The sequence below is a fragment of the Ensifer sp. EB106-03-01-XG145 genome (genome assembly GCF_058792075.1).
This window is the reverse complement of sequence record NZ_JBYTEC010000011.1, coordinates 126,193-183,275: the sequence shown is the minus strand read 5'-3', so window position 1 is coordinate 183,275 and position 57,083 is coordinate 126,193. Positions and strand designations below refer to the sequence as shown.

The window sequence follows — 57,083 nt, the reverse complement described above, 5'->3', positions numbered from 1 at the left end:
ACGTTCCGACCTATACGGAAGGCCGCAAGTTCGTTCACGTCGATATCGAGCCGACCCAGATCGGTCGTGTCTTCGCGCCTGATTTCGGTATCGTCTCGGATGCCGGCGCTGCGCTGAAACTCTTCCTCGACGTCGCGACGGAGTGGAAGACGGCCGGCAAGCTGCGCGATTGGTCCGCCTGGGCGGAAGAGTGCCGCGAGCGCAAGCGCACCATGCTGCGCAAGACGCACTTCGACCAGACGCCGCTCAAGCCCCAGCGCGTTTACGAGGAGATGAACAAGGCCTTCGGCCGTGACACCTGCTACGTCTCCACCATCGGTCTCAGCCAGATCGCCGGTGCGCAGTTCCTGCACGTCTACAAGCCGCGCAACTGGATCAACTGCGGCCAGGCCGGCCCGCTCGGCTGGACTTTGCCAGCGGCTCTCGGCGTTCGCGCCGCTGATCCGGACCGGCCGATCGTTGCGCTTTCCGGCGACTACGACTTCCAGTTCCTGATCGAGGAACTGGCCGTCGGCGCTCAGCACAAGCTGCCCTATCTGCATGTCGTCGTGAACAATTCCTACCTCGGCCTCATCCGCCAGGCGCAGCGCGGCTTCAACATGGACTTCGAGGTCAGCCTTGCCTTCGACAACATCAATGCCTCGGGCGATGCGGAGAAGGGGTACGGCGTCGACCACGTCGCGGTTGCCGAGGGCCTCGGCTGCAAGGCGATCCGGGTGCGCAGCCCGAACGAGTTCCAGGAGGCCTTTGATCGGGCACGGGCGCTGATGGACGAGCACCAGGTTCCTGTTGTCATCGAGTTCATCCTCGAGCGCGTCACCAACATCTCCATGGGCGCGGACATCAACGCCGTCGTCGAGTTCGAGGAACTGGCGATCCGCGGTGAAGACGTACCGACGGCGATCACCGCTCTGCTCGACTGAAGCCCGCCTGACTGAGGTGTGGGCGGTCCGCCGCCCGCATCCCGCTCCAAAGATGAATACAAGGAGGAAGCATCGCATGGCGAAGTTCGCTGCGAACCTGACAATGCTGTTCAACGAGGCGCCGTTCCTCGATCGTTTCGCCCTTGCTGCCAAGGCCGGCTTCGAAGGCGTGGAATATCTGTTTCCCTACGAATTCGAGAAGGTGAGCCTGCGCGCCGAGCTTCAGCGCCACGGCCTGACCCAGGTTCTGCACAACCTGCCGGCTGGCGATTGGGCCCGCGGCGAACGCGGCATCGCCATCCTGCCTGACCGGGTTGACGAATTCCGCAAGGGTGTCGCAAGCGCCATCGACTACGCGACGGCGCTCGACTGCAAGCAGGTCAACTGCCTGGTCGGTATCGCACCGGATGGCGTGTCCGACAGCATCCTGCGCACGACGCTGGTTGCGAACCTGAAGCTCGCCGCGGCTGAACTCGGCAAGCATGGCATTCGCCTGCTGATCGAGCCGATCAACCGCTTCGACATTCCGGGCTTCTACCTGAACACGGTGGGGCAGGCCGCTTCGATCATCGAGGAAGTCGGCAGCGACAATCTCTTCATCCAGTACGATCTTTACCACCAGCAGCGCACAGAGGGTGAACTGGTCGGTACCTACAAGCGCTTTGCCAACCGCATCGCCCACGTTCAGCTTGCCGATAATCCCGGCCGCAACGAGCCGGGCACCGGCGAGATCAACTATCCCTTCGTTTTCGACGCGCTGGAAGAGGCCGGCTATGACGGCTGGATCGGTTGCGAATACAAGCCGCGCACCACCACGGCCGATGGCCTTGACTGGCTCGGCACCGAGCGCCAGCGCACCCAATCCGCAGACATCATCAAGATCAGGAGCTAAGCACCATGGCAACAATCGGTTTCATTGGACTGGGTATCATGGGCACGCCGATGGCGCGCCACCTGCAGGATGCCGGCCACACCATCGTCACCTCGAAGTTCGTCATTCCGCCGCGCCAGGAACTGCTCGACAACGGCCTCAAGTTCGTCGATACGCCGAAGGCGCTCGCCGAGACTGTCGACACGATCATCCTGATGCTGCCGGACACGCCTGAGGTGAAGGACGTCCTCTTCGGCGAAAACGGCGTTGCTTACGGCCTTTCCAAGGGCAAGCTCGTCATCGACATGAGCTCGATCTCGCCGATCGAGACGAAGGAATTCGCCAAGAAGGTTCGCGAAACCGGCGCCGAATATATCGACGCTCCGGTCTCCGGCGGTGAAGTCGGCGCCAAGAACGCCTCGCTCTCGATCATGGCCGGCGGCGCCCAGGAAAGCTTCGACCGCGCCCTGCCGCTCCTGCAGCTGATGGGCAAGAACATCACCCTCGTTGGTGACTGCGGCGATGGCCAGGTCACCAAGGTTGCCAACCAGATCATCGTCGCGCTGACGATCGAAGCGGTTTCGGAAGCGCTCGTCTTCGCGTCCAAGGCTGGTGCCGACCCGGCACGTGTTCGCGAGGCGCTGATGGGCGGCTTTGCTTCCTCGCGCATTCTCGAGGTACACGGCGAGCGCATGATCAAGCGCACCTTCGACCCGGGCTTCCGCATCTCGCTGCACCAGAAGGACCTGAACCTGGCTCTCCAGGGCGCAAAGTCGCTCGGCATCTCGCTGCCAAACACGGCAGCCACGCAGGAGCTCTTCAACAACTGCGCCGCCAACGGCGACAGCGGTCTTGACCACTCCGGTCTCGTGCGCGCGCTGGAGCGCATGGCGAACCACCAGGTCGCCTAGCGCAATTCCCGGAAAAGTGTGAAGCGGCTTTCTGTTCGGAATTGCGCCGCTTCAAAAGCGCAAGGCATGAAATGCACATGATCCGTCCGGCAACCCATTGTGCGGGCCGGTCATGTGTCCGGGCGGCGGTTGGAGGAACCGCCGCCCGAGACATCATCAGGCAATTCCAGGAAAAGTGTGAAGCGGTTTTCCGCCCGGAAATTGCGTAAGTGCTCTAAGGGGAGACAAATGCCAGCCATCACCGACCCACGCCGCTTCCTGGAAACCCTGTTCACCTCGGCCGTTGCCGCGGCTGACCCGGAAAAGGTGATTGCGGCCAATCTGCCGGAGCGGCCGAAGGGGCGCACGGTGGTCGTCGGCGCCGGCAAGGGCGCGGCGCAGATGGCGGCCGCCTTCGAGCGCCATTGGGGTGGCCCGCTTTCTGGCGTGGTCGTCACCCGCTATGGCTACGCTGCCCCTTGCGAGAAGATCGAGGTGCTTGAAGCGTCGCACCCGCTCCCCGATGAGAACGGTTTACTTGCCTCGAAGCGGTTGCTCACGGAAGTCAGCGGGCTGACGGAGGACGACCTCGTCGTGGCGCTCGTCTGCGGCGGTGGCTCGGCGCTTCTGCCTTCGCCTCCGCCCGGCCTGGCGCTGGAAGACGAGATTGCCGTCAACCGGGCACTGCTTGCCTCCGGTGCGCCGATCAGCGCCATGAACGCCGTGCGCAAGCACGTCTCGATGATCAAGGGCGGCAGGCTTGCCGCCGCCGCCTATCCGGCAAAGGTCGTCTCGCTGATCGTCTCCGATATTCCAGGCGACGATCCGGCGCTGGTCGCTTCCGGCCCCACGCTTGCCGATGCGAGCACTCGCGAGGATGCGCTGACGCTCATCGAGCGCTACAGCCTGGATTTGCCGGCCAATGTCATGGCTTGGATAAAAAGCCCGAATAGCGTCGCGCCGTCGCCTGACGATCTGCGCTTTGCCCGAAACGAAGTCCGGCTCATCGCGTCCGCGTCGGTCTCGCTCGAGGCTGCGGCTACCGAGGCGCGTGCCGCGGGCATTGAAGCGATCATTCTTTCCGATGCGATCGAGGGCGAGGCGCGCGATGTTGGCGGCGTGCATGCGGCGATCGCCCGTGAGGTTGCCGGTCGCGGCCGTCCGTTCGCCAAGCCTGTCGTCGTACTCTCGGGTGGAGAGACGACGGTGACGATCCGCGGGAAGGGCAAGGGCGGCCGCAACAGCGAGTTTCTGCTGGCGCTGGCGCTCGGCATCGATGGCGCCAAGGGTGTCTCGGCGCTCGCCGCCGACACCGACGGCATCGACGGGTCGGAGGACAATGCCGGCGCCTTTGCCGATGATACGACCATCGCCCGGCTCGTCGCCCAACGGCTCGATGCGGCAGCGCTGCTGCAGAAGAACGACAGCTGGACGGCGTTTAACGCGCTCGGCGATCTCTTCAAGCCGGGGCCGACCGGCACCAATGTGAATGATTTCCGCGCCATCCTGGTGCAGTGAAACGGGCGTGTGCGTAGCCAGCCACTGTTCGCGTTAGGCGAAGTGGCAGCTCACCGAGCCATACGCGCCGAAATCCGCGACGATCGTGTCGCCGCTCTTGGCCTCGAGCGTGCGGATGAAAGAGCCTGAGAGGACGATCTGACCGGGCTCGATTGCATCGCCGCATTGCGCAAGCCGGTTGGCAAGCCAGGCGATGCCGCGGGCCGGATGGTTGAGGACGCCGGCCGCAAGCCCCGTCTCCTCGATCACCGCATTGCGCGAGACGATAGCGCCCATCCAGCGCATGTCGACCCTATCCGGACGTACGGCGCGACCGCCGAGGATGAGGCCGCCATTGGCGGCATTGTCAGAGATCGCATCGACGAGGGTTCGCGCCTTCTTGCTTTTCGGATCCGTGCGGACGATGCGGCTGTCGAGGATTTCCAGCGCCGGCATCACATAGTCCGTGGCGTTCAGCACCTGGACGATATTGACGCGCGGACCCTTCAGTCCGGCCTTCATCACGAAGGCGATCTCGGCTTCGACCCGTGGTTGAATGAAGCGGTCGGCCGGAATGCTTGCGCCATCATCGAACAGCATGTTGTCGAAGAGTACGCCGGAATCCGGCGTGTCGATGCCGAGTGCCTGCTGCATGGCGTTGGACGTCAGGCCGATTTTCCAGCCGATGATGCGGTGGCCGTCGTCGCGCTTGCGCCTGACCAAGGCCGCCTGGATCGCATAGGCGTCGTCGACAGTCATGTCGGGATGTTTGAGCGACAGAAGCCCGATCTGTTTTCGATCCTGCTCTGCCTGATGCAGGCTTTCGGCAGCCTTGGCGATCTCGGTTGCATTCAGCATGGTCCGGCCCCTCCACTCCAGCGTGTCTCACGATACACCAAGGTAGCCACGCGGGCACCGGTCGTCTTGTGATAGTCAGATCGGCTGGCTCGCCAGCATCAGGCCAAGGCCGATGAGGATCGAGCCGCAAGCGCGGGGCACCAGGTGGCCGGCGCCACCAGCCAGCCGCCCGAGCGTGAAGGAAGCGAGGAACACGGCGGCGACATCGGCCACCGCGGCAGTACTGGCTGCAAATCCCGAGGATGGCGTGCGTGAACGGAGCGCCGCTACTCGATAAAGACGCGCACGCTGGCGGCGCGGCCGACCGCGTCGATGACGGTGAGTGTCGAATAGCCGACGCCATCCGGCTGCCATTGTGTCACGCGGCGCCGGGTCAGCTCAGGGAGAGGCCGGCCATTGGCGAGCCAGCGGAATGGCGCTCGTCCGCCTTGCAGCTTGAGCGTCAGCGGCGAAATTGCCTGATGATCCATCCCAAGTTCGACGCGCGAGCCTTCGGGCGGGAAGACGATCTGCGGCGCCGGTTCGCGCGCTGAAGCGTTGACGAGGCCGCTAGCGGTCAGCGAGAAGCGGCGCTGGCTGATCGGCAGTTCCGCTTGCGAAATGCGGATCGCGCCGGCAGGAGCATCCGGTAGCGGCGTTATGCCGAAGCCTGACTTGGCGAAGCCTTCGAAGAGAATGGGGGCGGCACTGCCATAGCCGGTGAGGCCTGGTACGGCACCGTTGTCGGGACGGCCGACCCAGACACCGAGCACGTGGCGGCCGTCATAGCCGACCGACCAGGCGTCGCGGTAGCCGTAGCTGGTGCCGGTCTTGTAGGCGATGCCGCGCTGGCGGCTGCCCGTCGGCGGCAACACGCCCGAGAGCGCATCGGAAACATTCCAGACGGCGACGGGGGAAAGTAAGGGTTCGGCCTCGATCAGGCCGGCCTTGCCATCGATGCCGTCGCCAAGACGAAGGGGGAAGCCGCGATTGGCAAGTGCGGCATAAAGCTGGACGAGATCGCGCAGCGAAAGACCGACGCCGCCAAGGCCGATCGCAAGTCCGGGCGCTTCGCCTGCCGGCAGCCCCGGTTTCACCTCGGCGCGGCGGAAGCGCATCATCAGCTCAGCCGGGCCGACGGCGTCGAGAAGGCGGATCGCCGGTACGTTCAGCGACAATTGCAGCGCCTCGCGCACGCTGACATCGCCCTGATAGCTCATGTCGAAGTTGCGTGGACGATAGCCGAAGAAATCCGCCGGCCGATCCTCGATGATCGTTTCCTGGCTGACGAGCCCCTCTTCGAAGGCGAGGCCGTAGATGAATGGCTTGAGGGTGGAACCCGGCGAGCGCGTGATACGGGTCATGTCGATCCAACCGGAGCGGCTCGCATCAAAATAGTCGGCAGATCCGACCGAAGCGACGATCTCGCCGGTTTTGGCATCGGCCATCATCATGGCGACCGAAACCTTCGGCCCCAGCTTGGCAGCGCCCTCCTTTGCCACGGCCTCGAGGTTACGCTGGACGGCGAGGCGCAAGGTCGTCTGATGCTGGGCCGCGTGCGCGTCCTTGCGCAACGCGCGCTCGGCGAGATGGGCGGCATAGGACGGCAGCTGTAGGCGGCGCGAGGGGACAGATGTCGCGATTGCGCGCTCGGCTTCGCCGTCCCCGATGACGTCAGCGACGGCGAGACGGGTCAGCACCCGCTCGCGGGCAGCGACTGCCGCGGCATGATTGCGATCCGGCCGGCGCTTTTCCGGCAATTGCGGCAGGGCGACGAGCAGCGCTGCCTCACCGGCGGTCAGCCGCTTCGGCTCCTTGCCGAGCCAGGCGAGGCTTGCCGCGCGCACACCCTCGATGTTTCCGCCATAGGGCGCGTGGGTGAGGTAGAGGTTGAGGATCTGGTCCTTCGACAGGCGCCTTTCGATCTGGATAGCGCGGGCGATCTGTAAGAGCTTGGCGGTGACGGAGCGCTGCGCGCGCGGCTCGATCAGGCGTGCGACTTGCATCGAGAGCGTCGAGGCACCTGAGACGATCCGGCCGTTGCTGACGAATTGCAGAGCAGCGCGGCCGAGCGCGAGGAAATCGACGCCCGAATGCTCCCGGAAGCGCTGGTCCTCATAGGCGATCAGCATCTCAAGAAACTGCGGATCGACATCGTCGACCGTCGTCTTCAACCGCCAGAGACCTTCCGGTGTTGCGAAGGCGCGCAACAATTGACCGCTGGCGTCGTCCACCTCACGTGAGACGACGGCAGCCTCCGCAAGTGGGGGCGGGAAGGCCTCGTCGGCCTTCTCGATCGCAAAGCCCGTCAGCCCCGTCAGCAGCAGGCAGACGGGCAAGGCGATCAGCAGTTTGCGCCCAGTCGACATGGTCGTGCCTATTGTGCCGCCTGAACCTCCATGCGCCCGGTGGCAGTGCGGGCCGAAAGCTGCGGCCGGTACATATCCTCGACGGAGGCAGCCGGATGGTCGTAAACGCCCGGGGTCACGGCACGCACCACATAGGCGAGCGTGACTTCGCGCCCGGCCCCGATGCTGCGGTCCAGCGCCGCAACGAAGCGGTCGTTTCGGAATTCCGTATGCGTCGCAGTGATTTCGCCGAGCCACTCGAAGTTGCTGAGCTGGGCGCTGTCGACGAGGCTCGGATTGTCGATCTGGAAGCCGGCCGGCAACAGGTCGGTGACGAGCACGCGCGACGGCCAGTCGTTGGCCTCCGTCACTTTCAGTACGACGACATAGCGCTGGTTCTGTCGCGCTTCCATGACGTTCGCCTCGGCGCCGTCGAGCGTGTAGTAGGTGCGCTCGATGGTGAAACCGTCGCCGCCGGCCGAAAGCGGTTGGGCGGGTGCGGCAACCGTGGTGACGACGGCCGAGACCGGATCGGCGCCCTGGTTGCGGATCACGATCGGATGGGTCGTAAGCGCGTCGCCGGTCATCTGGGCGGCGTAGCTGCCGGTCTTCGATGCGCCATTGACCTCCAGTGCCATGTCCTCATCGCCGTTCTGGATGGCGCGGGCGGCAAGCAGCATCCAGGCCTGTTCCTGGGTGCTGGTGTAAGTCTTCTGCTCCCATTCGCGCGCGACGATCTTCGACAACTCGGGAACGATCGGCGGAACCGGGCGGCTTTCGGCGGCGAGCGCCAGCACCGCCGCGTTGTCACGCAGCGACGAGCCGTAATCGGAGCGCGACAGGCTGACATTGATGAGGCCGGTCGACATGTTCGCCGCCTTGGCAAAGGTATCCTGCGACCCCTGGGCGTCGCCATAGAGTGCCAGCGCCGCGGCGATATGCGCCTTGGCGAGCGGCGTGGGGAAGTCGTCGATCAGCGTGTTGGCGTAGTAGCGCAGGTCGTTGATCGCCGCCTTGCGATTGCGGGCGAGCACGTAGAGCGCATAGGCGATCTCGTTGCCGCGGTCCTTGGCATTGGTGTCGTAGCTGACGCCGTTCTGCAGGTTTTCAAGCGCCTGGACCATCGCGAGTTCCGGCACGTCGTACTTCTGTTCGCGGGCGCGGGTGAGGAAATCGGTGACATAGGCGTCGAGCCAGAGATCGCCATAACCCGGGCCCCAGAGGCCGAAACTGCCCGACGACGATTGATAGGAAAGTACGCGATAGATCGCCTCCTGCACCCGTTTCGTCACGCCTTCGTCGTCGGTGAGACCGGACTGCTTGGCGAGCTCGCTGAGGTAGAGCAGCGGCAGCGCGCGGCTCGTCGTCTGTTCGGCGCAGCCATAGGGGTAGCGATCGAGCGTCATCAGCAGCGCCGGCATATCGAAGGCGGCCGAACGCGTGACGCTGAGGTTGACCGAGGCGCCCTGCAGAATGCTGTCGGCGAGCAACTGCCCGTCGACCGTCAGGCTGCTTCCGGGCGCGATTGCGACGACCTGCCGCTGGGTCACCGGCAGGGTTGCCGGACGCACAAGCAGATCGAGCGATTGTTCCAGTGAAAGTCCGTTGGCACCGGTCAGCGCCACCGTAACGACGCCGTTGCCGGGGTATTGCCCGACCACCGGCAAGGTGATGGAGGAACGGCCGCCCTGGTCCAGGGTCACCGTGTTGCCGGTGCCCGGTTGTTCGACTGTGGCAGGACCACTGGTCGTGACATGGATCTGGTAGTCGCCGGCCGGTGCATCGGTGTTAGTGATGTCGAGCCTCAGTTCCGACCGGTCTCCCGGCGCCAGGAACCGCGGCAGGCTGGCGGTGACGACGACCGGATCGCGGATCACCACGTCGCGCGTGGCGTGGCCGACGCCGGACTTCGTCCAGGCAACGGCCATCAGCCGCGCCGTTCCGTTGAACTGCGGGATGTCGAAGCTGACGGTCGCCTTGCCGTCGCCGTCGAGTTGCACCGGACCTTCGAAGAAAGCGACCAGCTTTTCCGTGGGCGGGCTGCCCTGCAGCGCCACCTGTCCGCCGTCGCCGCCGGTGCGCAGCCGCCCGGTGGCGCCAAGCGAGCCGTCGATCAGGCGGCCGTAGAGGTCGCGAATTTCGAGTCCGAGCTGCCGCTGGCCGAAGTACCAGGCTTCCGGATCTGGCGCCTCGTAACGCGTGAGATTGAGGATGCCGACGTCGACCGCGGCGATCGTCACATAGGCTTCCTCGTTGGCACCGGCAACCTGAAGGCTGATGTCGAGTGCCTTACGCGGTTCCATTTTTTCCGGTGCATCGAGTGTGACCGCGAGCTTGCGCTCGGCCGGATCGACCGAGAGCCATTTGATGCCGATCGAGCGCATCGGCATGCGGCTTTCCTGGGCATCGCCCGGGCGATAGAGCGTGGCCGTCACATAGGCGCCGGCGCCCCAGGCTTCGGTAACCGGCAGATCGACTTCGCCGCCCTCTGCGGCAATCGATGCGGTCTGGGTGGTGATCAGGTTCTCCGTGCCGACGGTTACCAGCAGTTCACCGGCAAACCGTGGCGAGACCTTGAGCTTGGCCGTGTCGCCGACCGCGTATTTCTCCTTGTCGAGCGCGATCTCCAGACCATCGGGCGTTTCGGTGGAGGTGGCAGCGACATACCAGCCGGCATCGAACTCGACGCTCGAGGTCGGGCCGTCGATCGAGGCTGTCTCGACCTCCAGGCGATAGCGCCCCCAACCAACCGGCACGGCGATTTCGCCGCCGTCTTCCGTCAGGTCGACGCTGCCGTTTGCCACCTGCTTGGTGGTGACGACAGGCTCGTATTTCCAGGCGCTGCCGTCACGGTACCAGTGATAATTGCGCTCGACGCTGATGAGTTTCCACAAGGCCCCGGGCATGGCGATCTTGGCGCCGGCCGGATCGACGGCGATGACGCGGAACTTGCCGACGGAGTTCTCGGCGAGTTCGCCTTCGAATTCCGGCTTGATGCCGAGCATCGGGCCCTCGGCGCGCACCGGCAGTTTCAGCGTGCGCTCGACGGCACGGCCGCCGGCTTCGCGCATGCGCACGGTCACGGTGGCGTCGAGCAACTGCGTGGTCGAGGGCACTTCGTCGAGCAGCACATCGAAGCTGGATTTGCCTTCCTCGTCGAGCGACGACAATTCTTCGAGCGGCAGGCGGGTATCTTCGCTCGCCTCCTCGTCGGCGAGACCGAAGGAATAGCCCTTGAAGGCGGCACTTTCGCGCGTCGGCTTGATCGTCACTTCGCCTTCGAGCTCGAGGCCGGCCGCGGGCGCACCATAGAGATAACGCCCGTCGACGGCGACACTCGCGGCCTCGCCGACAGCGATTTCCTTGGCGTCGCTGGTCAGGTCGAATTCGGTGCGATCGGGCACGAAGTCATCGACCAGGAATTGCTTCTCGCCGATCGCCGGGGATTTCGGATCGGTGAAGATCTGCATCGTCCAGGTGCCGCGCATGGCGTTTGCCTGGGTGTCTAGAGCGAGCGTATGGCCGCCGAGCTTGCCGCCGGGGCTGGTCATGCGGCGATATTCGACGCCATCCGGGCGCAGGAAGACGAAGGTCAGCGGCAGGTTTTCGATCGCCATGCCGTCGACGTCGCGGGCAAGCGCTGCGGCATGCACCGTCTCGCCGGCGCGGTAGATGCCGCGCTCGGTCCAGGCGAGAATGTCGATGGCGCCGGGGGCCGCGCGGCCTGTGACGCCGCGGTCCGAGAGGTCGAAGCCGGCGCGGCTCATGTCGAGGAAGACGTAATCGTCTTCGCCGTTCTTGGCGGTGATGACCGCAGGCGTCAGTCCGGCCGTGCCACGGATCAGGCCGGCCGTGAAAGTAACGCGGCCATCGCCATCGCTGGTCGCCGTGCCCAGAATCTCGTTGTTCTTGGCGACGAGCTGCAGTTCAACGCCTTCGATCGGTTCCGCCGAGGCGAGCGAGCGCACGAAGACGTTCAGTCCGTCGGTGCCGGCATAGGTGGAAACGCCGATATCGGAAACGACGAACCATTGCGTCGCCCGCGCATCCCATTCCTGGCTGACGCCGGTGGTCGGGGCTGCGGTTAGAACGTAGACGCCGGGCTTGCGCTCAGGCAGCGCCTCGTCGACCGGGAAGCTGGTGACAACCTCCTTGTTGACGTCACGCGCGATGTCGATCGTGCCCTGCCATACGAGTTCGCCGCTTTCGTCCTCAATGCGCTGGGCGCTGTAGCCGTCGAGCTGGGTCAGGAACTGCGAGCTCTGCAGCACCTGGGCGATGCTGCGGTCGCCGACGCGGTAGAGCTTGAGTTTGGCGCTGTCGGTATTGACTGATACGAGGGGGATGCCGCGGCGTGCGGTCGAGGGCAGCACGAAGCTGTCGCCGGTGAAGCGCACCATCTGGGCGCGGTCCGCGACATAGATGTCGAGGGTGACAGGCGCTTCGAGCACTTCGTCCACGGTGGAGGGCAGGCCGGTGCGAAGCGTCAGCTTGTAACGCTCGCCATGCGAAAGTCCCTCGACGCAGATCTGGTCGCCCTTGGCTTCAAGCGCTTTTGGCGCCGCACCGTTGACGGTGACGAAGGAGGCATAGTCGGCGCCGCTCTTCAGAAGCTGTTCTGAGAACTGCACGCAGGCGCGGGGCGTTGCTGCGTCCGAGTCGATCGTATGCTCGACCACGCGGAAGCCCTTGCGCTGCTTGAGATCGAGATAGGCCGCCTCGACCGATTTCGCCTTCACCAGCTCCAGGCTCGCCTTGTAGGCGTCCAGTGCGGCGCGGAAGTTTTCAGCGCCTTCGAGCGATTTCGCCATGACGGCGAGCGCATGGGCGCGGCTCTCGGTCGTGCGCGTGAGTTCATAACCGTTGATTGCAGCGATCGCCGCTTGCATCGACACGGCCGAATTGTTGGTGATGCGGTTGGCCGTGCGGGCTGTCTCAAGCCAAAGCTCGGCGTCGTCGGGCGTGATCGCCAGCGCACCCTGGAACGCCTTCAGGCCGTTCTCGATATTGCCCATGCCGGCCTGGCCGCGCGCCATGTCGAGGAGCGTATTGACGCCCATCCCCTGCTGGTCGTCGGCAAGGGCGAGGTTGGCCTTGGTGTTGCGGGCGTCCTGCAGGATCTGGTCCGACAGGAATTTCAGCCGCGGCGGCGCGCCGATATCGGCTTCGGCGGCCTGCGGCTGCACGATCTTGCCGGCGATCGCGCCCGGGAAGGAATTCAGCTGATTGTAATCGGACTTGAGGAAGCACCACTTCACCTTGGGATTGTAGGTGAAGGCGCGGCAGGACTGATCGGCGATACAGGTCTGCTGGCACTCATCGAGCGAGACGTTTTGCTCGGTCCTGAGATCGAAACCGAAATAGTCGCCATCCTGCGTTATCTCGACTTGGCGACCGGTCTCCTGCGCAGCGGCGGGACTTCCGATGGTCAAAAGAGACAAAAGTAGGGTGGAAAGGCCGAATAACGCGCGCACAGACATCAAGTCCTCCCAACGCTGCCGGTCTCGATAGAGGCTTCACTTTTCAGGCTTCCGCGTCGCTTGTCAACCGAGGAGAGATCAAGCTCCAGTGCAATTTCAGCGGGAGTCCAGGTGTGAAGAGTCAAGAATCGATCCGGAATGAAACAAGATAAAACGATATGTAAATCAAACTATTATGACGGGTGGTCAAAGCGGCGGGAAAGTCGCGCCGCTAGCCTCTTTGTTCTCTGAGGAAGATGGTCAACGAGCGACCGGCATCAAGGATATGGTCGCGCGTCAACGCACAAGCCCGCTCGGCATCGCGTGCCATACAGGCATCCAGGATCGCCTTGTGTTCGCGACGCGCCCGGGCAACGCCTGACGTCAGCGTCAACTGTGCCCGAAGGTAGCGATCGATACGGTCGAGCGAGGCGCGGACGATCTGGAGGTAATAGGGCCGCCGCGCCGCCTCGTAGAGACTGTAGTGGAAGTTGCGGTTGATCTCGCCCCAGCGCTCCGCATTCTCTTCGCGCTCGAACTCCTCGCAATGCTGGCGTGCAAGCTCGAGCGTGCGGCGGTCGAGATTGGGCACGGCCAGACGAATGACTTCAGCCTCGATGAGCGCGCGGAATTCGAAAATCTCTTCGATTTCTTCGATCGAAAGCCCGGCGACAACCGCGCCCTTGTAGCGCTCCGTGGTGATCAGGCCATGCTGCTCAAGGCGTGAAAGCGCCTCGCGCACCGGAATGCGGCTGGTGTTGAACATCTGGGCGATGTGGTCCTGGCGCAGGTTCTCGCCCTCGGCGAGGTCACCTTCGATGATCGCCTTGCGCAAGGCTTCATAGACGATATCGGCGGCTGAGGCGGCTTGCCTGACATCGACGGCATCGAGTTTCATCGTGTTCAAACCCTGCTGGCCAAGCCTTCCGGCTCGGCGGATTCGGAAGCGTTTTTGCGTTGTTGGTCAATGGTCATAGGTCCAATTCAGACGCCGGGCAACAGAGCCTTGTGGCCCAAGAGGCGATTTCGAATATTTCAGATTGTATATTGGATCCAATATTTCTATGAGTCTTTTCGTCGGGCTCAGCGCTGTCGCGTATCATCCCGGTAATATGCGGGAGCACGGCCGATGCGCAGGGTATCGGTCGCCCAGGTGGCCCCCGTCCACCGCTTGGAAGGAGAAGAGGCATGCGCAGCAACAAGGTCGTCCACATCGTTTCCTGCCACGCGGAGGGCGAAGTCGGCGACGTCATCGTCGGCGGCGTCGCACCCCCGCCCGGAAATACGCTATGGGAACAGCGCCGCTTCATCGCTGAAGACCAGATACTGCGCAATTTCGTGCTCAACGAGCCACGCGGCGGTGTCTTCCGCCACATCAACCTTCTCGTGCCTCCGAAGGATCCGCGCGCGACGATGGGCTTCATCATCATGGAGCCCGAGGATACGCCGCCGATGTCCGGCTCCAACTCCATCTGCGTTTCCACCGTGCTGCTCGACAGCGGCATCGTGCCGATGCAGGAGCCGGAAACTCGCATGGTGCTGGAGGCGCCGGGCGGACTGGTGAACGTCGTCGCTGAGTGCCGCAACGGCAAGGCCGAGCGCATCACCGTCACCAACGTTCCGTCGTTTGCCGACAAGCTCGACGCCAAGCTCGAGGTCGAGGGCCTGGGTACACTCGCGGTCGACACCGCCTATGGCGGCGACAGCTTCGTCATCACCGACGCCCGCGCGCTTGGCTTTTCCGTGACGCCGGACGAGGCGCGTGAACTCGCCGAAACCGGCATCAAGATCACCCGCGCGGCCAATGAACAGCTCGGTTTCACCCATCCGGAAAATCCGGAATGGGATCACATCTCCTTCTGCCAGCTCACGCTGCCGATCGAGGAAAAGGACGGCGTTCTGCACGGTCGCAACACGGTTGTCATCCAGCCGGCCAAGCTCGACCGTTCGCCGACCGGCACCGGTTGTTCGGCACGCATGGCGGTATTGCATGCCCGCGGCGTGATGAAGGTCGGCCAGCGGTTCAGCGGCCATTCTATCATCGATTCGACGTTCGATTGCCGCATCGTCGGCGAGACGACGGTCGGGGGACGCCCGGCGATCGTGCCGGAAATCTCCGGCCGCGCCTGGATCACCGGCACGCACCAGGTGATGCTCGACCCGGCCGATCCCTGGCCGGCCGGCTATCGGCTTGCCGATACCTGGCCGCGCAAGCAGTAAGCGCGCAGACCGGCGCCCTGCATCTCGCGCAGGCGCTCCAATACGTCGCTCGCGCAAATCGCTGCGCGAGCGACCCGTCAGTCTTCCTTGATGATCCGGGTCGTGCCGACCCAGAGTTCGCGGGCCGGCCCGGCGCCGACATTGCGGGCGCTGTGCGGCAGCGAGGCAGGGAAGTGCAGCGTGTCGCCGGCCTTCAACAGATATTCCTTGCCGTCGATCTCGTAGAGCATCTCGCCCTCGATCAGGTAGAGGAAGTCCTCGCCTTCGTGGCTGGTCAGTTCGGAGGCGTAGCCCTTGGGCATATGGGTGATGCAGCCATTGAGCGCGGCGCCCGGAAAGCCGCGTTCGATCAGCTCGTAGACGCGCTCCTTGGTCTCGACATTGTAGCCGGGGCGTTCGCCGGCATGCGACACCATGGAATGCCCGTGCTGCGGCGGCTGCGACAGGAAGGTGTCGACGCTGGTGCCAAGCGCGTTGGCGACGTTGTAAAGCGAGATTAGCGACGGGGTGGAGATGCCACGCTCGATCTGGCTGATGAAGCCTTCCGTCAGACCGGCCTCGCGTGCCACGTCCTTCATGGTCTTGCCAATTTCCTTGCGGCGCGCCCTGAGCATTTGCCCGAGCGAGGCGGGAGTCGAGGTTTCGGGGAGGGAGGCGCCACTGGCTGCTTCTGGCGCCTCTTCGATCTTCAAGGGCATGATTTTCTTTCCGCTTGACTCACGTCTATCGATGTACTTTAGTCCAGCTAAAGTTGGTTCGGCAAGCGATCAGATCGCATGCTGGCCTTCTTGAAAAGGGGAACTACAAGAACGTCTTCGCGGCAATCCGTCGGCGTCTAAAAACAGTATGAAAAATTGGATCCAATATCCAATTGAACGTGTTGAGCGCGCGATCGATGCTGGCTGCGGTCAAAAGGAGGAGTGAGATGAAACGTATATTGCCAATCATGCTCGGGGCGACGCTTGGGCTGCTTGCAGCCACCTCGGCATTTGCGATCGAGCGCGGCGGCGCGATGACATTTGCGCGCTATGACGACTCGACCGTCATCGATCCGGTTTATGCGGACCGCAATCCTGATCTCTGGATGGTGAACGGCCTTTACGAAACGCTGTTGCGCAATGGCCCTGACGGCTCGATCGTGCCGGGGCTTGCCGAAACCCATGAGGTCTCCGCCGACGGCAAGACCATCACAATGGCGCTCCGAACTGGCCTGAAATTCTCCGACGGCTCTGATCTGACCGGCGCCGACGTCGTCTTTTCGCTCGACCGGGCGCGCAACCCGGAGCTCGGTCCCTGGGCAGGGCTCCTTGGCGCCGTCGACAAGGTGACAGCCGATGGCAACAAGATCACCGTGTCGCTGAAGAACCCCGATCCGACGATCATCTCGATCCTCGCGACCTTCAACACCGGCATCATGCCGAAGGCTGCCTTCGAGAAGGCGGCTGGTGCAACGGACCAGGAAAAGGCACGCGCCTTCTTCGCAGCCGGACCGGTAACCTCTGGTCCTTTCGTCATGAAGAGCCACGTGCAGGGCTCAAGCATGAGCTTCGAGCGCAACCCGAACTACTGGCGCCAGGGTGAAGACGGCAAGCCGTTGCCCTATCTCGACCGGGTGGAATTCCTCGTCATACCCGATGACGCCACCCGCATTCTCAAGCTTCAGGCCGGCGAAGTCGATGCGGCCGAGTTCATTCCCTTCGCCCGCGTCGGCGAACTCGGCGCCGATCCGAACCTGAAGATGGAGCTCTTCCCGTCGACCCGTATCGTCTACGCGCCGATCAACACGCGCGAGGCGAAGAAGGACGGCTCGAAGAACCCGCTTGCCGATATCAAGGTGCGTCAGGCGCTGAACTATGCGACCGACAAGAACGTGCTGATCAAGCTCGTGACTTTCGATACCGGCAAGCCGATGACCTCGCTGATGTCGGCCGCAACCCAGCTGCACTACGGTCCGGAACCGCTCTACCCCTACGACCCGGAAAAAGCCAAGCAGTTGCTTGCCGATGCCGGCCTCAGTGGCGGTTTCGAAGTGAAGCTCACGACGCTTGCCGGCAGCGCCGACGACGCGACGCTGTTTACCGCCCTTCAGCAGATGTGGGCGCCGCTCGGCGTCAACCTCAAGGTGGAGCAGGTCGACAACCCGACACGCGGCGAGAAGAACCGCGCCGGCGACTTCGACATCCACACCTATGGCTGGGCAAACGACGTCAACGACCCGGCGCAGGTGACCGGCTGGCTCGGCTATTACAAGCAGCGCCAGGCCGTTGGCACGGGCTGGAACAACCAGGAATTCAACACGCTGTTTGAAGCCTCCAACGTCGAGACCGATCCGGCCAAGCGCAAGGATGAATACAAGCGCATGCAGGAGATCTACGCGGCAGAAGCGCCGTTGCTTTTCCTGTTCGAAACGCCGTTTGCCGTCGCGGTCTCCAAGTCGATCGAAGGCTACGTGCAGACGCCGCTCGGCGCCAACAACTTCTCCGAAGCCTGGCGCGCCGACTGATTGCGGAATGATCTGCGAAGGCCGGGTGGAAATCCGCCCGGTCTTCCGTTGAAGGTTGGAACCATGCCCTCACTTTCCTATCTCGTGGCGCGGCTGCTGCAAATCATCCCGACGTTCCTGTTGGTGATGATCTTCATCTTCCTGCTCGTGCGCCTCTTGCCGGGCGACCCGGCGATCGCCATGGCCGAAGCCAAGGCGACCGATGCCCAACTTGAGCAGATCCGGCACAATCTCGGTCTCGACCAGCCGCTGCCGGTGCAGTTCCTCGTCTTCGTCAAGAACACGCTGAAGGGCGACCTCGGCCGCTCGATCATGCTGAAGGCGCCGGTGATGGAGATCATTCTTAGTCGCCTGCCGACAACGATCTTCCTGGCGCTCTATTCGGTCGTGCTTGCCATCTTCCTCGCCGGTCCGCTCGCCTTCCTTGCGGCGTCGCGGGTCAACAGTTCCGTCGACGTCGCGATCCGCAGCGTCTTTCAGGTCGGCCTTTCCATGCCCGTCTTCTATATCGGGCTGCTGCTTCTGACGGTGCTGGCCGCGCAGTTGCGCTGGTTCCCGGTCGGCGGTTACGGCAAGACCTTCCTCGCCAATCTCTACCATCTGATCCTGCCGGCGCTGAGCGTCGCGCTCTATACGTCGGCGATCATCCTGCGCAATCTCAGGGCCTCGCTGATCGAGGTGCTCGACGCCGATTACGTCCAGTTCGCCCGCGCCAAAGGCCTTTCGCCGCGCATCATCATGACCCGGCACGTGCTCAGAAACGCGCTCGTCTCCACCGTGACGCTGCTGGGCCTGTCTATCGGCAACCTGATGAGCGGCACGCTGGTGACCGAGACGGTCTTTGCCATTCCGGGCGTCGGCCGGATGATGCTGGAGGCGATCTTTGCCCGCGACTACCCGCTGATCCAGGGGCTGACGCTCACCTTCGCCGTGCTCGTCTCCGTCGTCTTCCTTTTGACCGATGTCGTTCAATCCTGGCTCGATCCGAGGCTTCGCCAATCATGACGGCTCTCACGCAATCTCATTCGCCGACGCGGGGGCGGCTTGCTGCCTTTCTGGCCCGCGCCTTTTCCCGTCCGTCCTTCGTCGTCGGCATCGTCATCCTTGGCCTGTCGCTTTCACTCGCGCTGTTTCCGCAGGTCTTTGCACCCTACGATCCGCTTGCCTTCGATCTCCAGGCGATCCAGCAGGGGCCGAGCCTTGCGCATCCGTTCGGCACCGACAATTTCGGCCGTGACGTGCTCTCGCGGGTCATCTGGGCCTATCGCGTCGATATGCAGATGGCCTTCTTCGCGACGATCTTCGCGCTGTTGATCGGGCTCACCGTCGGTGCCTTCGTCGGCTACTACGGCGGCATTGCCGACGTGATCTTCGGCCGCTGCGTCGATGCCGTCATCACCTTTCCCTTCCTCGTGCTGGTGATCGCGATCGTCGCGGTGCTCGGCCCCGGCCTCGTCAACATGTATGTGGCGATCACCGCGGTGAACTGGGTCTATTACGCCCGGCTGACGCGCGCCGAAATCATGGCACAGAAGGCCAACGACTATGCTGCCGCCGGCCTGGTGCTCGGCTATTCCGACCGGCGCATCATCTTCCGGCATCTGCTGCCGAATGCGATTTCGCCGATCCTCGTCTACTGGATGACCGACATGGCGCTCGCCATCCTGCTTGGCTCGTCGCTTGGCTATCTCGGCCTCGGCGCGCAGCCGCCGGCGGCCGAATGGGGGGTGCTGATCGCCGAGGGCCGTAACTTCCTGATGACGGCCTGGTGGATGAGCCTGATGCCGGGCATCGCCATCGTCTTGACCGGGCTCGGTTTCAGCCTCGTCGGCGACGCGCTCGCCGATCTGCTTCGACCGAAAGGGCGCTGAGATGGGAACGCAAGAAAAACCCGTCGTACTCGACGTCCGGCACCTTCGCACCGAGTTCGGTACGCGAGAGCGGCCGCTGGTCGCTGTCGATGACGTTTCGTTCCAGGTAGGGCAGGGTGAAATCCTCGGCCTCGTCGGCGAATCCGGCTCGGGCAAAAGCATCACGCTCCGCTCGATCCTCGGCATCATCAGACCGCGCGGGCGGGTCGCTGGCGAAATCCTGTGGAACGGTCAGGATCTGGTCGCGCTTGACGAGGCTCGGCTCCGGCGTATCCGCGGCCGCGAGATCGCAATGATCTTTCAGGAGCCGATGTCGTCACTCAACCCGCTGCTGACGGTCGGCCTGCAGATTTCGGAGAACCTCGTCGCCCATACGGACCTCGACGCCAGGCAGAGAAGAGCGCGGGCGATCGAACTCCTCGATCTCGTCGGCATCCCCGCCGCGCGCAATCGTCTCGACGACTTCCCGCACGAGTTCTCCGGTGGCATGCGCCAGCGGGTGATGATCGCCATCGCTCTTGCCTCAAACCCGAAGCTGCTGTTGGCCGACGAGCCGACGACAGCGCTAGATGTCACGATCCAGGACCAGATCCTCAGGCTGATCCAGTCGCTGAGCCGCGACCTCGGCATGGCAGTGATCCTCGTCACCCATGACATGGGCGTCGTTGCCGAAACCTGCGACCGCGTCGCCGTCATGTATGGCGGCAGGCTTTGCGAGATAGGGACGACGACGGACGTGATTGCCGATGCGCGTCATCCCTATTCGCTGGGGCTGTTGCGCTCGATCCCGCGGGATGTGGCGCCGCGATCGCCACTCTATTCCATCCCCGGCGCACCGCCCGCTCTGAACGCGCTGCCGCCAGGCTGCGCCTTCAGCGCCCGCTGTCCGGTCGCCGGTCGCGAATGCCCAGACCTTCGGCCCAAACTCGAAGTGATCGGCGCGTCGCGGCTGGTCGCCTGTCATCACCTTGCAGACGCACAAACGCATTTCGGACCACGGGAGGCGGCGCAATGACGATCATTCCGACTTCGGTAGGCACGACGCCCTTGCTTTCGCTTCGCGCGCTGTCGATCCAGTTCGAGAAGCGACGCTCGCTTTCCGACACGCTTGCCCGACGTCCGCAACAGGTCGTCTCGGCGGTCAATGGCATCGATCTCGACGTGATGCCGGGTGAGACGCTGGGCATCGTCGGGGAATCCGGTTGTGGCAAGTCCACGCTCGCGCGCCTGATCGCCGGACTGCACCGCCCAACCGCCGGCGATATCCTGTTTGAGGGCGAAAGCGCCGTAGGCCTCAAGGGGGCGCGGCGGCGGGCCTATAACAGGCGCGTCCAGATGATGTTTCAGGATCCTTACACCTCGCTCAATCCGCGCATGACCGTGCGTGATACACTGCGGGAAGCGATATCCGTGCATCGCATGCGTGAAGGGGCTGCGATCGACCAGCGCGTCGACGAGCTGCTGGACCTTGTCCGGCTGCCCGAAGGGGCCGCCGACAAATATCCGCATGAATTCTCGGGCGGCCAGCGCCAGCGCATCGGAATCGCTCGTGCGCTCTCGCTGGAGCCTATCTGCCTTGTGGCCGATGAACTGGTTTCGGCGCTCGACGTTTCGGTGCAGGCGCAGGTCGTCAATCTGTTGATCGAGCTTCAGGACGAGCTGGGCTTGACGGTGCTGTTCGTGGCGCATGATCTTCGGCTCGTGCGCCACGTCTCGCACCGCGTCGCCGTCATCTATCTTGGCGCGATCGTCGAGATCGGCCCGTCGGAGGCGCTGTTTTCGAGGCCGATGCATCCCTATTCCAAGGGGTTGCTTGCTGCCGCGCCTTCGCTCGATCCCGACGCAAGACGTCGCGCCCCCGCGCTATCAGGCGAGTTGCCGAGCCCGCTCGCGATCCCGCCTGGTTGTCCGTTCCACGTGCGCTGTCCGCACGCGACCGAGCTCTGCCGTCGCGAAAAGCCGGTGCTGCGTCCGGTCGGTGCCGGCATGACCGCCTGCCATTTCGCCGAGACGATCGGCGACGCCTGAAACTCAATTCGATAAGGAAGACATCATGGATACGAGAGCAAGGCCGGATATCTCCGGCCGGATCGGCGCCCTGCGGCGCAAGCTTGCGGAAACCGGGCTCGACGGCTACGTCGTGCCGCGCTTCGATGAGCATCAGGGCGAATATTGCGCGCCGCACGACAATCGCCTGGCTTTCGTCACCGGGTTCACCGGTTCCGCCGGCGTGGCGATCGTCATGCGCGACCGCGCCGCCATCTTCGTCGATGGCCGCTACCAGGTGCAGGTGCGCGACGAAGTGGATCTCGACACCTTTGCGATCGAGCACTTTTACGATGCGCCGCTCAAGGAGTGGCTGAGGAACAACCTGCGCAAGGGCGAGCGCGTCGGCTTCAACGCCATGCTGCTGCCATCGACCTGGGATGCGGACTGCGGCCGTTCGGTCGAGGCGGCAGGTGGCCTTTGGACGCCTGTCGACGACGACCTTGTCGACGCGATCTGGGCCGATCAGTCGGAAAAGCCGCTCGGCAAGATCATGGCCTTTCCGGTTGCCTATTCCGGCGAAAGCGTCGCCGAGAAGAAGCGCCGCATCGCCGCCATGCTGGCGGAGCAGGGGGCGGACCTGCTGATCGAGGCGCAGCCGGACAATATCGCCTGGTTTCTCAACGTTCGCGGTCGTGACGTTGCCTTCAACCCGATGCCGCAGTCCTTCCTGATCTTCGATCGCGCCGGGCAAACCGAATGGCTTGTCGATCATCGCAAGCTGCCGAACGACCTCTCGGATTTCGAGCTTGACGATGTCGCGATTGCCGAACCCGGGAAACTGCTTGAGCGCGTCAAGGCGATGGCGGCCGGGCGCACGGCGTTGATCGACCCGGGTTTTGCCCCGTCTGCGGCGGCGCATGCGACGCGGACCGCTGGCGGAACCGTGCAACTGGTGCGAAGCCCAATCACGCTTGCCAAGATGCACAAGAACGCGACCGAGCTTGCCGGCTTTCGCGATTGCCACCGTCTCGATGGCGCGGCCTGGATCCGCTTTTTCGCCTGGCTTGAACAAAATGCCGCCGATCGGGATGCGAGCGGCCGGCCGGTGAGCGAACTCGAGGCGGAGGAGCGCATCCTCGGTTACCGGCAGATGGAGGAAAGCTTCGTCGAGCCAAGCTTCCGGTCGATCTCGGCGGCCGACGGCCACGCGGCAATGTGCCATTACGCGGCGACGCATGAGACCAGCGCGCCGATCAAGAGGGGCGGGGTCTACCTGCTCGACAGTGGCGGTCAGTATCTGACGGGCACCACCGACGCGACCCGCACGACCGCGATAGGTCCGGTCAGCGACGAGATCAGGCGTGCCTACACGGCGGTGCTGAAGGGGCTGATCTCCATGGTAACGCTGAAGTTTCCCAAGGGAACCTACGGCCACCAGCTCGACGCCTTCGCCCGTCGTCCCCTGTGGGATCTCGGGCTCGACTATGACCACGGGACTGGTCACGGCGTTGGCCACTTCCTTTCGGTCCATGAACAGCCCCAGCGCTTCGATCGCCGCGTCAACGAGATCGAGCTAAAGCCCGGCATGGTGACGACGATAGAGCCCGGCTACTACAAGGCCGGCGCCTACGGCATCCGCATCGAGAACCAGGTGGAGGTGGTGGACGATGGTGACGGTTTCCTGAGCTTCCGCAGCCTGACGCTGGTGCCGATCGACCTGCGGCTCGCCGACTTGGATTTGCTGACCGCAGCCGAGCGGACGTGGATCGATGCCTATCATGGCCGGGTCGTACAGGAATTGGACGGGCTGCTCGATCAGGAGACGGTCGGCTGGCTGGCCGAACGGACAGCACCGGTCGGCGCGTGATCGCTTTTTGGCCGTTTTTCCCTTCGCGGCCTTGCATGACGGACAGTATTGTGGCGGCGGGCCGATTGGTCCGCCGCTATTCTCTTTCTGATGGGCGGTCGCTCGGCGGTCGTGTGCGGTGCCTTTCATTCAAATGTGACTCCTCTTGCTCGCACGGTACCGTTTGTGATATTTTTCACAAAGATTGTTCGGGCCGCGCAAGGCTGCAGGACTTTTCTGACACGGAAGAAATCATGGTCAGCCGCAAGACAGCCCGCATCATCCAGCTCGCCGACGCGCTTTCGGGGCGGAGAGTTCTGCATCTGCGCGATGCTGCGGCCCTGCTTGGCGTCTCGGAAATGACGATCCGCCGCGACGTTGCCGACAATCCCGGCCAGTTCGCCTTTCTCGGAGGGCATATCGTGCCGGCGGGAGAGATTGAGCCCGATGCGCCCTATGAGCTTGCGCGCGAAGCCGACAGCCATGCGGCCGCCAAGCGCGAGGCCTGTGTCCACGCCGCCCGCCATATCCGGCCGGACGAGACGATCTTCATCGATTGCGGCACCACCTTGGAATACCTCGTCGATCTCATTCCGGAGGATTATTCAATAACGGCAGTGTGTTATTCGCTCAACGTGGCGGAGAAGCTGACGCACAAGCCCAATGTCCGCATCGTCATGCTGGGCGGCGTCTATCACCCGTCATCGGCATCCTTCTCCGGCAATTCCGGGCTGGAAACGCTCGATTCGCTCGGCATCAACGTTGCCTTCCTTTCGGCGGCGGGCGTTGATCCGGGCCGAGGGGCGACCTGCGTGCATTTCCACGAGGTGTCGGTAAAGCAGAAGGTCATTTCGCTTGCCCGCGAGAACCATCTCGTCATCGATCTCAGCAAGATCGGCAAGCTGAAGCCGGCGTTTTTCGCGCCTCTTCACGTCTTTCGATCTGTCATTACCGAAGAGGGCGAAACCCTGGTCCCGGGGCAGTAATCGCGGCTGGATCAAAAATATTACGAATTCGTCAAAATCCGGACGCTTCGCTTGACACCCTCAGTATTTGATGGAATAGTCACAAAAAATCGGTAGAAAAATAACAAAATTGACGATCTCCACGGCTGCGCCCCGGGTGTAGAGTTGTGCCGTGACAGGGAGTTCAAGGAGCCATCGCTTGGAAGACCTAGCTGTGAAGTCAGGCGCGACGAAACCCGCGCAATCGCCGGCGGCGGGCCATAACTGGCCGCGCAACAACGGCATGGATCTCGACCTCGGCTGGGTGCTGGACCAGCGCGTCAACCTGTCTGCCGCCGAGCGCCGCGTTGCGACGCTGCCCGGCCGTCGGACGGTCAAGAAGGACGCCCAGGCCGCCTGGCTGCTGAAGGCCGTCACCTGCATCGACCTCACGACCCTCAACGGCGACGATACGACCGAGCGCGTCAAGCGTCTCTGCGCCAAGGCGCGGCAGCCCGTGCGCCAGGATCTGCTCGACGCGCTTGGCATGGGCGGTCGCGGTATCACGACCGGTGCTGTCTGCGTCTATCATCGTTTCGTTTCGACCGCCGTCGAGGCGCTTGACGGTTCGGGCATTCCCGTCGCCGCGGTTTCCACCGGCTTTCCGGCCGGTCTTATCCCGCACGATGTGAAGCTGCGCGAGATCGAGGCCTCGGTTGCCGATGGCGCCAGGGAAATCGACATCGTCATTACCCGCGAGCATGTTCTCACTGGCAACTGGCAGGCGCTCTATGACGAGATGCGTGACTTCCGCGCCGCCTGCGGCGACGCCCATGTGAAGGCGATCCTCGCCACCGGCGACCTGAAGACGCTGCGCAACGTCGCGCGCGCTTCGCTCGTCTGCATGATGGCCGGTGCCGATTTCATAAAGACCTCGACCGGCAAGGAAGGCGTCAACGCCACCCTGTTGGTGACGCTTGTCATGCTGCGCATGATCCGTGCCTATCAGGAACAGACCGGCCTCAAGGTCGGCTACAAGCCCGCCGGCGGCATTTCCGCGGCCAAGGACATCCTGAACTACCAGTTCCTGATGAAGGACGAACTCGGCCGTGAATGGCTCGAGCCGGATCTCTTCCGCATCGGCGCATCGAGCCTGCTTGCCGATATTGAGCGTCAGCTCGAGCACCACGTGACCGGCGCCTATTCGGCCCTCAACCGACACCCGATTGGATGATCCCGATGACTGTCGCAAGGTATTTTGACGAAATGTCCTACGGCCCCGCGCTCGAAGCCGACACCGAAGCCCGCCAATGGCTGGCGCGCCACAAGGGCGAGTTCGGCCACTTCATCAACGGCGCTTTTGTCGCGTCTGCTACCGGCAAGTCTTTCGACACGAGCGAGCCGGCCACGGGCAAGCTCCTGGCGAAAATTGCGCTCGGCGGCTCCAAGGACGTCGACGATGCGGTTGCCGCCGCCCGCAAGGCGCAAGGACCCTGGGCGAAGCTTCCGGGTCATGCCCGGGCGCGGCATCTCTATGCACTCGCCCGCATGATCCAGCGCCATGCGCGTCTGATCGCCGTCGTCGAGGCGATCGACAATGGCAAGCCGATCCGCGAAACCCGCGACATCGATATCCCGCTTGCCGCCCGCCACTTTTATCATCACGCCGGCTGGGCGCAGCTGCAGGAAACCGAATTCGCCGATCAGGTGCCGGTCGGCGTCGTCGGCCAGGTCATCCCCTGGAACTTCCCGTTCCTGATGCTCGCCTGGAAGGTCGCGCCGGCTCTGGCGCTCGGCAATACCGTCATCCTGAAGCCGGCGGAATTCACGCCGCTAACGGCGTTGCTCTTCGCTGAACTTGCTGCCGCTGCCGGTCTGCCGGCCGGTGTGCTGAACGTCGTGACCGGCGAGGGCGAAACCGGCGCGCTGATCGTCGAGCATTCGGATATCGACAAGATCGCCTTTACAGGCTCGACGGAGGTCGGCCGGCTCATTCGCGAACGCACCGCCGGCACCGGCAAGTCGCTGACGCTGGAACTCGGCGGCAAATCGCCTTTCATCGTCTTTGACGATGCCGACATCGACGGCGCCGTTGAGGGTGTGGTGGACGCCATTTGGTTCAACCAGGGCCAGGTTTGCTGCGCCGGTTCGCGCATCCTCGTGCAGGAAGGCGTGGCGCCGCTCTTCTACGAGCGTTTGAAGCGCCGCATGCAGACGCTTCGTGTCGGCCATCCGCTCGACAAGGCAATCGATATGGCGGCGATCGTCGCGCCGGTGCAGTTGCAGCGGATCGAAAGCCTGGTTGCCAAGGGCGTCGCCGAAGGGGCCGCTCTGCATCAGCCGTCGATCGAACTGCCGAAGGGCGGCAGCTTCTATCCGCCGACCTTGCTGACCGGCGTGCAGCCAACCTCGATCGTCGCGACCGAAGAGATCTTCGGGCCGGTCGCCGTCTCGATGACCTTCCGCACCCCGGAAGAGGCGATCCAGCTTGCCAACCACACGCGCTACGGCCTTGCCGCCAGCGTCTGGAGCGAGACCATCGGCCTGGCGCTGCACGTCGCGGCAAAGCTCGCCGCCGGCGTCGTCTGGGTCAACGCCACCAATCTCTTCGACGCGTCCGCCGGTTTCGGCGGCAAGCGCGAGTCCGGCTTCGGCCGCGAGGGCGGTCGCGAGGGCTGCTATGAATATCTGAAGCCGAAGGCATGGCTTGGCCGCAAGCTCAGGGCGGCGGTCGCCGAACCGGCGCTGAAACCGGTCGCTGGTGATTTCGCCCTGCCGACCGTCGACCGCACCGCCAAGCTCTATATCGGCGGCAAGCAGGCGCGGCCGGACGGCAATTACAATCGCAACGTTCTTTCGCCCAAGGGCAAGGTGCTCGGCGAGGTTGGCGAGGGCAATCGCAAGGATATCCGCAACGCCGTCGTCGCGGCGCAAGCGGCATCCGCCTGGTCCTCCGCAACGACGCACAACCGCGCCCAGATCCTCTACTACATTGCCGAAAACCTCAGCGGCCGTGCCGAGGAATTCGCCGATCGCATTGCCGACATGACCGGTGCTTCGGCCGCCAATGCCAAGGCGGAGGTCGAAGCCTCGATCGCGCGCCTGTTTACCTACGGCGCTTGGGCCGACAAGTACGAAGGTGCGGTGCACCAGCCGCCGCTTCGCGGTGTCGCACTTGCCATGCCCGAGGCGATCGGCGTCGTCGGCGTGATCTGCCCGCCGGAAGCACCGCTTCTCGGTATGATCAGCCTCGTCGCGCCGTTGATCGCCACCGGCAACCGGGTCGTCGTCGTGCCGAGCGAGCCGCATCCGCTGGCGGCGACCGATTTCTACACCGTTCTGGAAACGTCCGACGTTCCGGCCGGCGTCGTCAACATCGTCACCGGGTCGGCGATCGAGCTGGCAAAGACGCTTGCAAGCCACAACGACGTCGACGCCCTCTGGGCTTTCGGCACGCCTGAACTTTCGACGCTGGTCGAGAAACTCTCGTCCGGCAACCTGAAGCGGACCTTCGTCGATTACGGCAAGGTGACGAACTGGCTCGACCGTGACGCCGCGGAAGGCCCGGCCTATCTGCGCCGCGCGACCGACGTCAAGAACATCTGGATCCCCTACGGCGAGTAGGGGGGGCTCCACGCGCGGGGCGGAGGGAGCCGGCTCGCGCGATGGAAAAGTGAACAGTTGGGGAGACGCGTTTGTCCTGAACGGGAAACGCATATGGTGCGGCCGCGACGGCATGGCGCCTGGAGGAGGACTGTATGCTCAAGAATATCGACCCGGCCCTTAATGCCGACGTGTTGCACGCGTTGAGATCCATGGGGCACGGCGACACGGTCGTCATTTCCGACACCAATTTCCCGTCCGACGCCATTGCCCGCAAGACGACGCTCGGCACGCTGCTGCGCATCGACAATGTCTCGGCGGCGCGTGCGGTCGAAGCGGTGCTTTCCGTGCTGCCCCTCGACACGCCGCTGCAGCCTTCGGCCGGCCGTATGGAGGTGATGGGAGCGCCGGATGAAGTCCTGCCGGTGCAGCAGGAAGTCCAGTCGGCGATCAATCGCGCTGAAGGCAAGTCGGCGCCCATGTACGGCATCGAACGTTTCGCCTTCTACGAGGAAGCCAAGAAGGCCTATTGCGTCATCACCACGGGCGAGACGCGGTTCTATGGCTGCTTTCTCTTCACCAAGGGCGTGATCCCGCCCAAGACCTGACGGACCGCCTGCGCGGTCTCCGCGCGGTGCTAGATGACACATGAAATCGCGAGAGATTGCCTGGGCACACCGTTTTCTGCGGTGCGGTCGCAGGGGGAGGTTTGAATGAAGGTTGGTGTTTCGATCCTTGGTATCTTCGTGGCCGATACGGCCTATCTGGCGCGGCGCATGCCGGTTGTCGGTGAAACGATTACCGGCAGCGGCTTTTCCGTCGGACCAGGCGGCAAGGGTTCGAACCAGGCGGTAGCTGCAGCGCGGGCCGGCAGTCCGGTGTCCTTCATCTCCAAGCTCGGTCGCGACACCTTCGGCGAGATGGCGCTGCGCACCTATGTCGAAGCCGGCGTGACGCCGAAGATCGGGCAGATGGACGATCTGCCGACGGGTGCCGCCTTCATCTACGTCAACGACCAGAACGGCGAGAACGCCATCATCGTGTATCCGGGTGCTGCCGGCTCGATCAGTATCGATGATGTCGAGGCTGCCCGCGAGACGATCGAGGGATCGCGCGTCTTCGTCACTCAGCTGGAGCAACCGGTTGCCGCAGCGCAACGCGCACTCGAGATCGCCCATGCCGCCGGCGTCACCACTGTCTTCAACCCGGCGCCCGCCGAACCTTTCCCGGATGCGATCTACCCGCTCTGCGACTACCTCGTGCCGAACGAGACCGAGGCTGCAGCCATCGTCGGCTTTGCGCTGTCCTCGGGGGATGATGTTCGCCGCGCCGGCGACGCGATCCTGAAGAAGGGCGCCAAGACGGCACTGATCACGCTCGGCGAACGCGGCGTGCTCTACCACAACCACGACCAGTCCGTGCTGGTGCCCGCGATCGCCAGCGGACCGGTGATCGACACGACCGGGGCAGGGGATGCCTTCGTCGGCGGCTTTTCTGCAGCGCTGGCGCGTGGGCTCGCGCCGGTCGAGGCGGTGCGCTTCGGTTGCGCGACCGCCGGCATCGCGGTCAGCCGTCGTGGCACGGCGCCGGCCATGCCGACGCTTGCCGAGATCGAGGCGCTGCTGGCGAGAGGGGCGACCGCATGACGCGCAACGACCCAATCAAGCATTTCTTCATTTGGCCCGCCCTCATCATCGTCCTGCTGATCTCCATCTTCCCGCTGGTCTATTCGCTGACCACCAGTTTCATGAGCATGCGGCTCGTGCCGCCGACGCCATCGCGCTTCGTCGGTTTCGGCAATTACCTGGATCTGCTTCAGAACCCACGCTTCTGGCACGTGGCGGGAACGACGACGCTGATCGCCTTCATCTCCGTCGGGCTGCAATATGTGATCGGCCTTTCGGTGGCGCTGGCGCTGAATTCACGGGTGCCGGGCGAGGGCATCTTTCGCGTGAGCTTCCTGTTGCCGATGCTGGTGGCACCAGTTGCCGTCGCGCTGATCGCCCGCCAGGTGCTCAATCCGACGATGGGGCCGCTCAACGAGGTAATGACCGCGCTCGGCTTTCCCAATCTTCCGTTCCTCACCCAGACGAGCTGGGCGCTCGGATCGATCATCGCCGTCGAGGTGTGGCAATGGACGCCCTTCGTTATCCTCATGCTGCTTGCGGGGTTGCAGACCCTGCCGGATGATGTCTACGAGGCAGCCGCGCTCGAAAACGCCACGCCCTGGCAGCAGTTTCGCGACATCACCTTTCCGATGCTGCTGCCGATCTCGGTCGCCGTCGTCTTCATCCGCCTGATCGAGAGCTACAAGATCATCGACACGGTCTTCGTCATGACCGGCGGCGGGCCGGGGATTTCGACGGAGACGCTGACGCTGTTTGCCTATCAGGAAGGCTTCAAGAAGTTCAACCTCGGCTACACCTCGGCGCTTTCCTTCCTGTTCCTGATCGTCATTACAGTGATCGGCCTCGTCTATCTGGCGGTCCTGAAACCCTATCTGGAGAAGCACAAATGAGCGTGCGCACTCTCAAGGGAAAACGGCGCTGGCTGGCGCTCGGCGGCTGCCTGATCTGGCTCGCCATCACCTTCTTTCCGCTCTACTGGGTGTTGATCACCTCGTTCAAGACGCCGATCGCCGTCGTTGGCGGGCCGACCTATCTGCCGTTCGTCGATTTCGAGCCGAGCTTTACAGCCTGGAGCGAGCTTCTGTCGGGCCAGCGCGGCCAGTTCTTTAGCACCTTCATGGCATCGACGATCATCGGCCTTTCGGCATCGATTGCCGCGACCTTCATCGGCGCCATGGCGGCCTATGCGCTGGTGCGCTTCACCTTCCGCTTCCGGTTGCTCTCGGCGCTGATCTTCGTTGTGATCGCCTTCGGCGGCTTCCTTCTCGGCCGCCATGTGCTGGGCTTCGGTCAGGGCATCTCGCTGATCTATGCCTTTGTCGCAGCACTTGCACTCGCGGTGATCTCGAGCAGATTCCGTCTGCCGGGGCCGGAGCTCGGCAACAACGACATCGTCTTCTGGTTCGTCAGCCAGCGCATGTTCCCGCCGATCGTCGCGGCCTTCGCTCTCTACCTGATGTACACGGAGATGGGCAAACTCGGCTTCAAGCTGGTCGACAGCTATATCGGCCTGACCTTTGCCTATATCGCGTTTTCGCTTCCGATCGTCATCTGGCTGATGCGTGACTTCTTCGAGGCGCTGCCGGTCGAGGTTGAGGAAGCCGCGATGGTCGACAACGTGCCGTCCTGGCGGATCTTCTTCGGCATCGTCCTGCCGATGTCGAAACCGGGGCTGATCGCCACCTTCATGATCACGCTTGCCTTCGTCTGGAACGAGTTTCTGTTTGCGCTGTTCCTGACCAATTCCAAATGGCAGACGCTGCCCATCCTCGTCGCCGGCCAGAACAGCCAGCGCGGCGACGAATGGTGGGCGATTTCCGCTGCCGCTCTCGTTGCCATCATCCCGATGATGGTCATGGCCGGACTTTTGAGCCGGCTCATGCGCTCCGGCCTGCTTCTTGGAGCGATCAAGTAACCAACCCGCTTTGGCATGCATTCATTCACAGGGAGGATAGAATGAGGAAATTGCTACTGGCTTCTGTATCTCTTGCCACACTCGCGATGGGGAGCGCGGGAACGGCGCTTGCCTGCGATCCGGATTACACCGGCGTTGAATTGACGGCGACCACACAGACCGGCCCATACATCGCCTCGGCGCTGCAGCTTGCAGCCAAGGGCTGGGAAGAAAAGACCTGCGGCAAGGTTAAAGTCGTCGAGTTCCCGTGGTCGGAACTCTATCCGAAGATCGTGACCTCGCTGACATCGGGCGAAGACGCCTTCGACGTGATTGCCTTTGCCCCGGCCTGGGCGCCCGACTTTACCGACTTCCTGTCGGAAATGCCGGCCGACATGCGCAAGGGCGCCGACTGGGAGGATATCGCGCCTGTCTATCGTGAACAGCTGATGGTCTGGAACGGCAAGGTCTTGTCGCAGACGATGGACGGCGACGCCCATACATACAGCTACCGCATCGACCTCTTCGAGAACGCCGACAACCAGAAGGCCTTCAAGGCCAAGTACGGTTACGACCTGGCGCCGCCGAAGACCTGGAAGCAGTATCTCGACATCGCCGAATACTTCAACCAGCCGACCAACAACCTCTGGGGCACGGCGGAAGCCTTCCGCCGCGGCGGCCAGCAGTTCTGGTTCCTGTTCAGCCACGTTGCCGGCTATACCAGCCACCCGGACAATCCCGGCGCCATGTTCTTCAATCCGGAGACGATGGACGCCCAGGTCAACAATCCCGGCTGGGTTCGTGGCCTCGAGGAGTACATACGCGCCTCGAAACTCGCGCCGCCGAACGCGCTGAACTTCTCCTTCGGTGAAGTGAACGCCGCCTTCGCCGGCGGGCAAGTGGCGGAATCGATCGGCTGGGGCGATACCGGCGTCATCGGCGCCGACCCGAAGCAGTCTAAGGTCGCCGGCAATGTCGGCTCGGCACCGCTGCCGGGATCGGACGAGATCTGGAACTACAAGACGAAGAAGTGGGACAAGTTCGACCATGTCGTCCAGACCTCCTTCATGGCCTTCGGCGGCTGGCAGGCGGCGGTTCCCGCAACCTCGACCAAGCAGGAGGCGGCCTGGAACTATATCCAGTACCTGACGAGCCCGGCCGTTTCCGGCCAGGCGGCAATCACCGGCGGTACAGGTGTCAATCCCTATCGCATCTCGCACACGACGAACCTCGATCTCTGGTCGAAGATCTTCTCCGAGCGCGAAGCGAAGGAGTATCTCGGCGCGCAGAAGGACGCGGTTACCGCCAAGAACATCGCGCTCGACATGCGCCTGCCCGGCTACTTCTCCTACACCGAGGTGCTGGAGATCGAGCTTTCCAAGGCGCTTGCCGGCGAAGTGACGCCGCAACAGGCGCTCGATAGCGTCGCCGAGCAGTGGAACAAGCTGACCGACGAGTTCGGCCGCGACAAGCAGCTTGCCGCCTATCGCGCCTCGATGGGGCTGCCTCAGGAATAACGAGACTGCGCCCGCCCCGAGACGTTCGGGGCGGGCCTCAAGCGCCCGGGCAAGACCGGGTATCGACAGCAGCAAAGGTTTCCGCATGTCACAGGTCCGACTGGAGCAGATCACCAAGTCCTTCGGGAACGTCACCGTCATTCCGCCGCTCGATCTTCAGATTGCGGATCGCGAGTTCGTCGTGCTCGTCGGGCCGTCCGGCTGCGGCAAGACAACGACCCTCAGGATGATCGCCGGTCTTGAAACCGCGACCTCTGGTTCGATCAGGATTGGCGAACGCGACGTCACGGATCTGCGCCCTGGCTTGCGCAATTGCTCCATGGTGTTCCAGAACTACGCGCTCTATCCGCACATGACGGTCGCCGAAAACATCGGCTACGGCATGAAGGTGCGCGGCACGCCGAAGGCGGAGGTCGATAAGGCGGTGACGGATGCCGCCCGCATCCTCAATCTCGGTGCCTATCTTGGCCGCAAGCCGAGCGCGTTATCGGGCGGCCAGCGCCAGCGCGTGGCGATCGGTCGGGCGATCGTGCGCCAGCCCGATGTCTTTCTTTTCGACGAGCCGTTGTCCAACCTCGACGCCAAGCTGCGCATCGAAATGCGCACCGAAATCAAACTGTTGCATCGGCGTCTTCAGACGACCGCCGTCTACGTCACCCACGACCAGGTGGAAGCCATGACCATGGCCGATCGCGTCGTCGTTATGAACCAGGGGCGTATCGAGCAGGCAGCCGACCCGATCACGCTTTACGAGGCGCCCGCCAATCTCTTCGTCGCCGCCTTCATCGGCGCGCCCAGCATGAATTTCATCGAAGGGCGGCTTGAAGGCGGTGATGGCGGTTTGCAGTTCAAGGGTGATGGTGATGTGGCCATCAAGGTTCCGGAGCACCGCGCTGGAAAGCTCGGCGCTTTTGCGGGCAAGGACGTCGTCCTCGGCATCCGCCCGGAACATACGATGGCCGCGGACGCTGGAGCGCCGACCGTGAAGCTGACGGTGCGCGACGTCGAGCCGCTTGGGCCTCACACGCTGGCGCTCGGCAAGGTGGGCCAAGCCGCCTTCACGGCGCAGGTTCACGCTGCGTCACGCATCGGCCCAGATGACCAGATCGAGGTGCCGATCGAGGCGGCGAAGATACACTTCTTTCTGGAGGAAACTGGCAAAGCGATCGGCCGCTGACCGGAAAGGGGGGCCGAAGGCGGTGACGCCCCCGGCCTGCCGTATTACTTCTGCTCGGCGCGGGCGGCGGCGAGGAAGGCGAGTTTCGCCGGCATTTCCAGATGCTTGGAGAGTGCGACGCGCTCAGGCGTGTAGTGATGCTCGACGTCGAGGCAGTTGACCGTGCCGAGCAGTTCGCCGCCGACAACAACCGGAATGTTCGCAACCGAACCGCAGCCGAGCGACCAGATGGTTTCGTGGTCGCCGAAGACCTTGGAGATGTCGACGATGGTGTTGGCGACGAAGGTCTGGTGTGCCTTGTGCACGATGTCGAACCAGCTGTCGTAGCGGATCGGCTTGGTGCCGGAGGTCGGGTATTCCTCAGGGTGCGAGGTATAGGCGCGGCGGGCGACTTCATTGACCATGTCGACCGTCATGATGGTGAAAAGCTTGGCGCCGATCACCTGGCGGCAAAGCGTCTGCAGCGCGGTCCATACCGCATCAGCATCGGTTGTCTTGGCAATCGCCGCGTCGAATTCCGCCAGCGCGGCAGCGATCTGTTCACTGTTCATGCTATGTCCTTGGGGTTACTCGATATTTTAGAGCGGTTGCGGGCGAAGACCGCCCGCACTTTCAGTTTCCCGCTCTAGTTGGCATGCGCGGCGCTGATCTGCATCAGCTCACGCGAATAGGGATCCTTGAGGTCGCCGCGCTTGAGATCGGTGACATCGGCCACCTCGACGATACGGCCCTGCCGCATGACGGCGAGCCGATCGCAAAGGAACGAGACGACGGCCAGATTGTGGGTGACCATCAGGAAGGTGAGGTTCTGCTCGCGCCTGAGGCGCTTCAGCAGATTGAGAATTTCGGCCTGGACCGAGACGTCGAGCGCCGAGGTCGGCTCGTCGAGCAGCAGCACCTTCGGCTTCAGCATGAGTGCCCGGGCGATCGCCACGCGCTGGCGCTGGCCGCCCGAGAGCTGGTGCGGGAAGCGGAAACGGAACTTGCGATCGAGCCCGACGGAGGCCATGACTTCCTCGATCCGCGCATTGCGGTCGCCGATGCCATGGATGGTCAAGGCTTCTCCGAGCGTCGCATCGACGGTCTTGCGCGGGTGCAGCGAGCCATAGGGGTCCTGGAATACCATCTGGCACTGGCGCGAAAAGGCGCGGTCGATGCCATGGCCGCGGGGTGAGCCGAGCACGGTGATTTCGCCCGTCCACTCCGGCGCGAGGCCGGCTATCGCCTTCAATACGGTCGATTTGCCCGAGCCGCTTTCGCCGACGAGGGCAAAGCTCTCGCCGTCGGCGATGTCGAGATTGACGTCGTGGGTGATCTGCACGTCGCCATAGGAGATGTCGAGGTTCTTGAGAGAAAGCGCGGTCATGCCTTGGCCCATGCGCTGCGGTCGAGTACCGGCAGCTCGTCCCGTGTTTCGTCGAGGCGCGGAATGGAGGCGATCAGCCCGCGCGTATAGGGATGTTTCGCCTCCATCAGTTCGCCGGCCTTGCACTCCTCGACCACCTCGCCGGTGTTCATCACGAGGATGCGGTCGCAATAGCTGGAGACGAGGTTCAGGTCGTGGCTGATGAAGATCAGCCCCATGCCCTTGCGCTTCACCAGTTCGTCGATGATGTCGAGCACCTGCGCCTGCACGGAAACGTCGAGTGCCGAGGTCGGCTCGTCGGCGATCAGCAGGTCCGGCTCGGGGATCAGCATCATCGCGATCATCACGCGTTGCCCCATGCCGCCCGAGACTTCATGCGGATAGAGCCGGGCGACGCGTTCCGGATCGGCGATGCGCACCGATTCCAGCATCGCGAGCATGCGGTTGTTGACCTCACGGCGCGGCAGCTTCCGGTGCGTCAGCAGTGCTTCGGCAATCTGCTCGCCAATGGTCATGACAGGGTTCAGCGAGAACTTCGGGTCCTGCATCACCATGGAGATGCGGGCGCCGCGAATGGCGCGCATCTGCCGTTCGGACTGTTTCAAGAGGTCGATGCCGTCGAAGACGAGCTTGTCGGCGGTGACGCGACCCGGCGCCCGGATCAACTGCAGGATCGAGCGGCCGGTCATTGATTTTCCCGAGCCGCTTTCGCCGACGATGCCCAAGCGCTCGCGGCCGAGTGTGAAGGAGATGCCGCGTACCACTTCGAGGTCGCCACGGGGCGTCGGAAACGTGACGCGCAGCTTTTCGATTTCGAGAAGATTGCTCATCAGCGCTGCTCCCCGCTCTTCGGGTCCAGCACGTCGCGCAGACCATCGCCCAGGAAGCAGAAGCCGAGGCTGACGAGAATGATGGCAAAGCCCGGCATGGTTGCGACCCACCACTGGTCGAGAATGAACGAACGGCCACGCGAGATCATCGCGCCCCATTCGGGAAGCGGCGGCTGGGCGCCAAGACCGATGAAGCCGAGGCCGGCGGCCGTCAGGATGATGCCGGCCATGTCGAGCGTGACGCGGACAATCATCGACGAGGTGCAGAGCGGCAGCACGTGGCCGAGATTGACGCGCAGGCTCGAAGCGCCGAGTAGCCGCACCGCCGAAATGAACTCGGAGTTCTTGAAGGTCAGCGTCTCTGCACGGGCGACACGGGCGTAGCCCGGCCAGGAGGTGATGGCGATGGCGATGATCGCATTTTCGATGCCGGGGCCAAGAGCGGCGACGAAGGCCAGTGCCAGGATCAGCTTCGGCAGCGACAGGAAGATGTCGGTGATGCCCATGAGGATGCGATCGACCCAGCCGCCGAAATAGCCGGCGGCAACGCCGATCACCAGGCCGGCGGGGGCTGCGAGCACGGCGACGAGCGTGACGATCGCAAGCGTGATGCGCGCGCCGTAGACGACGCGGGACCAGATGTCGCGGCCGAGTTCGTCGGTTCCCATCCAGTGGGCGCCACTCGGCGGCAGCAGGCGTTCGCCGAGCGACTGGCGCAGCGGATCATGGGTGGCGAGCCAAGGCGCGAACAGAGCCGTCAACACCAGGGCCAGGATGATGATAGCGCCGACGACGGCAAGCGGATTGCGCATCAGCGCGCCGAAGATGCGGTAGAAACGTCCGAGGCGCGCCTGCATCGGCGAGGCAGGGCTGTCGTCGATCAGCCAGTCGCGAAGTGTGGTCATGTCCGACTCCTCTTAGCGTGCACGCGGATCGAGCACGCGATAGAGCACGTCCGAAATCTTGTTGATGCCGATGAAGACCGCGCCGATGACGAGGGTCGAGCCGAGCACCGCCGACATGTCGGCGTTGAGCAGGGCGACGGTCAGGTAGTTGCCGATGCCCGGCCAGGAGAAGATCGTCTCGATCATGACGGAGCCTTCGAGCAGGCCGGCATAGGAAAGACCGATGACGGTGATCAGCGGCACGCGGATCGGTCGGAAGGCGTGGCGCCAGATGACGAGGCGCTCCGGCACGCCCTTGACCCGCGCGGTGGTGACATATTCCTGGCTCAACTGGTCGAGCATGAAGGAGCGGGTCATGCGGGCGATATAGGCGAGCGAAAAGAAGCCGAGGCAGGAGGCCGGAAGGATCAGGTGCCAGACGGCGTTGCGGAAGATCTCCCATTCGCCTGCGATGATGCTGTCGACAAGGATGAGCCCGGTGATCGGCGTCACCATGCCGTCATAGAAGATGTCGACCCGCCCCGGGCCGCCGACCCATTTCAGCCGCGCATAAAAGACGGCAAGGCCGACAAGGCCGAGCCAGAAGGCGGGCACCGAATAGCCGAGCAGGCCGATGACGCGGATGCCCTGATCGAGCCACGAGCCGCGGCGGGCGGCTGCAAAAACGCCGAGTGGGACGCCGATCAGCACGCCGAGGATGATGCCGAGTGTCGCCATCTCGAGCGTCGCCGGGAAGACACGGGCAAGGTCTTCGATAACCGGCTTGCCGGTGGAAACCGAGGTGCCAAAATTGCCGGTGGCGACATCGCCGACATAGCTGACGAACTGGGTGATCAGCGGCTGGTCGAGCCCCATTTCCTGGCGGACGCGCTCATAGACCACAACGGGCGCGCGGTCGCCGACGACAGCGAGAACCGGGTCGATCGGCACGATGCGGCCGATGAAGAAGGTGATCGCGAGCAGGCCAAGGAAGGTTATCGCGAGCGTAACCAGGAAGCCCACCAATGAGCTAAGGCGCTGCCGGCTCCGGCTAGGTCTGGAGGCGCGGCGTACCGGCGTTGCTGCTGTGGTGCTGTCATTTGCCACGTGGCGATTCCATCCCTCTTCGCTTGCGGTCTGTCTTGTCGATAGCGCAAAAATTCGCTTGGAGTATATAAATAAGTTTGCTTAAATCAAAAAAATTTTACTGGGGGAGGAGAGCGTGAGCGTTCCGTCGGATGACGAAGCCACGTCCGGGAAAAGCACCGGGGCAGGGCAGCCGAAGGTAGGCGCGCTGGTGCGCGCGCGTCGGCGGCAGATGCATATGACGCTGCAGGCGCTGAGCGATGCGGCGGGCGTTTCCGTCGGTTATCTCAGCCAGATCGAGCGCGATCTCGCCATGCCCTCGCTTGGCACGCTGGCCCAGATTGCCCAGGGGCTCGGCGCCGAGCTCAACCACTTCATCCTCGCCCCGGCGATCGATACCGGCCTCTCGCGCGCCGAGGGGCGCATGGTGTTTTCGGTCGGCGGCTCGCCGGTTTCCTATGAGCGGATCGGCGCCGATTTTGCCGGCAACCAGCTTTCGAGCTTCGTCATCACCATTCCGCCGGGACACCGTTCCGAGGTCTTCAGTCATGAGGGCGAGGAGCTCGTCTACATGCTCGAAGGGGAGATCCTGTTCGGGCTCGACGGCGACGAGACCACGCTGTCCCCCGGCGACGGCCTGCATTTCCGCGGCATCCAGCCCCACTACTGGTGGAACAAGACGGACACGCCCGTGCGGCTGATCTGGACCGGCACGCTGCCGCTCTTCCGGTTGCGCGCATCCCAATCCAACGAGACCGGTACGCCGAAATCGGCGCTGAAGCCGGCGATGACAAAAACCAAGCCTCATCGAAAATAGGAGAATGATGATGAGAATGTTCAAGGCCGCGGTGTTCGCGGCGTCCCTGATGATGAGCGTAGCGCCGGCCGCACTCGCCGAAACGCCGGCGGAAGTGCTGGTCGTGGCGCAGAACATCGACGACATCGTCAGCATCGACCCGGCCGAAGCCTACGAGTTTTCTTCGGGCGAATACGTCACCCAGACCTATGACCGCCTGGTGCAGTACGATGCGCCCGACGTGAAGAAGTTGGCGCCGGGCCTCGCCTCCGAATGGACGGCCGACGATGCCGCCAAGACGATCACCTTCACGCTGCGCGATGGTGTCACCTTCACCTCCGGCAACCCGCTGCGCGGCGAAGACGTCGTCTATTCCTTCAAGCGCGTCGTCGTTCTCAACAAGGCGCCTGCCTTCATCCTGACGCAGCTTGGCTGGACGCCTGAAAACATCGACAAGATGGTGACCGCCGACGGCAACAAGGTCACGATCAAGTATGAAGGCGACTTCTCGTCGGCTTTCGTTCTCAACGTTCTCGCCGCCCGTCCGGCATCGGTCGTCGACGCGGAAACCGTCAAGGCGAATGAAGCCGGTGGCGACTTCGGCAATGCGTGGCTCAAGGCCAATTCGGCCGGCACCGGTCCCTTCGTGCTCAAGGCCTTCCGCGCCGGCGAACTGCTGAACCTCCAGAGCAACCCGAACTATTTCGGCGGCGCTCCTGTGATCAAGGGCGTCATCATCCGTCACGTGGCTGAAGCCGCGACCCAGCAGCTGATGCTGCAGACCGGCGACGTCGACATGGCCAAGAACTTGACGCCGGACCAGGTTTCGGGTCTCGAAGGCAAGGACGGCGTGAAGGTCGAGTCCTACCCGCAGGCCGCCGTGCACTTCCTGTCGTTCAACCAGAAGAACACGGCACTACAGCCGGAAGCCGTCTGGGAAGCCGCCCGCTACCTCGTGGACTACAAGGGCATGACCGACAGCTTCCTGAAGGGTCAGATGGAAGTTCACCAGGCCTTCTGGCCGAAGGGCTTCCCGGGCTCGCTCGATGAAACGCCCTACAGCTACGACGTCGAAAAGGCGAAGAAGATCCTCGCCGACGCCGGTATCAAGACGCCGATCAAGGTAACCCTCGACGTCATCAACTCGACGCCGTTTACCGACATGGCACAGTCGCTGCAGGCATCGTTCGCGGAAGCCGGCATCAACTTCGAGATCATCCCGGGCACTGGCAGCCAGGTGATCACCAAGTACCGTGCGCGCACCCACGAAGCCATGCTGCTCTATTGGGGCCCGGACTTCATGGACCCGCATTCGAACGCCAAGGCCTTCGCCTATAACGAAGACAATGCCGACGACAAGTATCAGTCGACGACCACGTGGCGTAACGGCTGGGCCGTGCCGGCGGAACTCAACGAAGCGACCAAGGCAGCGCTCAAGGAAGCCGATCCGGCCAAGCGCGACGGGCTCTATGTCGACCTGCAGCGCAAGGTGCAGGAAAAGTCGCCGATCGTGATCATGTTCCAGGCAGCGACGCAGGTTGCGATGAAGGACAAGGTCGAGGGCTACGTCAACGGCGCGACGTCGGACTTCGTGTTCTACCGCCTGGTGAAGAAGAACTGATCGAACATCGCTCTTGCGCCGTTCTTCAAAGGCGCACATATCAACGCCCTGGGCCTTGCGGCCCGGGGCGACGTGTTTCTGCCGACAACGATAGTGTCGGTTCGGAGAATTCTGGGAAGGTTTGCGAGATGGCGGATGTGAAGGTGAGAACGCGTGAAACCGGTGCGACGGCCGTGGTCGGCAGAACCGGCTTTCCGCATGTGACTTCGGTAACCGGCGGCGAACTCGATATCGTTACCGGCCCGTCGCAGGCGGGTTACGGCCCGCTCGATCTGCTTTACGCCTCGCTCGCAAGCTGCCTGGTCTTGAGCGCCCGCATTGCAGCCAGCCGCTACGGCGTGTTCGACCGACTGACGGAGGTAAGTGCCAAGGTGACCGGCGAGAAGGCCCATGACGAACCCTCCCGCGTTGCCAAGTTCAACATCGTCTTCGACATCAAAGGCGATTTCGACGATGCGGTCCGTCATGCGATCGCGGAAGCCGCCGAAAACGAGATCTGCACCGTCAGCAACACCATTCGCGGCAATCCGGAATTCGTGACTGAGTTCAGTCACTGACGGTCCAAGGTCTAAACATCAAGGGCGGGTGCCACCGGCAGCCCGCCCTTTTTGCGCACAACTATGGGGAAGAACTCAGGCCGGCTGCGGCACCAGCGCTTCCGGCTGGCGCCGGCCGATCGTCAGGACTAGCAGGGCGGCGACGATGCAGAGCATTCCGGCGGCGATCAGCGCCGGCGCGTAGGTTTCGAGCGACGTCCGGCTTGCGCCAGCGAGGAAGGTCGCACTGGCGGCGCCGAGCTGATGGCCGGTAAAAACCCAGCCGAAGACGAGACCGGCCCGTTCCGGGCCGAAGCGTTCGGCCGAGAGCTTCACGGTCGGCGGAACCGTCGCGACCCAGTCTAGGCCGTAGAAGATCGCGAAGATCGACAGCGTGTAGATGTTGAAGCCGCTGAACGGCAGGAACATCAGCGAGAGACCACGCAGGCCATAGAACCAGAAGAGCAGCCAGCGGTTGTCGTAGCGATCCGAAAGCCAGCCGGAGCCGACGGTCCCGATGAGATCGAACACGCCGATCAGCGCCAGGAGGCTGGCCGCGGCGACGGCGGCAATACCCACATCACCGCAGATCGAAACCCAATGGGTCTGGATCAGGCCGTTGGTGCTGAAACCGCAGACGAAGAAGGTGGCGAACAACACCCAGAAGGTGTTGGTCTTCGCGGCGTCGGAAAGCGCCCTGATCGGTGCCATCAGCAGAGCCCCGAAGCTCTTTGCCTTCGGCGCCGCCGGCACCATCTGTTTCGAGCCGAAGGGCGCGAGGCCGAGATCACCAGGGCGATCCTGCATCAGCAACAGGACCAGTGTGAGGGCTGCCATGAGGATGACGATGATCAGCGTCAGTGCCGAGCGCCAGCCGATCGTTTCCGTGAGAGACGCGAGCAGCGGCAGGAACACCAGCTGCCCCGTGGCGTTGCTGGCGGTCATCAGTCCCACGACGAGCCCGCGTCGCTTGTCGAACCAGCGTGTCGCGACCGTCGCGCCGAGAACCAGCGCCGTCATGCCGGTGCCGACGCCCAACACCACGCCCCAGATCGCGACGAGGTGCCAGAGCTCCGTCATGTAGAAGGAGGCGGCGATGCCGGCGATGATCAGGACCAGCGCCGCGGAAACGACCGGGCGTACCCCGAAGTGGTTCATGAACGATGCTGCGAACGGTCCGAGCAGACCGAACAGGCAAAGGCGGATCGCCAGCGCCAGCGAGATCTGGGCATTCGACCAGCCGAACTCGGTTTCAAGCGGCTTGATCAGCACGCCGGCCGAGCCCATCGCTCCCGCAGTAGACAGCATGACCAGGAAGGTGACGGCGGCCACAGCCCAGCCGTAATGGATATTGCGTTTGGCTAGATAACGCGCAAGCGCCGGACCGAGCATAGTCGACTTCCTTTCGTCCGTGTTTTCGGGTGTGCGAGAGCGCTGCGCGGGCTTTCGGAGCGCAGGTCGCAGGTTGAATTGTTGTTTGGCAGTTTGCTGACGGTTCCTGGCAGGCCAGGTTGTCTAGAGCGCCAGAAGCAGGTCCTCTAGCTGGGCGGCCGCGTCGGTCCCCAGTCGCGCCTCGATCTTGTCCTGTGCGGCCTGCCAGAGCGGTGCGCCGTCAATGAGAATCCGATGGCCGTTTTCCGTAAGTTCGACAACGGCCTCCCTCTGATCTTTCCCGCTTCCGGTTGCCGCCAACCCCATTCCTTCCAGCACCTTGACGTTGCGGCTGACCGTCGAGCGTTCGAGTTCGATCTTGCGGCCAAGTTCGGTCATCGAGATCGGCTCATCGCGCGCGATGTGCCGAAGCAAGCTGAACTGGGCGAGGTTGAGACCGATCGGCTGCAGCGCGTCGTCGTAGACCGACGTCACTCTCCGGGTGGCTTTGCGTAAAAGGGCACAGTAGCAACGAGACATGATGTGTGTATATACACGCAAATGCGCGACGTCAAGTCCGCGATCGCGGAAGCACCGTTTTAGGCGTTGTCAGCGACGGACCGATTTAGGCGAAAATGTAGGATGTTGTTCGGGTAGGCCCGGTCGCTATCCTGAAGTGGGTCTCCCCGACCTTCTCGAAGCCGCTCGCGATGTAGAAGGCCGTGGCCTTTTCATTTTCGGCGTTCACCGCCAGCCAGGTGCTCGCCCTGCCAATGTCCGAGCAGTATTGAAGCCCCGTTTTCAGAAGCTTCCTGCCGATGCCGCGGCCGTGGTGACGGGGCTGCACATAGAGCGTCACGATTTCAAGGTCCGAAACGATATCGACCGGCGCCCGTGAATTCGACGACATCCGCAGAAAGCCGTCGATGCCGACGGCTGCGAAACCCAGATGGCCTCATCCTCCTGGGCCAGGATCTCTTCAAAGCGCGAGGCGGTAAATTGGGCCAGCGTATAATCGGCAAAGAACGCGTTGACCCATCGCGGATATAGGTGTTGAGCCAGACCTCCAGGCTAATGGCCGTCAGGCTGGACGCATCCTTGATCGTGGCCGGTCTGATCATCGCCTTTCCTTTTGAAGCGGCAGCAATCTGAAGCATTTGGTTCGTCGACGCCTCAGTCGACGAACGGTTCCAGTTCCTTGTCGAATTCGACCTCGACGACGTTGTTGAAAAGCGCAGTCGCCACCATGATGCCTGAGAAGGCGACGAGATCGACCAGTGCCTTGGCGTCGTAGCGTGCCTTCAGGCCCGCCCAGATCTCGTCCGGGATAGCATTGCTGTCGGCGACGATCGCCCGTCCGAAGGCGATCAGCCGCTGTTCGTCGTCGGTCGGCACGACCGTGTGGAAGTCGATGCCCGAGTTGGCGAAGGCGCGGCGGAAGAAGCCCATGGCGATCGGCGAGCGCATGGCTTCAGAGATCGCGTGCGAGAGAAACCAGATCTCCCGATCGTTTAGCGCCGGGCGCAGTTCTTCGCGTAGCGTGAACCATTCCGCGTAGATGCGATGGGCGACCGGCGAATGCAAAAGCGTGCGCTTCATGTTGGTCATGCGTCCGCGCACGCGCACTTCCTCGTCATGGGCGGCGCGGATTTCGTCGGAAGCGGTGTCGTAGTCGATCTGGGGAATATGGCTCATGGGTCTTACCGGTCTTGAATGGCGCGCGGGCGGTGCGCTTGTGATGGTGGGGGATCAGACGGTGCTGAGCAGAATGCTCGTTTCGCTGTTCGATACGCCATCGACGTCGCGTACTTCGCGCAGGATGCGGTCGAAATCGCTGAGGCTGTTGGCGCGAATTTCTGCGACCAGATCCCAGCCGCCGTTGGTCGTATGCAGCGCATAAAGCTCGGGCAGGCCGCGCAGATATTTGATGACCTTGGTGGTGTTGCGGCCGCTGACCTCGATCATCATGATCGCACGGATGGCGCGATCATCGTAATCCTGCCGCACGCGCAGCGTGAAGCCGAGCACGGCACCGCTTTCGAGCAGCCGGTCGATGCGCGTTTGAACCGTGGCCCGGGAAATGCCGAGCACGGTGGCTATCTTTGAGTAGGGCGCGCGGCCGTCTTCTCGCAATAGCGAGATGAGCTGGTGATCGAGGTCGTCGAAGATATGCATGAAAATTGTATAATCCGACTGCGCAAAATGCTCAATAAGGTTTTGCATATTAGGCAGGTTTAAAATTTCAACTCACTTCTTGCAAGCCTAGGCTGACTTCATCGAATTTCTCCGATGGAGTTTTAAACGTGGTTCAGTATGTCGGTGTCGGCAACGTAATTGAGCTGGTCAAATCGATCGGTATTGAGACGTTCCTTGTGGGTCTTGCGGAATACATCGAGGATGATTTCCGCCGGTGGAACGCATTCGAGAAAACGCCGCGGCTCGCGAGCCACTCGAAGACCGGCGTCATCGAGCTGATGCCGACCTCTGATGGTGAGCATTACGGCTTCAAATATGTCAACGGCCACCCGAAGAACCCCACTGTCGGCCTGCAGACGGTGACAGCCTTCGGTGTTCTCTCCGATGTCAGCACCGGCTATCCCTGCCTCGTCTCCGAAATGACGATCATGACCGGTCTGCGCACGGCGGCCACTTCGGCGCTTGCCGCAAAGTACCTCGCTCGCACTGACGCCCGTTCGATGGCAATCATCGGCCTCGGCGCGCAGTCTGAATTCCAGGCGCTTGCCTTCCGTGCCCTGCTCGGCGTCAAGCGGCTGCAGGTCTTCGACATCGATCCCGAAGCGGCCGAGAAGTTCTGCAACAACCTCTCGGACATGGATTTCGACATCGTCGTTGCTGCGACGGCGGAAGAGGCCGTTGCTGGTGCCGACATTATTACGACGGTTACGGCCGACAAGCGCAACGCCACGATCCTCTCCGACAACATGGTCGGCGCCGGCGTGCATATCAATGCGGTCGGCGGCGACTGCCCCGGCAAGACGGAACTGCAGGGCGACATCCTGCGCCGCGCCGACGTCTTCGTCGAATATCCGGAGCAGACCCGCATCGAAGGCGAAATCCAGCAGATGGCGCCGGATTTCCCGGTCACCGAACTCTGGCAGGTCATCGCCGGCGAGGCCGAAGGCCGCCGCAGCAACGCGCAGATCACCATCTTCGATTCCGTCGGTTTCGCCACTGAGGACTTCTCGGCACTGCGCTTCCTGCGCGACAAGATCCAGGGCACGGCGTTCTACACCGAACTCGACCTGACGACGCAGCCGGACCACCCGCGCGATCTCTACGGCCTGTTCCGGCAGCAGCCGGCGGCCTTTGCCGAGCGGAGCGTTGCATAACATGAAGAGACTGTCCGTGCAGGCGCCGAAGGGCGTCGTGATGATCCGTCCGCACCATTTCGGCCCGAACCCGATGACCGCTGAGGACAACGCCTTCCAGGCGATCGACGCGGCACGCCAGCCGTCGGCGATCGCCAAGGCCGCTTATGACGAAGTCAGCCGTATGGCTGATGGCCTCACCGACGCCGGTGTCGCGGTTCATCTCTTCGAAGACGAAACGACGACGCGCCCCGACTCCGTCTTTCCGAACAACTGGTTCTCCACCCATTCCGGCGGCCATGTGGCGATCTATCCGATGTATTCGGAAAGCCGCCAGAGCGAACGCCGCGTCGATATCATCGAGATGCTGAAGAACGAATACCGCGTCCAAGACGTGATCGACTATTCCGGTCTCGAAAAGGACGGGGTCTATCTTGAGGGCACCGGCGCCATGGTGCTCGACCACATCGGCCGCGTCGCCTATGCCGCGCGTTCCAACCGCACCAACGAAGTGGCGCTCGAACGTTTCTGCACCCACTTCAACTTCGAGCCGATGATCTTCGGTGCCGTCGATCGCCAGGGCAACTCGATCTATCACACCAACGTTCTGATGTGCATCGGCACGGAGTTTGCGCTGATCGGCGCGAGCATGATCCCGGATGTCGCCCGCCGCCAGGAAATCTGCGCGCGGCTCGAGGAAACCGGCCGCCAGGTCATCGACCTGACGCTTGACCAGATCGAAAACTTCGCCGGCAACGCGATCGAGCTCGACGGCGCAGATGGCCGCGTCGTGGTCATGTCGGCGCGGGCGCTCGCTTCGCTCCGCCCCGATCAGATCAAGGCGCTCGAAATCTCCGCCCGTGTGCTTGCCTTCGACGTGCCGACGATCGAGCTTGCCGGCGGTTCCGTGCGCTGCATGCTCGCCGGCGTTCATTTGTCACGAAGAGAACCGGCCGGTACGCAAAAGCTTTACGCCGCCACGTCCGATCGATAGAAGCACCTCATCCAAGCCAAAGGTCCCACAAATGTCGCAGTCACGCCCCGTCTACCAGTTCAACAACATCATCGTTCGCACGCCCTCGAAGTCGGTCGTCAACGGTCTGCGCGCCGACGATCGCGGCAACCCCACCTTCGAAGGTGTGAAGGCCGAGCACGACGCCTATATCGCGGCGATGAAGGACGCAGGCGTGAAGGTGACGGTACTGCCGGCGCTCGAAGCCTTCCCGGATTCGATCTTCGTCGAGGATCCGGCGCTGGTCTTCACCGAAGGCGCGATCCTCCTGCGCCCGGGCGCCGAGACCCGCGTCAAGGAAACGCCGGAGATCGAGCCGACGCTGCGCGCCATGTTCGAAACCGTTCTCGACCTGCCCGGCAACGGCTTTGCCGATGGCGGTGACGTGCTGACGACGCGCGAAAGCGTGATGATCGGCCTTTCGGCCCGCACCAACAAGGTCGGCGCCGAAGCGCTGCAGGCCTGCCTTGCCAAGCTCGGCCGCAAAAGCGAGATCGTCGCGACCCCGGAAGGTGTTTTGCACTTCAAGACCGATTGCTCGCTGCTCGACGACGAGACCGTGCTTTCAACGGCGCGTCTTGCCGAATCCGGCGCCTTCGAGCGTTTCAAGCAGGTGATCATTCCCGAAGGTGAAGAGCCGGCAGCCAATGCGTTGCGCGTCAATGACGTCGTCATGGTTGGCTCCGACTTCCCGCGCACGATCGAGATGCTCGACAAGCTCGGCTACAAGGTCGTGCCCATGAAGACGACGGAGATCGGCAAGATCGACGCGGGCCTGTCCTGCATGTCGCTGCGCTGGTTCAGCAACACGCTCTGATCCGTCGCAATCCCCGAGGAGGAAACAAAATGAAGACGTTGAAGACCGCCCTGTTCGCAGGGATCGCCCTTTCCATGGCTGTTGGCAGCGCATTGGCCGAGGACACGCTGCGGCTCGGCATGACGCCGGAGCCCTACATGCCCTTCACCCAGGTGAACGCCGGCGGCGAATGGGAGGGCCTCGAGGCCGACCTCTCCCGCGCACTCTGCGAAAAGATGGCCGTGAAGTGCGACATCAACCAGATGGCCTGGGACGGACTGATCCCGTCGATGAAGGAAAACAAGGTCGATTTCATCATCGGCGCCTTCTCGATCACGGATGAGCGTCGCCAGGTCGTTGATTTCTCGACGCCCTATTACACCGAAGGCACCTCCTTCGTCGGCGCCAAAGCTGACACGAGCGAGATCAAGACGACCGACGCCGCGGATGGTTCCGGCAAGATCATCGATCCGGCAAGCGTCGAGGGCAAGATCATCGGTGTGCAGACCTCCAGCGTCCAGTCGGCCTATGTTGCCAAGTATCTGACGGGTGCCGAAGCCAAGAGCTACGACACCGCAGACAACTCGGTCGCTGACCTCATTGCCGGCCGCGTCGACTACGTGCTGATCCCCGACCTCTACATCCAGACCTTCCTGAAGTCGCCCGAGGGCGCCGACTACGAGGTCAAGGTCGAAGTGCCGAAGAATGTCGTTCTCGGTGAAGGTGTCGCCTATGCCGTGCGCAAGGGCGATGCGGCGACGCTCGAAAAGGTCAATGCCGGCCTTGCTGCCCTGGAAAAGGACGGCACGACCCAGAAGCTCGTCGACAAGTGGATCTTCGGCAAGAAGTAAATCGCTCTTCAAGGGCGGCGTGTAGCCTATGTTTCGCGCCGCCCTCGATCGCCAAACCGGCCGCAGCGCCGGGGCATCTTCGCAGCGACCGCTACAGCGATCCAGCCCGACAGAGGGCGGCGTGAGGGCTGACGAGACAATCGGAAACAGGTAACGACGGATGGACTATTACTGGCAATTGCTTGCCTGGGGCGGCGAGGGCTGGGGCGACGATTTCGCCTGGGGCCTGGTGATGACCTTGCAGGTGTCCGTGGTCGCCTATGCGGTTGCGGTTCTCTTCGGCTTCCTCGGGGCGGCCGGCAAACTGTCGAAGCACCGCGTCCCGCGCTTCCTTGCCGAGATCTACACGACGGTCGTTCGCTCGCTTCCCGAACTGCTGGTCATCCTGCTCCTCTATTTCTCCGTCGCGAGCGGTGCCGAGCGGCTCTTGAAGCACTTCGGTCTGGTGGCCGAGACCTTCCAGTTCAGCTCGTTCTGGGCAGCAATCATCGCACTCGCTTTCGTCTCCGGCGCCTTCATGACTGAAGTGCTGCGCTCGGCCTTCCTTTCCGTGCCCCCCGGCCAGATCGAGGCGGCGGTTTCGATCGGCATGCCGAGACGCAAGGTCTTCACCCGCATTATCTTCCCGCAGATGATGCGCCACGCGGTTCCAGGCATGGGCAATCTCTGGCTGTCGATCACCAAGGAAAGCGCCATCATCAGCGTGCTCGGCTCCTTCAGCGAATTGCTCTACACCGGTTACCGGGCTGCTGCCGGTACCAAGCAGTACATCTTCTTCTACGGGCTGACGGCCATCCTGTTCCTGGCGATCACGCTCGTATCCGTGCTGGTGATCGCCCAAATCGAACGCGGCCTCAACCGGGGGCACCACTGATGGAAACGATCTCCAACGTTATCGGCTTCCTGCCGGCGCTCATCAAAGCAACCCCGCTGACGCTGCTTTTGACGGCGGTGGCGGGCGTCTTCGGTCTGGTCATCGGCACCCTCGTGGCGCTTGCCCGGCTTTCCGGCCGTCGCGTGCTCTCGGTTCCGGCCTATGTCTTTACCTTTGCGTTCCGCGGCACGCCGCTCCTGGTACAGATCTACCTGATCTACTACGGCCTCGGCCAAATCCTGCCCGGAACCTGGGTGCGCCACAGCTTCCTCTGGCCTTATCTGCGTGATGGCCTGTGGTACGCGATCTTTGCGCTCAGCCTCAATCAGGCCTCCTACAATGCCGAGGTTATCCGCGGCGCGATCAAGGCGATCCCGCGCGGCCAGATCGAGGCGGCCAAATCGATCGGCATGCGCTCCTCGATGATCCTTCGCCGCATCACCCTGCCGCAGGCGTTCCGATCCTGCCTGCCGGTGCTGACGGGTGACCTGATCATCCTGTTGAAGACGACGTCGCTCGCCTCGACGATCACGATTCTCGAAGTCATGGGCACCGCCCGCATGCTGCAGCGCCAGTCGCTGTTGATCTTCGAACCCCTGATCGCCGCCGGCATCATCTATTTCACCGTCGTCTTCATCCTGACGCGCGTCATGGGCGTGGTCGAGAAGCGGCTCACCCGCTACCGCACGGCGAAGGCCTAACGAGGAGGAACGGACATGGCTGCAACAGCGCTTTCCGTGAAGAACATTCACAAGAGCTTCGGGTCCGTCGAGGTGCTGAAAGGCGTCTCCTTCGAGGCGAAGTCCGGCGACGTCATCTCGCTGATCGGCAGCAGTGGTTCGGGCAAGAGCACTTTGCTGCGCTGCATCAACTATCTGGAGACGCCCGATGAGGGCGAGATCGCGGTCTCGGGCGAGGTGATCCGCACCGTCAAGGGCAAGGACGGCAAGTTCCATGCCACCGACAAGCGGCAGCTCGAACATATCCGTACGCGCCTTGGCATGGTGTTCCAGAGCTTCAATCTGTGGTCCCACAAGACCATCCTCGAAAACCTCATCGAGGGCCCGATCCATGTGCTCGGCATGACGCGCAAGGATGCGATCGGCGAGGCCGAATTGCTGATGGAAAAGGTCGGCATCACCCCGAAGCGCGACCACTATCCCAACCAGCTTTCGGGCGGCCAGCAGCAGCGGGCGGCGATCGCGCGCGCTCTCGCGATGAAGCCGGAAGTCATGCTCTTCGACGAGCCTACGTCGGCGCTCGACCCGGAACTCGTCAACGAAGTCCTGCTCGTCATCAAGAAACTCGCCGAAGAAGGGCGCACCATGGTCATGGTCACGCACGAAATGTCACTCGCCCGTGATATCTCCAGTGAGGTGATCTTCCTGCACAAGGGACTGGTGGAAGAACGCGGCGCGCCGTCGCAGGTGATGCGCGACCCGCAATCGGCGCGGCTGCGCCAGTTCTTGCAGATGGCTTGAGGAGGCCCCAATGCGCGACGCCAATTTTTCTGAGTTCCTGCCCGAACTCGTCGAGATCCGTCACAAGCTGCACGAGATGCCCGAGATCGGCCTATCCGAGGTGAAGACCTCCGAATTCGTCGCCGGATTGCTGCAATCCTGGGGCTTCGAAGTGACGCGCGGTCTGGCGACGACAGGCATCGTTGCGACGCTGAAGCGCGGCAACAGCAACCGCGCCGTCGGCTTTCGTGCCGATATGGACGCGCTGCCGATGCAGGAGGAAACCGGTCTTGCCTATCAGAGCAAACATCCGGGCGCGATGCATGCCTGCGGCCACGACGGTCACACCAGCATGCTGCTCGGCGCTGCCTGGGCTCTGTCGAAGGACGAGAGCTTCAACGGCACCGTGCACCTGATCTTCCAGCCGGCCGAAGAAAATTTCGGCGGCGGCAAGCTGATGATCGAGGACGGCCTGTTCGAACGCTTCCCCTGTGAGCGGGTCTATGCGCTCCACAACTGGCCGGGCCTGCCGGTCGGCCAGTTCTCCAGCCGCGCCGGCGCGATGGCTGCATCGATCGACGTACTGACGCTAACGATCAGGGGCAAGGGCGGTCACGGCGCCCAGCCGGAACTGACGGTTGACCCGGTCGTCGTCGGTTCCAGCGTGGTGATGGCGCTGCAGACGCTGGTCTCGCGCAATGTATCGCCGCACCAGCCGTCGGTGCTGACGGTCGGTTCGTTCCAGTCGGGTTCCGCGTCCAACATCATTCCCGACACTGCAGTGCTGGAAATCAGCATGCGTGCGATGGATCCGGCCGTGCGCAAGCAACTCCAGGAACGTGTCGAGCAGATTGCCCGCTTGCAGGCGGAAAGCTACAACGCTGAGGCGACTTTCGACTGGCAGGTCGGTTATCCCGCGACGATCAACGATGCCGATGCCGTCGAAGATGCGCGTGCGGTGATCGCGGAGACTTTTGGCACCGACGCCTATGTCGAATTGCCCGAGCCGCTGATGGGCAGTGAAGACTTCTCCTTCCTGCTGGAGAAGGTGCCGGGCGCCTATGTGCTGATCGGCAACGGCGACAGCAGCGGGCTGCACACCACCCACTACGATTTCAACGACGACATCCTCGAACGCGGTGCTACGTATTTTTACCATCTCGCGCGGGCAGCGCTCGTCTAACCGGGCGGTCGCTAACGTCCGGTCGCTCAGGTGGCCGGGTGCAGGTCACCAAACACCGTCGGGATAAGCTCCGACACCGTCGGGTGAATGTGCACCGCGTGGGTGATCGTCGTGTAGGGTTTGCCGGCATACATGACGTCGAGGATGCTCTGCACCGCTTCGTCGCCGCCCGTGCCGAGGATCGAGGCGCCGAGGATTTCCTTGCTGTCGGCGTCCACGATCACTTTCATGAAGCCCTCGGTCTCGCCCTTCTCGACGGCGCGGCCGACGCGGGTCATCGGTCGCGTGCCGATGAGCAGCTTGCGTCCTGATTTGCGCGCTTCGGTTTCCGTCATGCCGGCGCGGCCAAGCGGCGGATCGATGAAGAGGCCGTAAGTCGCAATCCGGTCGCTGACCTTTCGTGCCTCGCCATCGATGAGATTCGCGGCGATGATCTCGAAGTCGTTATAGGCAGTGTGGGTGAAGGCGCCGCGGCCGTTGCAGTCGCCCATGGCGAAAATGTGCGGGACATTGGTCCTGAGCGTTTCGTCGACTTCGACATAGCCGCGCGCGTCGGTCTTCACGCCGGCTCGATCGAGGTCGAGATCATCCGTATTCGGCCGTCGCCCGGTGGCAAGCAACAGGTGGGAGCCGACGATCTCGGGTGCGCCGGCGGTGCAGTCGACGCCGGCGACGACTTCGTCGCCGTGCTTGGCGAAGCGGATGCATTCGGCGTTCAAGCGGAAGTTTATGCCCTCTTTCTCCAGAATCGCGAGAATGGCGTCGGAAACGTCCGCATCCTCGCGACCGATCAGGCGTGGGCCCTTCTCGATCACCGTGACCTCGGAGCCGAAGCGGCGGAACATCTGTGCGAACTCAAGCCCGATATAGCTACCGCCGATGACGATCAGGTGGTGGGGCAGGGTGTCGAGATCCATGATCGAGACGTTGGTCAGATAGGGCACGTCCTCGACGCCAGGGAAGTCCGGCGTCGCCGCACGTCCGCCAACGTTCAGGAAGATCTGGTCGGCCGACAGCAACTCACCGCCGACGCGCACTTCGTGCGGGCCTTCGAAGCGCGCATGGCCTTCGATGACGGTGATGTTCGGCATGCCCTTCAGCCAGCCTTCGACCCCCTTGCGCGAATTGAACCGCACCGTGTCCTTGCGCGCCATGACGCGGGCGAAGTCGATGGTGATCGGTCCGGTCGTGACGCCATAGTCGGCGCCCCGGCGCGCCAGGTGCGCCGCATAGGCGCTCGCAACCATCGCCTTGGTCGGCATGCAGCCGGTGTTGACGCAGGTGCCGCCGAAGTGCTTGCGCTCGACGAAGGCGACGGTCTTTCCCGCTGATGTCAGCCGGCTGGCCAGCGAAGGGCCGGCCTGGCCGGCGCCGATGATGATTGCGTCGAAATGTTTCGTCATGACACCGAGGACACCACCCAGAGTGCGAGGAGAACGGCAACGACATCCTCAAGAAGCGCGATCGGCAGATCCTTGCCGCCGATGGCCGCAACGAGGCGCTTGCGGGCTTCGTAGCCGCCGAGCGTACCGATGACGGCACCGATCACGCCGGCGACCAGCCCGGCCAGCATAGCACCTGCGGCCGTTCCGAGCACGGCGCCGCAGAAGCCGCCCGAGACGATGCGTGCGCCGAACTGCTGCGGAACCTTGCGGCTCGGCGTGCTCGGCAACTGATCGGTGACGAATTCCACCAGCGCCAGCAGGCCAAAGATATAGGGCGTGAAGCGAAAACCCATAAAGGCCGCCCATGTACCGCCGAGCGGCAACCAGCCCGCAGCGGCGCCGATGCTGACGGCGGCAGGTGCGGTCATGGTGCGCAGACCGGCAACCACGCCGATAAGCAGCGTGAAGAGATAGATCGACATGAATTCCCCGAACGTTCGCCGGGCGAACCCAATCCACCAGCCCCCAAGCGGTTCGGGTCGAGCGGCATCGCAACCAAGAGTGAAAGCGGTGTTTCTGGCGGGCCTCTGTGAGAGTGGCCGACATCGCCCCTGATTGCAACGGCCAATCGCACGCGGTCGGACGTAGAAATCTACGCTTTCGATAGTGTTTGTCGATGTCGGAACTTTTCGTCCGCCACAGTCTCTGCGTGCAACCCTATTTTTTGCCGGGGACTGACATATATGGAAAGCCTTGCCCCGACGCGGCGAACTTTCCGTGATCAAACTTGCGGAGCGAATTTCGAGGGAGAAACAAACTCATGCGCCTGACTAGATTGCTTATCGGAACTGCCTTTGCCTTCACTTTGACTGCTGCCACGGCCAGCGCCGATGTCGTCGTCTCCTCGAAGATCGACACCGAAGGCGGTGTTCTCGGCAACATCATCCTTGCCGTGCTCAATGCCAACAACATCAAGACCGTCGATCGCGTCCAGCTCGGCGCGACGCCGGTCGTGCGCAAGGCGATTACCGCCGGCGAGATCGACATCTACCCGGAGTATACCGGTAACGCCGCCTTCTTCTTCGAAAAGGCTGACGATCCGGTCTGGAAGGACGCAGGCAAGGGTTACGAGACCGCCAAGAAGCTCGACTACGACGCCAACAAGATCGTCTGGCTGACGCCGTCGCCGGCCAACAACACCTGGGCGATCGGTCTTCGCAAGGAAGTTGCGGATGAGAACAAGCTGAAGACGCTCAGCGACTTCGGCAAATATGTCGCCGGTGGCGGCAAGGTCGTGCTGGCCGCTTCGTCTGAGTTCGTGAATTCGGCCGCCGCTCTCCCGGCCTTCCAGACGACCTATGGTTTCACCTTGAAGCAGGATCAGCTGATCACGCTTTCCGGCGGTGACACCGCGGCGACCATTGCGGCTGCTGCCAACCAGACGAACGGCGCCAATGCGGCGATGGTTTATGGCACCGATGGCGGCATCGCACCTTCTGGCCTCGTCGTGCTCGAAGATGACAAGGCGGTCCAGCCAGTCTACCAGCCGACCCCGATTATTCGCGAGGCTGTGCTCAAGGAAAACCCGCAAATCGAGGAACTGTTGAAGCCGGTGTTCGAGAAGCTCGATCTCGTAACGCTTCAGGACCTGAACGGCCGCGTGCAGGTCGGCGGCGAACCGGCCAAGGCGGTTGCCGAGGATTTTCTGAAGAAGACCGGCTTCCTGAAGTAGGTTGACGGATAACCGGAACGCTGGTCCGATGGCTGGCGTTCCGGGGTGTGCCTGCAGGTGCCGAAGTCGCGCCGGCACAGGCGGGGAGGGAATGTGGTTTGAGAGAACTCCGCTTTGACAAGCTCGGAGCGATCATCGCGGCCTTGGCGCTTGGCGGCGCCTTCATCGCGCCTTTTGCAACGTTTCGTGCCAATCGCATCGTCGCCGGCGAGGCAAAGACGATCGTCGAGGCCTTGCCGCAGCCCTGGAGCGCGGCAGTGCTGCTGGTGATCTTTGCCGGCGTGCTCGTGGCGGCCATGCGCTCGACGGCCACTCTGCGCCTTGTCGCAGCTTTCGCAGCGCTGGCCGGGCTGGCGCTCGGCATCGGCGTCGCGGCCGGCCACCTGACGCCTGAGGGCAACACCTATGCTCGCGTGTCGCCTGCTTCCGGTTTCTGGGTCATGCTCTTTGCTTTCGGGCTGCTGGCAGCCGATGCACTGACGCGATTGCGCCCGGCCCCCATCGTGCGCATCGTGGTGCTCGTCGCCGTGCTCGCCTTTGTCGGGATGCTTTTGCTTTCCGGTGCCTGGGATGGTCTCTCGATCCTTAGGGAATATACGAGCCGGGTGGACACCTTCTGGGCGGAAGCCCGCAAGCATGTGACCTTGGCGCTCGGCTCGCTTGTGACCGCGACCATCGTCGGCATTCCGCTCGGTATACTGTGTCACCGCGTCGCCCGATTGCGCGATGGTTTGCTGGGCGTTCTGAACGCGATCCAGACGATACCGTCGATCGCGCTGTTCGGCATTCTCATTGCACCGCTTGGCTGGATCGCCGCGAACGTTCCGGGCGCTGCCACGATCGGCATCCGTGGCATCGGTGTCGCACCCGCCTTTGTCGCGCTGTTCCTCTATTCGCTGCTGCCGGTGGTTGCCAATACCGTCGTCGGTCTGGCCGGCGTTCCGAGGGATGCGAATGACGCAGCCCGCGGCATCGGCATGACCGATTGGCAACGGCTGGTCGGCATCGAATTTCCACTGGCCTTTCCGGTGATCCTCACCGGCATCCGCATCGTGCTCGTGCAGAACATCGGCCTGGCGACCATCGCTGCCCTCATCGGCGGCGGCGGCTTCGGCGTCTTCGTCTTTCAGGGCGTTGGCCAGACCGCGATGGATCTCGTGCTGCTCGGCGCCGTCCCGACCGTGGTGCTCGCCTTTGCGGCGGCGATCGTGCTCGACGCGATGATCGAAATGGCCACACCCAACACCAGGCAGGCAGAGGCCGCATGATCGAAATCGAAAACATCACCAAGCGCTATGGCGAGACGGCGGTCGTCGACGACGTCAGCCTGACGATCGCACCGCGTACCGTCACCGTCATCGTCGGTACCTCCGGCTCTGGCAAGACGACGCTATTGCGGATGGTCAATCGGCTGGTGGAGCCGACTTCGGGGACGATCCGCCTCGACGGTGAGGACAACCGTGCGCTGCCAGGCTATGAACTGCGCCGCCGCATCGGATATGCGATCCAGGGCCACGGCCTGTTTCCGCACCGTACCGTCGCGCAGAACATCGCCACGGTACCGACGCTGCTCGGTTGGGAGCGCGCGCGTATCGACGCCAAGGTGGACGAACTTCTCCAACTGTTCCAGCTCGATCCGGCCGCCTTCGGTCCACGCTTTCCGCATGAGCTTTCCGGCGGTCAGCAACAGCGTGTCGGCGTCGCCCGGGCGTTGGCTGCCGAACCGAAAGTCCTGCTGATGGACGAGCCCTTCGGCGCACTCGACCCGATCATTCGCGCCAAGGCTCAGGATGATCTGCTCGCCATTCAGAAGCACTTCGAGACGACGGTCATTCTCGTCACCCATGACATGGAGGAGGCCTTCCAGCTCGCGGACCGCATTGCCGTCATGGACAAAGGCAAGGTGGTGCAATATGCGACGCCCGCCGAAATGCTGATCAAGCCCGCGACCCCG

52 protein-coding genes (2 of these 52 only partly in view) are annotated in these 57,083 nt (G+C 63.1%); 34 read left to right on the top strand and 18 right to left on the bottom strand.

The genetic code is table 11. From position 1 onward, the window contains the following. The 4 genes from gcl to AC3WWH_RS24000 form a co-directional block, all read left to right on the top strand. A protein-coding gene (gcl, locus tag AC3WWH_RS24015; RefSeq protein WP_058322533.1) for a glyoxylate carboligase crosses the window boundary here: on the top strand, positions 1-923 show its 3' portion. The gene continues 862 nt to the left of window position 1, outside the view; 923 of the gene's 1,785 nt are visible here — the last part of the coding sequence; the start codon falls outside the window, past its left edge; the stop codon is at positions 921-923. Between the two features lie 76 nt (positions 924-999). Next, positions 1,000-1,815, top strand: coding sequence for a hydroxypyruvate isomerase (gene hyi, locus AC3WWH_RS24010; protein WP_058322532.1), 816 nt, complete (start codon positions 1,000-1,002; stop codon positions 1,813-1,815). A 5-nt stretch (positions 1,816-1,820) separates the two neighbouring features. Further along, positions 1,821-2,705, top strand: a complete 885-nt coding sequence (glxR, locus tag AC3WWH_RS24005) for a 2-hydroxy-3-oxopropionate reductase (RefSeq protein WP_058322531.1) — start codon at positions 1,821-1,823, stop codon at positions 2,703-2,705. Positions 2,706-2,933: 228 nt separating this feature from the next. Further along, positions 2,934-4,202 carry a glycerate kinase type-2 family protein gene (locus AC3WWH_RS24000; protein WP_058322530.1) on the top strand — a complete coding sequence of 423 codons (1,269 nt, stop codon included), beginning with the start codon at positions 2,934-2,936 and terminating at the stop codon, positions 4,200-4,202. Positions 4,203-4,235: 33 nt separating this feature from the next. Here AC3WWH_RS24000 and hpaH read toward each other — a convergent pair whose 3' ends face one another. The 5 genes from hpaH to AC3WWH_RS23975 all read right to left on the bottom strand — a co-directional run bounded on the left by hpaH (position 4,236) and on the right by AC3WWH_RS23975 (position 13,723). After that, positions 4,236-5,039, bottom strand: coding sequence for a 2-oxo-hept-4-ene-1,7-dioate hydratase (hpaH, locus tag AC3WWH_RS23995; RefSeq protein WP_057249209.1), 804 nt, complete (start codon positions 5,037-5,039; stop codon positions 4,236-4,238). Positions 5,040-5,114: 75 nt separating this feature from the next. Next, on the bottom strand, positions 5,115-5,252 hold the full coding sequence (locus tag AC3WWH_RS23990; protein WP_244495562.1) for a hypothetical protein: 138 nt from the start codon (positions 5,250-5,252) through the stop codon (positions 5,115-5,117). Positions 5,253-5,305: 53 nt separating this feature from the next. After that, a complete protein-coding gene (gene pbpC, locus AC3WWH_RS23985) occupies positions 5,306-7,387 on the bottom strand; it encodes a penicillin-binding protein 1C (protein ID WP_113398821.1) in 2,082 nt (693 codons plus the stop codon). An 8-nt stretch (positions 7,388-7,395) separates the two neighbouring features. Beyond that, on the bottom strand, positions 7,396-12,846 hold the full coding sequence (locus tag AC3WWH_RS23980; protein WP_492377295.1) for an alpha-2-macroglobulin family protein: 5,451 nt from the start codon (positions 12,844-12,846) through the stop codon (positions 7,396-7,398). A gap of 211 nt (positions 12,847-13,057) precedes the next feature. Beyond that, positions 13,058-13,723 carry a GntR family transcriptional regulator gene (locus AC3WWH_RS23975; protein ID WP_057249206.1) on the bottom strand — a complete coding sequence of 222 codons (666 nt, stop codon included), beginning with the start codon at positions 13,721-13,723 and terminating at the stop codon, positions 13,058-13,060. 290 nt (positions 13,724-14,013) lie between these two features. Between AC3WWH_RS23975 and AC3WWH_RS23970 the strand changes: the two genes are divergently transcribed. Continuing rightward, a complete protein-coding gene (locus AC3WWH_RS23970) occupies positions 14,014-15,045 on the top strand; it encodes a trans-3-hydroxy-L-proline dehydratase (protein WP_113398820.1) in 1,032 nt (343 codons plus the stop codon). 77 nt (positions 15,046-15,122) lie between these two features. On the opposite strand, the gene AC3WWH_RS23965 is transcribed toward AC3WWH_RS23970, so the two are convergent. Continuing rightward, positions 15,123-15,743 carry a cupin domain-containing protein gene (locus tag AC3WWH_RS23965; RefSeq protein WP_112996925.1) on the bottom strand — a complete coding sequence of 207 codons (621 nt, stop codon included), beginning with the start codon at positions 15,741-15,743 and terminating at the stop codon, positions 15,123-15,125. A gap of 227 nt (positions 15,744-15,970) precedes the next feature. Between AC3WWH_RS23965 and AC3WWH_RS23960 the strand changes: the two genes are divergently transcribed. From AC3WWH_RS23960 to AC3WWH_RS23890, 15 genes are all read left to right on the top strand, one after another. Beyond that, a complete protein-coding gene (locus AC3WWH_RS23960; protein WP_058325031.1) occupies positions 15,971-17,548 on the top strand; it encodes an ABC transporter substrate-binding protein in 1,578 nt (525 codons plus the stop codon). Positions 17,549-17,611: 63 nt separating this feature from the next. Beyond that, positions 17,612-18,553: an ABC transporter permease gene (locus AC3WWH_RS23955; RefSeq protein ID WP_113398819.1), complete on the top strand. Its 942-nt coding sequence runs from the start codon at positions 17,612-17,614 to the stop codon at positions 18,551-18,553. Next, positions 18,550-19,419, top strand: a complete 870-nt coding sequence (locus tag AC3WWH_RS23950; protein ID WP_113398818.1) for an ABC transporter permease — start codon at positions 18,550-18,552, stop codon at positions 19,417-19,419. The genes AC3WWH_RS23955 and AC3WWH_RS23950 overlap by 4 nt, the downstream gene beginning before the upstream one ends. Position 19,420: 1 nt before the next feature. Next, positions 19,421-20,434: an ABC transporter ATP-binding protein gene (locus AC3WWH_RS23945; RefSeq protein WP_113398817.1), complete on the top strand. Its 1,014-nt coding sequence runs from the start codon at positions 19,421-19,423 to the stop codon at positions 20,432-20,434. Then, complete coding sequence (locus tag AC3WWH_RS23940) at positions 20,431-21,447, top strand: ABC transporter ATP-binding protein (RefSeq protein ID WP_058325028.1); 1,017 nt, start codon at positions 20,431-20,433, stop codon at positions 21,445-21,447. The genes AC3WWH_RS23945 and AC3WWH_RS23940 overlap by 4 nt, the downstream gene beginning before the upstream one ends. A gap of 25 nt (positions 21,448-21,472) precedes the next feature. Continuing rightward, positions 21,473-23,275: a M24B family metallopeptidase gene (locus AC3WWH_RS23935; RefSeq protein ID WP_058325027.1), complete on the top strand. Its 1,803-nt coding sequence runs from the start codon at positions 21,473-21,475 to the stop codon at positions 23,273-23,275. 233 nt (positions 23,276-23,508) lie between these two features. After that, complete coding sequence (locus tag AC3WWH_RS23930) at positions 23,509-24,240, top strand: DeoR family transcriptional regulator (RefSeq protein ID WP_058325026.1); 732 nt, start codon at positions 23,509-23,511, stop codon at positions 24,238-24,240. Positions 24,241-24,418: 178 nt separating this feature from the next. Further along, on the top strand, positions 24,419-25,432 hold the full coding sequence (gene deoC / locus AC3WWH_RS23925) for a deoxyribose-phosphate aldolase (RefSeq protein ID WP_058325025.1): 1,014 nt from the start codon (positions 24,419-24,421) through the stop codon (positions 25,430-25,432). Positions 25,433-25,437: 5 nt separating this feature from the next. Next, positions 25,438-27,822, top strand: a complete 2,385-nt coding sequence (locus AC3WWH_RS23920) for an aldehyde dehydrogenase family protein (protein WP_058325024.1) — start codon at positions 25,438-25,440, stop codon at positions 27,820-27,822. A 134-nt stretch (positions 27,823-27,956) separates the two neighbouring features. Further along, the gene (locus tag AC3WWH_RS23915) at positions 27,957-28,409 is read left to right on the top strand and encodes an RbsD/FucU family protein (protein WP_058325023.1); all 453 of its coding nucleotides are present in this window, start codon (positions 27,957-27,959) and stop codon (positions 28,407-28,409) included. Between the two features lie 105 nt (positions 28,410-28,514). After that, complete coding sequence (rbsK, locus tag AC3WWH_RS23910) at positions 28,515-29,447, top strand: ribokinase (RefSeq protein WP_113398816.1); 933 nt, start codon at positions 28,515-28,517, stop codon at positions 29,445-29,447. Further along, positions 29,444-30,319, top strand: coding sequence for a carbohydrate ABC transporter permease (locus AC3WWH_RS23905; RefSeq protein ID WP_058325021.1), 876 nt, complete (start codon positions 29,444-29,446; stop codon positions 30,317-30,319). The genes rbsK and AC3WWH_RS23905 overlap by 4 nt, the downstream gene beginning before the upstream one ends. Then, on the top strand, positions 30,316-31,344 hold the full coding sequence (locus AC3WWH_RS23900; RefSeq protein ID WP_058325020.1) for a carbohydrate ABC transporter permease: 1,029 nt from the start codon (positions 30,316-30,318) through the stop codon (positions 31,342-31,344). Before AC3WWH_RS23905 ends, AC3WWH_RS23900 begins: the two co-directional genes overlap by 4 nt. A gap of 41 nt (positions 31,345-31,385) precedes the next feature. Beyond that, on the top strand, positions 31,386-32,840 hold the full coding sequence (locus AC3WWH_RS23895; protein WP_058325019.1) for an ABC transporter substrate-binding protein: 1,455 nt from the start codon (positions 31,386-31,388) through the stop codon (positions 32,838-32,840). An 85-nt stretch (positions 32,841-32,925) separates the two neighbouring features. Continuing rightward, the gene (locus AC3WWH_RS23890; RefSeq protein ID WP_492377294.1) at positions 32,926-34,017 is read left to right on the top strand and encodes an ABC transporter ATP-binding protein; all 1,092 of its coding nucleotides are present in this window, start codon (positions 32,926-32,928) and stop codon (positions 34,015-34,017) included. Positions 34,018-34,061: 44 nt separating this feature from the next. On the opposite strand, the gene AC3WWH_RS23885 is transcribed toward AC3WWH_RS23890, so the two are convergent. The 5 genes from AC3WWH_RS23885 to AC3WWH_RS23865 all read right to left on the bottom strand — a co-directional run bounded on the left by AC3WWH_RS23885 (position 34,062) and on the right by AC3WWH_RS23865 (position 38,123). Then, positions 34,062-34,568 carry a GAF domain-containing protein gene (locus tag AC3WWH_RS23885; RefSeq protein ID WP_058325017.1) on the bottom strand — a complete coding sequence of 169 codons (507 nt, stop codon included), beginning with the start codon at positions 34,566-34,568 and terminating at the stop codon, positions 34,062-34,064. Between the two features lie 74 nt (positions 34,569-34,642). Continuing rightward, entirely contained in the window at positions 34,643-35,383 is a 741-nt protein-coding gene (locus tag AC3WWH_RS23880; protein ID WP_058325081.1) for an ABC transporter ATP-binding protein, read from the bottom strand. Next, positions 35,380-36,213 carry an ABC transporter ATP-binding protein gene (locus AC3WWH_RS23875; RefSeq protein ID WP_492377293.1) on the bottom strand — a complete coding sequence of 278 codons (834 nt, stop codon included), beginning with the start codon at positions 36,211-36,213 and terminating at the stop codon, positions 35,380-35,382. The genes AC3WWH_RS23880 and AC3WWH_RS23875 overlap by 4 nt, the downstream gene beginning before the upstream one ends. After that, the gene (locus AC3WWH_RS23870) at positions 36,213-37,118 is read right to left on the bottom strand and encodes an ABC transporter permease (RefSeq protein ID WP_058325015.1); all 906 of its coding nucleotides are present in this window, start codon (positions 37,116-37,118) and stop codon (positions 36,213-36,215) included. Before AC3WWH_RS23870 ends, AC3WWH_RS23875 begins: the two co-directional genes overlap by 1 nt. Before the next feature lie 12 nt (positions 37,119-37,130). Further along, entirely contained in the window at positions 37,131-38,123 is a 993-nt protein-coding gene (locus tag AC3WWH_RS23865; protein ID WP_156433247.1) for an ABC transporter permease, read from the bottom strand. 196 nt (positions 38,124-38,319) lie between these two features. On the opposite strand from AC3WWH_RS23865, the gene AC3WWH_RS23860 reads away from it, so the two are divergent. The 3 genes from AC3WWH_RS23860 to AC3WWH_RS23850 all read left to right on the top strand — a co-directional run bounded on the left by AC3WWH_RS23860 (position 38,320) and on the right by AC3WWH_RS23850 (position 41,157). Then, positions 38,320-39,000, top strand: a complete 681-nt coding sequence (locus tag AC3WWH_RS23860; RefSeq protein ID WP_058325013.1) for a helix-turn-helix domain-containing protein — start codon at positions 38,320-38,322, stop codon at positions 38,998-39,000. Between the two features lie 10 nt (positions 39,001-39,010). Beyond that, positions 39,011-40,600 carry an ABC transporter substrate-binding protein gene (locus AC3WWH_RS23855; RefSeq protein WP_058325080.1) on the top strand — a complete coding sequence of 530 codons (1,590 nt, stop codon included), beginning with the start codon at positions 39,011-39,013 and terminating at the stop codon, positions 40,598-40,600. Positions 40,601-40,728: 128 nt separating this feature from the next. Then, complete coding sequence (locus AC3WWH_RS23850; RefSeq protein ID WP_058325012.1) at positions 40,729-41,157, top strand: OsmC family protein; 429 nt, start codon at positions 40,729-40,731, stop codon at positions 41,155-41,157. Positions 41,158-41,232: 75 nt separating this feature from the next. On the opposite strand, the gene AC3WWH_RS23845 is transcribed toward AC3WWH_RS23850, so the two are convergent. The 5 genes from AC3WWH_RS23845 to AC3WWH_RS23825 form a co-directional block, all read right to left on the bottom strand. Next, a complete protein-coding gene (locus AC3WWH_RS23845) occupies positions 41,233-42,528 on the bottom strand; it encodes an MFS transporter (RefSeq protein WP_058325011.1) in 1,296 nt (431 codons plus the stop codon). Between the two features lie 123 nt (positions 42,529-42,651). Then, complete coding sequence (locus AC3WWH_RS23840) at positions 42,652-43,047, bottom strand: MarR family winged helix-turn-helix transcriptional regulator (RefSeq protein WP_058325010.1); 396 nt, start codon at positions 43,045-43,047, stop codon at positions 42,652-42,654. An 85-nt stretch (positions 43,048-43,132) separates the two neighbouring features. Then, a complete protein-coding gene (locus tag AC3WWH_RS23835; RefSeq protein ID WP_245299302.1) occupies positions 43,133-43,417 on the bottom strand; it encodes a GNAT family N-acetyltransferase in 285 nt (94 codons plus the stop codon). Positions 43,418-43,680: 263 nt separating this feature from the next. After that, entirely contained in the window at positions 43,681-44,202 is a 522-nt protein-coding gene (locus AC3WWH_RS23830; protein ID WP_058325009.1) for a carboxymuconolactone decarboxylase family protein, read from the bottom strand. Between the two features lie 54 nt (positions 44,203-44,256). Further along, on the bottom strand, positions 44,257-44,682 hold the full coding sequence (locus tag AC3WWH_RS23825; RefSeq protein WP_057249183.1) for an Lrp/AsnC family transcriptional regulator: 426 nt from the start codon (positions 44,680-44,682) through the stop codon (positions 44,257-44,259). Between the two features lie 92 nt (positions 44,683-44,774). Between AC3WWH_RS23825 and ocd the strand changes: the two genes are divergently transcribed. The 8 genes from ocd (at position 44,775) to AC3WWH_RS23785 (ending at position 52,012) form a co-directional block, all read left to right on the top strand. Next, positions 44,775-45,857 (top strand): ornithine cyclodeaminase, encoded by a 1,083-nt coding sequence (gene ocd / locus AC3WWH_RS23820; protein ID WP_058325008.1) that lies wholly within the window; start codon positions 44,775-44,777, stop codon positions 45,855-45,857. A gap of 1 nt (position 45,858) precedes the next feature. Next, positions 45,859-46,830 (top strand): citrulline utilization hydrolase CtlX, encoded by a 972-nt coding sequence (gene ctlX, locus AC3WWH_RS23815; RefSeq protein ID WP_058325007.1) that lies wholly within the window; start codon positions 45,859-45,861, stop codon positions 46,828-46,830. A gap of 31 nt (positions 46,831-46,861) precedes the next feature. Continuing rightward, positions 46,862-47,665: a dimethylarginine dimethylaminohydrolase family protein gene (locus AC3WWH_RS23810; RefSeq protein WP_058325006.1), complete on the top strand. Its 804-nt coding sequence runs from the start codon at positions 46,862-46,864 to the stop codon at positions 47,663-47,665. A 29-nt stretch (positions 47,666-47,694) separates the two neighbouring features. Then, on the top strand, positions 47,695-48,495 hold the full coding sequence (locus tag AC3WWH_RS23805; RefSeq protein ID WP_058325005.1) for a transporter substrate-binding domain-containing protein: 801 nt from the start codon (positions 47,695-47,697) through the stop codon (positions 48,493-48,495). A gap of 160 nt (positions 48,496-48,655) precedes the next feature. Beyond that, a complete protein-coding gene (locus tag AC3WWH_RS23800) occupies positions 48,656-49,369 on the top strand; it encodes an ABC transporter permease (RefSeq protein ID WP_058325004.1) in 714 nt (237 codons plus the stop codon). Beyond that, positions 49,369-50,070, top strand: coding sequence for an ABC transporter permease (locus AC3WWH_RS23795; protein WP_057249177.1), 702 nt, complete (start codon positions 49,369-49,371; stop codon positions 50,068-50,070). Before AC3WWH_RS23800 ends, AC3WWH_RS23795 begins: the two co-directional genes overlap by 1 nt. A 15-nt stretch (positions 50,071-50,085) precedes the next feature. Next, positions 50,086-50,850: an ABC transporter ATP-binding protein gene (locus AC3WWH_RS23790; protein WP_058325003.1), complete on the top strand. Its 765-nt coding sequence runs from the start codon at positions 50,086-50,088 to the stop codon at positions 50,848-50,850. A gap of 10 nt (positions 50,851-50,860) precedes the next feature. Further along, positions 50,861-52,012, top strand: coding sequence for a M20 aminoacylase family protein (locus AC3WWH_RS23785; RefSeq protein WP_113398813.1), 1,152 nt, complete (start codon positions 50,861-50,863; stop codon positions 52,010-52,012). A gap of 26 nt (positions 52,013-52,038) precedes the next feature. Here AC3WWH_RS23785 and AC3WWH_RS23780 read toward each other — a convergent pair whose 3' ends face one another. Next, complete coding sequence (locus AC3WWH_RS23780) at positions 52,039-53,415, bottom strand: FAD-containing oxidoreductase (protein ID WP_058325002.1); 1,377 nt, start codon at positions 53,413-53,415, stop codon at positions 52,039-52,041. Then, positions 53,412-53,879: a hypothetical protein gene (locus tag AC3WWH_RS23775; protein ID WP_058325001.1), complete on the bottom strand. Its 468-nt coding sequence runs from the start codon at positions 53,877-53,879 to the stop codon at positions 53,412-53,414. The genes AC3WWH_RS23780 and AC3WWH_RS23775 overlap by 4 nt, the downstream gene beginning before the upstream one ends. Before the next feature lie 338 nt (positions 53,880-54,217). Here AC3WWH_RS23775 and osmF point away from each other — a divergent pair, with 338 nt between their 5' ends. From osmF to AC3WWH_RS23760, 3 genes are all read left to right on the top strand, one after another. After that, positions 54,218-55,129 (top strand): glycine betaine ABC transporter substrate-binding protein OsmF, encoded by a 912-nt coding sequence (gene osmF, locus AC3WWH_RS23770; RefSeq protein WP_058325000.1) that lies wholly within the window; start codon positions 54,218-54,220, stop codon positions 55,127-55,129. 98 nt (positions 55,130-55,227) lie between these two features. Next, entirely contained in the window at positions 55,228-56,397 is a 1,170-nt protein-coding gene (locus AC3WWH_RS23765; RefSeq protein ID WP_113398812.1) for an ABC transporter permease, read from the top strand. Then, on the top strand, positions 56,394-57,083 hold the 5' portion of the coding sequence (locus AC3WWH_RS23760; RefSeq protein WP_058324998.1) for an ABC transporter ATP-binding protein. 249 nt of this gene lie beyond the right edge of the window; only the first 690 of its 939 coding nucleotides appear in the window; it begins with the start codon at positions 56,394-56,396; the stop codon falls past the right edge of the window. The genes AC3WWH_RS23765 and AC3WWH_RS23760 overlap by 4 nt, the downstream gene beginning before the upstream one ends.

Bases quoted from the DNA above. Each gene is read 5' to 3' on its own strand.
- AC3WWH_RS23965 (WP_112996925.1), bottom strand. From the start codon at position 15,743: ATGCCCTTGAAGATCGAAGAGGCGCCAGAAGCAGCCAGTGGCGCCTCC.
- AC3WWH_RS23830 (WP_058325009.1), bottom strand. From the start codon at position 44,202: ATGAGCCATATTCCCCAGATCGACTACGACACCGCTTCCGACGAAATC.
- AC3WWH_RS23785 (WP_113398813.1), top strand. From the start codon at position 50,861: ATGCGCGACGCCAATTTTTCTGAGTTCCTGCCCGAACTCGTCGAGATC.
- AC3WWH_RS23970 (WP_113398820.1), top strand. From the start codon at position 14,014: ATGCGCAGCAACAAGGTCGTCCACATCGTTTCCTGCCACGCGGAGGGC.
- AC3WWH_RS23835 (WP_245299302.1), bottom strand. From the start codon at position 43,417: ATGTCGTCGAATTCACGGGCGCCGGTCGATATCGTTTCGGACCTTGAA.
- pbpC (WP_113398821.1), bottom strand. From the start codon at position 7,387: ATGTCGACTGGGCGCAAACTGCTGATCGCCTTGCCCGTCTGCCTGCTG.
- AC3WWH_RS23795 (WP_057249177.1), top strand. From the start codon at position 49,369: ATGGAAACGATCTCCAACGTTATCGGCTTCCTGCCGGCGCTCATCAAA.
- AC3WWH_RS23775 (WP_058325001.1), bottom strand. From the start codon at position 53,879: ATGTCGATCTATCTCTTCACGCTGCTTATCGGCGTGGTTGCCGGTCTG.
- AC3WWH_RS23800 (WP_058325004.1), top strand. From the start codon at position 48,656: ATGGACTATTACTGGCAATTGCTTGCCTGGGGCGGCGAGGGCTGGGGC.
- AC3WWH_RS23850 (WP_058325012.1), top strand. From the start codon at position 40,729: ATGGCGGATGTGAAGGTGAGAACGCGTGAAACCGGTGCGACGGCCGTG.
- AC3WWH_RS23905 (WP_058325021.1), top strand. From the start codon at position 29,444: ATGACGCGCAACGACCCAATCAAGCATTTCTTCATTTGGCCCGCCCTC.
- AC3WWH_RS24000 (WP_058322530.1), top strand. From the start codon at position 2,934: ATGCCAGCCATCACCGACCCACGCCGCTTCCTGGAAACCCTGTTCACC.
- AC3WWH_RS23930 (WP_058325026.1), top strand. From the start codon at position 23,509: ATGGTCAGCCGCAAGACAGCCCGCATCATCCAGCTCGCCGACGCGCTT.
- AC3WWH_RS23805 (WP_058325005.1), top strand. From the start codon at position 47,695: ATGAAGACGTTGAAGACCGCCCTGTTCGCAGGGATCGCCCTTTCCATG.
- AC3WWH_RS23945 (WP_113398817.1), top strand. From the start codon at position 19,421: ATGGGAACGCAAGAAAAACCCGTCGTACTCGACGTCCGGCACCTTCGC.
- glxR (WP_058322531.1), top strand. From the start codon at position 1,821: ATGGCAACAATCGGTTTCATTGGACTGGGTATCATGGGCACGCCGATG.
- AC3WWH_RS23895 (WP_058325019.1), top strand. From the start codon at position 31,386: ATGAGGAAATTGCTACTGGCTTCTGTATCTCTTGCCACACTCGCGATG.
- AC3WWH_RS23880 (WP_058325081.1), bottom strand. From the start codon at position 35,383: ATGACCGCGCTTTCTCTCAAGAACCTCGACATCTCCTATGGCGACGTG.
- AC3WWH_RS23920 (WP_058325024.1), top strand. From the start codon at position 25,438: ATGACTGTCGCAAGGTATTTTGACGAAATGTCCTACGGCCCCGCGCTC.
- AC3WWH_RS23980 (WP_492377295.1), bottom strand. From the start codon at position 12,846: ATGTCTGTGCGCGCGTTATTCGGCCTTTCCACCCTACTTTTGTCTCTT.
- AC3WWH_RS23935 (WP_058325027.1), top strand. From the start codon at position 21,473: ATGGATACGAGAGCAAGGCCGGATATCTCCGGCCGGATCGGCGCCCTG.
- AC3WWH_RS23885 (WP_058325017.1), bottom strand. From the start codon at position 34,568: ATGAACAGTGAACAGATCGCTGCCGCGCTGGCGGAATTCGACGCGGCG.
- AC3WWH_RS23855 (WP_058325080.1), top strand. From the start codon at position 39,011: ATGAGAATGTTCAAGGCCGCGGTGTTCGCGGCGTCCCTGATGATGAGC.
- ctlX (WP_058325007.1), top strand. From the start codon at position 45,859: ATGAAGAGACTGTCCGTGCAGGCGCCGAAGGGCGTCGTGATGATCCGT.
- AC3WWH_RS23870 (WP_058325015.1), bottom strand. From the start codon at position 37,118: ATGACCACACTTCGCGACTGGCTGATCGACGACAGCCCTGCCTCGCCG.
- AC3WWH_RS23875 (WP_492377293.1), bottom strand. From the start codon at position 36,213: ATGAGCAATCTTCTCGAAATCGAAAAGCTGCGCGTCACGTTTCCGACG.
- AC3WWH_RS23940 (WP_058325028.1), top strand. From the start codon at position 20,431: ATGACGATCATTCCGACTTCGGTAGGCACGACGCCCTTGCTTTCGCTT.
- hpaH (WP_057249209.1), bottom strand. From the start codon at position 5,039: ATGCTGAATGCAACCGAGATCGCCAAGGCTGCCGAAAGCCTGCATCAG.
- AC3WWH_RS23810 (WP_058325006.1), top strand. From the start codon at position 46,862: ATGTCGCAGTCACGCCCCGTCTACCAGTTCAACAACATCATCGTTCGC.
- AC3WWH_RS23825 (WP_057249183.1), bottom strand. From the start codon at position 44,682: ATGCATATCTTCGACGACCTCGATCACCAGCTCATCTCGCTATTGCGA.
- AC3WWH_RS23840 (WP_058325010.1), bottom strand. From the start codon at position 43,047: ATGTCTCGTTGCTACTGTGCCCTTTTACGCAAAGCCACCCGGAGAGTG.
- hyi (WP_058322532.1), top strand. From the start codon at position 1,000: ATGGCGAAGTTCGCTGCGAACCTGACAATGCTGTTCAACGAGGCGCCG.
- AC3WWH_RS23950 (WP_113398818.1), top strand. From the start codon at position 18,550: ATGACGGCTCTCACGCAATCTCATTCGCCGACGCGGGGGCGGCTTGCT.
- rbsK (WP_113398816.1), top strand. From the start codon at position 28,515: ATGAAGGTTGGTGTTTCGATCCTTGGTATCTTCGTGGCCGATACGGCC.
- AC3WWH_RS23845 (WP_058325011.1), bottom strand. From the start codon at position 42,528: ATGCTCGGTCCGGCGCTTGCGCGTTATCTAGCCAAACGCAATATCCAT.
- AC3WWH_RS23900 (WP_058325020.1), top strand. From the start codon at position 30,316: ATGAGCGTGCGCACTCTCAAGGGAAAACGGCGCTGGCTGGCGCTCGGC.
- AC3WWH_RS23780 (WP_058325002.1), bottom strand. From the start codon at position 53,415: ATGACGAAACATTTCGACGCAATCATCATCGGCGCCGGCCAGGCCGGC.
- AC3WWH_RS23915 (WP_058325023.1), top strand. From the start codon at position 27,957: ATGCTCAAGAATATCGACCCGGCCCTTAATGCCGACGTGTTGCACGCG.
- AC3WWH_RS23960 (WP_058325031.1), top strand. From the start codon at position 15,971: ATGAAACGTATATTGCCAATCATGCTCGGGGCGACGCTTGGGCTGCTT.
- AC3WWH_RS23955 (WP_113398819.1), top strand. From the start codon at position 17,612: ATGCCCTCACTTTCCTATCTCGTGGCGCGGCTGCTGCAAATCATCCCG.
- osmF (WP_058325000.1), top strand. From the start codon at position 54,218: ATGCGCCTGACTAGATTGCTTATCGGAACTGCCTTTGCCTTCACTTTG.
- AC3WWH_RS23975 (WP_057249206.1), bottom strand. From the start codon at position 13,723: ATGAAACTCGATGCCGTCGATGTCAGGCAAGCCGCCTCAGCCGCCGAT.
- AC3WWH_RS23790 (WP_058325003.1), top strand. From the start codon at position 50,086: ATGGCTGCAACAGCGCTTTCCGTGAAGAACATTCACAAGAGCTTCGGG.
- AC3WWH_RS23890 (WP_492377294.1), top strand. From the start codon at position 32,926: ATGTCACAGGTCCGACTGGAGCAGATCACCAAGTCCTTCGGGAACGTC.